This is a genomic window from Haloarcula nitratireducens, assembly GCF_019599505.1.
The window spans coordinates 276,840-331,909 of sequence record NZ_RKLT01000003.1; the positions used below are offsets into that span (position 1 = coordinate 276,840).

61 protein-coding genes and 1 tRNA gene (2 of these 62 cut by a window edge) are annotated in these 55,070 nt (G+C 66.4%); 24 read left to right on the plus strand and 38 right to left on the minus strand.

Going from position 1 to position 55,070, the window contains the following annotated elements:
• The 4 genes from EGH23_RS11365 to EGH23_RS11380 form a co-directional block, all read left to right on the plus strand.
• Positions 1 to 3, plus strand: the final stretch of a protein-coding gene (locus tag EGH23_RS11365) for a 60S ribosomal export protein NMD3 (protein ID WP_220580113.1). 1,134 nt of this gene lie to the left of the window's left edge; the window shows 3 of its 1,137 coding nt (coding positions 1,135-1,137); the start codon falls outside the window, past its left edge; it ends in the stop codon at positions 1 to 3.
• Positions 4 to 30: 27 nt separating this feature from the next.
• On the plus strand, positions 31 to 1,062 hold the full coding sequence (locus tag EGH23_RS11370) for a class I SAM-dependent methyltransferase (RefSeq protein WP_220580114.1): 1,032 nt from the start codon (positions 31 to 33) through the stop codon (positions 1,060 to 1,062).
• A gap of 63 nt (positions 1,063 to 1,125) precedes the next feature.
• Positions 1,126 to 2,241, plus strand: coding sequence for a Gfo/Idh/MocA family protein (locus EGH23_RS11375; RefSeq protein WP_220580115.1), 1,116 nt, complete (start codon positions 1,126 to 1,128; stop codon positions 2,239 to 2,241).
• A gap of 145 nt (positions 2,242 to 2,386) precedes the next feature.
• Positions 2,387 to 3,292: a hypothetical protein gene (locus EGH23_RS11380; RefSeq protein WP_220580116.1), complete on the plus strand. Its 906-nt coding sequence runs from the start codon at positions 2,387 to 2,389 to the stop codon at positions 3,290 to 3,292.
• A 37-nt stretch (positions 3,293 to 3,329) separates the two neighbouring features.
• Here EGH23_RS11380 and EGH23_RS11385 read toward each other — a convergent pair whose 3' ends face one another.
• From EGH23_RS11385 to EGH23_RS11395, 3 genes are all read right to left on the minus strand, one after another.
• Positions 3,330 to 4,280 carry an AEC family transporter gene (locus EGH23_RS11385; RefSeq protein ID WP_220580117.1) on the minus strand — a complete coding sequence of 317 codons (951 nt, stop codon included), beginning with the start codon at positions 4,278 to 4,280 and terminating at the stop codon, positions 3,330 to 3,332.
• Between the two features lie 62 nt (positions 4,281 to 4,342).
• Entirely contained in the window at positions 4,343 to 4,495 is a 153-nt protein-coding gene (locus tag EGH23_RS11390; protein ID WP_220580118.1) for a hypothetical protein, read from the minus strand.
• 218 nt (positions 4,496 to 4,713) lie between these two features.
• A complete protein-coding gene (locus EGH23_RS11395) occupies positions 4,714 to 5,658 on the minus strand; it encodes an ABC transporter permease (RefSeq protein ID WP_220580119.1) in 945 nt (314 codons plus the stop codon).
• A gap of 174 nt (positions 5,659 to 5,832) precedes the next feature.
• On the opposite strand from EGH23_RS11395, the gene EGH23_RS11400 reads away from it, so the two are divergent.
• From EGH23_RS11400 to queC, 8 genes are all read left to right on the plus strand, one after another.
• Complete coding sequence (locus EGH23_RS11400) at positions 5,833 to 7,032, plus strand: ABC transporter permease (RefSeq protein WP_236044767.1); 1,200 nt, start codon at positions 5,833 to 5,835, stop codon at positions 7,030 to 7,032.
• 3 nt (positions 7,033 to 7,035) lie between these two features.
• Positions 7,036 to 8,139, plus strand: coding sequence for an ABC transporter ATP-binding protein (locus EGH23_RS11405; RefSeq protein WP_220580120.1), 1,104 nt, complete (start codon positions 7,036 to 7,038; stop codon positions 8,137 to 8,139).
• Positions 8,132 to 9,394, plus strand: coding sequence for an ABC transporter ATP-binding protein (locus EGH23_RS11410; protein WP_220580121.1), 1,263 nt, complete (start codon positions 8,132 to 8,134; stop codon positions 9,392 to 9,394). Before EGH23_RS11405 ends, EGH23_RS11410 begins: the two co-directional genes overlap by 8 nt.
• A gap of 67 nt (positions 9,395 to 9,461) precedes the next feature.
• On the plus strand, positions 9,462 to 9,866 hold the full coding sequence (locus EGH23_RS11415; RefSeq protein ID WP_220580122.1) for an ArsR/SmtB family transcription factor: 405 nt from the start codon (positions 9,462 to 9,464) through the stop codon (positions 9,864 to 9,866).
• Positions 9,863 to 10,597 (plus strand): DICT sensory domain-containing protein, encoded by a 735-nt coding sequence (locus tag EGH23_RS27025; RefSeq protein ID WP_220580123.1) that lies wholly within the window; start codon positions 9,863 to 9,865, stop codon positions 10,595 to 10,597. Before EGH23_RS11415 ends, EGH23_RS27025 begins: the two co-directional genes overlap by 4 nt.
• A gap of 493 nt (positions 10,598 to 11,090) precedes the next feature.
• Entirely contained in the window at positions 11,091 to 11,540 is a 450-nt protein-coding gene (locus tag EGH23_RS11425) for a 6-pyruvoyl trahydropterin synthase family protein (RefSeq protein WP_220580124.1), read from the plus strand.
• Complete coding sequence (locus tag EGH23_RS11430; RefSeq protein WP_220580125.1) at positions 11,540 to 12,349, plus strand: 7-carboxy-7-deazaguanine synthase QueE; 810 nt, start codon at positions 11,540 to 11,542, stop codon at positions 12,347 to 12,349. The genes EGH23_RS11425 and EGH23_RS11430 overlap by 1 nt, the downstream gene beginning before the upstream one ends.
• A 23-nt stretch (positions 12,350 to 12,372) precedes the next feature.
• Complete coding sequence (gene queC, locus EGH23_RS11435) at positions 12,373 to 13,071, plus strand: 7-cyano-7-deazaguanine synthase QueC (protein WP_220580126.1); 699 nt, start codon at positions 12,373 to 12,375, stop codon at positions 13,069 to 13,071.
• Positions 13,072 to 13,073: 2 nt separating this feature from the next.
• Here queC and EGH23_RS11440 read toward each other — a convergent pair whose 3' ends face one another.
• The 4 genes from EGH23_RS11440 to EGH23_RS11455 all read right to left on the minus strand — a co-directional run bounded on the left by EGH23_RS11440 (position 13,074) and on the right by EGH23_RS11455 (position 15,184).
• On the minus strand, positions 13,074 to 13,454 hold the full coding sequence (locus EGH23_RS11440) for a methylglyoxal synthase (protein ID WP_220580127.1): 381 nt from the start codon (positions 13,452 to 13,454) through the stop codon (positions 13,074 to 13,076).
• Between the two features lie 43 nt (positions 13,455 to 13,497).
• Entirely contained in the window at positions 13,498 to 13,776 is a 279-nt protein-coding gene (locus tag EGH23_RS11445) for a HalOD1 output domain-containing protein (protein ID WP_220580128.1), read from the minus strand.
• Between the two features lie 97 nt (positions 13,777 to 13,873).
• Entirely contained in the window at positions 13,874 to 14,527 is a 654-nt protein-coding gene (locus EGH23_RS11450; RefSeq protein WP_220580129.1) for a helix-turn-helix domain-containing protein, read from the minus strand.
• 192 nt (positions 14,528 to 14,719) lie between these two features.
• Positions 14,720 to 15,184: a deoxyuridine 5'-triphosphate nucleotidohydrolase gene (locus tag EGH23_RS11455; protein WP_220580130.1), complete on the minus strand. Its 465-nt coding sequence runs from the start codon at positions 15,182 to 15,184 to the stop codon at positions 14,720 to 14,722.
• A 144-nt stretch (positions 15,185 to 15,328) separates the two neighbouring features.
• Between EGH23_RS11455 and EGH23_RS11460 the strand changes: the two genes are divergently transcribed.
• A complete protein-coding gene (locus EGH23_RS11460) occupies positions 15,329 to 17,305 on the plus strand; it encodes an aconitate hydratase (RefSeq protein WP_220580131.1) in 1,977 nt (658 codons plus the stop codon).
• A 716-nt stretch (positions 17,306 to 18,021) separates the two neighbouring features.
• Here EGH23_RS11460 and EGH23_RS11465 read toward each other — a convergent pair.
• From EGH23_RS11465 to EGH23_RS11550, 19 genes are all read right to left on the minus strand, one after another.
• On the minus strand, positions 18,022 to 19,290 hold the full coding sequence (locus tag EGH23_RS11465) for a cation:proton antiporter (protein WP_220580132.1): 1,269 nt from the start codon (positions 19,288 to 19,290) through the stop codon (positions 18,022 to 18,024).
• 383 nt (positions 19,291 to 19,673) lie between these two features.
• Positions 19,674 to 21,422, minus strand: a complete 1,749-nt coding sequence (gene flaJ / locus EGH23_RS11470; RefSeq protein WP_220580133.1) for an archaellar assembly protein FlaJ — start codon at positions 21,420 to 21,422, stop codon at positions 19,674 to 19,676.
• Positions 21,422 to 23,095, minus strand: coding sequence for a type II/IV secretion system ATPase subunit (locus EGH23_RS11475; RefSeq protein WP_220580134.1), 1,674 nt, complete (start codon positions 23,093 to 23,095; stop codon positions 21,422 to 21,424). Before EGH23_RS11475 ends, flaJ begins: the two co-directional genes overlap by 1 nt.
• Positions 23,096 to 23,108: 13 nt before the next feature.
• The gene (gene arlH / locus EGH23_RS11480; RefSeq protein ID WP_220580135.1) at positions 23,109 to 23,870 is read right to left on the minus strand and encodes an archaellum protein ArlH; all 762 of its coding nucleotides are present in this window, start codon (positions 23,868 to 23,870) and stop codon (positions 23,109 to 23,111) included.
• On the minus strand, positions 23,867 to 24,319 hold the full coding sequence (arlG, locus tag EGH23_RS11485) for an archaellum stator protein ArlG (RefSeq protein ID WP_220580136.1): 453 nt from the start codon (positions 24,317 to 24,319) through the stop codon (positions 23,867 to 23,869). The genes arlH and arlG overlap by 4 nt, the downstream gene beginning before the upstream one ends.
• The gene (arlF, locus tag EGH23_RS11490) at positions 24,320 to 24,763 is read right to left on the minus strand and encodes an archaellum stator protein ArlF (protein WP_220580137.1); all 444 of its coding nucleotides are present in this window, start codon (positions 24,761 to 24,763) and stop codon (positions 24,320 to 24,322) included.
• Positions 24,747 to 26,333 (minus strand): FlaD/FlaE family flagellar protein, encoded by a 1,587-nt coding sequence (locus EGH23_RS11495; protein ID WP_220580138.1) that lies wholly within the window; start codon positions 26,331 to 26,333, stop codon positions 24,747 to 24,749. The genes arlF and EGH23_RS11495 overlap by 17 nt, the downstream gene beginning before the upstream one ends.
• 248 nt (positions 26,334 to 26,581) lie before the next feature.
• Positions 26,582 to 27,103, minus strand: a complete 522-nt coding sequence (locus EGH23_RS11500) for a chemotaxis protein CheD (protein WP_220580139.1) — start codon at positions 27,101 to 27,103, stop codon at positions 26,582 to 26,584.
• Positions 27,103 to 28,320 carry a chemotaxis protein CheC gene (locus EGH23_RS11505; protein ID WP_220580308.1) on the minus strand — a complete coding sequence of 406 codons (1,218 nt, stop codon included), beginning with the start codon at positions 28,318 to 28,320 and terminating at the stop codon, positions 27,103 to 27,105. Before EGH23_RS11505 ends, EGH23_RS11500 begins: the two co-directional genes overlap by 1 nt.
• Entirely contained in the window at positions 28,321 to 28,680 is a 360-nt protein-coding gene (gene cheY, locus EGH23_RS11510) for a chemotaxis protein CheY (protein WP_162317342.1), read from the minus strand.
• A gap of 107 nt (positions 28,681 to 28,787) precedes the next feature.
• On the minus strand, positions 28,788 to 30,035 hold the full coding sequence (locus tag EGH23_RS26325) for a hypothetical protein (RefSeq protein WP_236044769.1): 1,248 nt from the start codon (positions 30,033 to 30,035) through the stop codon (positions 28,788 to 28,790).
• Entirely contained in the window at positions 30,032 to 30,757 is a 726-nt protein-coding gene (locus tag EGH23_RS26330; RefSeq protein WP_236044770.1) for a hypothetical protein, read from the minus strand. Before EGH23_RS26330 ends, EGH23_RS26325 begins: the two co-directional genes overlap by 4 nt.
• Positions 30,754 to 31,230 carry a hypothetical protein gene (locus EGH23_RS11520; protein ID WP_220580140.1) on the minus strand — a complete coding sequence of 159 codons (477 nt, stop codon included), beginning with the start codon at positions 31,228 to 31,230 and terminating at the stop codon, positions 30,754 to 30,756. Before EGH23_RS11520 ends, EGH23_RS26330 begins: the two co-directional genes overlap by 4 nt.
• 46 nt (positions 31,231 to 31,276) lie before the next feature.
• Positions 31,277 to 31,843 carry a DUF7500 family protein gene (locus EGH23_RS11525; protein WP_220580141.1) on the minus strand — a complete coding sequence of 189 codons (567 nt, stop codon included), beginning with the start codon at positions 31,841 to 31,843 and terminating at the stop codon, positions 31,277 to 31,279.
• A gap of 76 nt (positions 31,844 to 31,919) precedes the next feature.
• A complete protein-coding gene (locus EGH23_RS11530) occupies positions 31,920 to 32,546 on the minus strand; it encodes an archaellin/type IV pilin N-terminal domain-containing protein (protein WP_220580142.1) in 627 nt (208 codons plus the stop codon).
• A gap of 358 nt (positions 32,547 to 32,904) precedes the next feature.
• Positions 32,905 to 33,180, minus strand: coding sequence for a DUF7521 family protein (locus EGH23_RS11535; protein WP_220580309.1), 276 nt, complete (start codon positions 33,178 to 33,180; stop codon positions 32,905 to 32,907).
• A gap of 84 nt (positions 33,181 to 33,264) precedes the next feature.
• Positions 33,265 to 33,603 carry a winged helix-turn-helix domain-containing protein gene (locus EGH23_RS11540; RefSeq protein ID WP_135305681.1) on the minus strand — a complete coding sequence of 113 codons (339 nt, stop codon included), beginning with the start codon at positions 33,601 to 33,603 and terminating at the stop codon, positions 33,265 to 33,267.
• Between the two features lie 165 nt (positions 33,604 to 33,768).
• Positions 33,769 to 34,494, minus strand: coding sequence for an RAD55 family ATPase (locus EGH23_RS11545; RefSeq protein WP_220580143.1), 726 nt, complete (start codon positions 34,492 to 34,494; stop codon positions 33,769 to 33,771).
• A gap of 83 nt (positions 34,495 to 34,577) precedes the next feature.
• Complete coding sequence (locus EGH23_RS11550) at positions 34,578 to 35,012, minus strand: chemotaxis protein CheW (RefSeq protein ID WP_220580144.1); 435 nt, start codon at positions 35,010 to 35,012, stop codon at positions 34,578 to 34,580.
• Between the two features lie 172 nt (positions 35,013 to 35,184).
• Between EGH23_RS11550 and EGH23_RS11555 the strand changes: the two genes are divergently transcribed.
• The 5 genes from EGH23_RS11555 to EGH23_RS11575 are packed head-to-tail and all read left to right on the plus strand — an operon-like array spanning position 35,185 to position 41,177.
• Positions 35,185 to 36,282: a protein-glutamate methylesterase/protein-glutamine glutaminase gene (locus EGH23_RS11555; RefSeq protein ID WP_220580145.1), complete on the plus strand. Its 1,098-nt coding sequence runs from the start codon at positions 35,185 to 35,187 to the stop codon at positions 36,280 to 36,282.
• On the plus strand, positions 36,282 to 38,270 hold the full coding sequence (gene cheA / locus EGH23_RS11560; protein WP_220580146.1) for a chemotaxis protein CheA: 1,989 nt from the start codon (positions 36,282 to 36,284) through the stop codon (positions 38,268 to 38,270). Before EGH23_RS11555 ends, cheA begins: the two co-directional genes overlap by 1 nt.
• Entirely contained in the window at positions 38,267 to 39,079 is an 813-nt protein-coding gene (locus EGH23_RS11565; protein WP_220580147.1) for a CheR family methyltransferase, read from the plus strand. Before cheA ends, EGH23_RS11565 begins: the two co-directional genes overlap by 4 nt.
• The gene (locus EGH23_RS11570; RefSeq protein ID WP_220580148.1) at positions 39,079 to 40,311 is read left to right on the plus strand and encodes a HEAT repeat domain-containing protein; all 1,233 of its coding nucleotides are present in this window, start codon (positions 39,079 to 39,081) and stop codon (positions 40,309 to 40,311) included. The genes EGH23_RS11565 and EGH23_RS11570 overlap by 1 nt, the downstream gene beginning before the upstream one ends.
• Entirely contained in the window at positions 40,308 to 41,177 is an 870-nt protein-coding gene (locus EGH23_RS11575) for a CheF family chemotaxis protein (RefSeq protein ID WP_220580149.1), read from the plus strand. Before EGH23_RS11570 ends, EGH23_RS11575 begins: the two co-directional genes overlap by 4 nt.
• Before the next feature lie 5 nt (positions 41,178 to 41,182).
• Here EGH23_RS11575 and EGH23_RS11580 read toward each other — a convergent pair whose 3' ends face one another.
• From EGH23_RS11580 to tenA, 3 genes are read right to left on the minus strand one after another with little or no spacing between them, the layout of a single operon-like run.
• Entirely contained in the window at positions 41,183 to 42,709 is a 1,527-nt protein-coding gene (locus EGH23_RS11580; RefSeq protein WP_220580150.1) for a sodium:solute symporter family transporter, read from the minus strand.
• Entirely contained in the window at positions 42,703 to 43,494 is a 792-nt protein-coding gene (locus EGH23_RS11585) for a TenA family protein (RefSeq protein ID WP_425433221.1), read from the minus strand. The genes EGH23_RS11580 and EGH23_RS11585 overlap by 7 nt, the downstream gene beginning before the upstream one ends.
• Positions 43,467 to 44,132: a thiaminase II gene (tenA, locus tag EGH23_RS11590; protein WP_220580151.1), complete on the minus strand. Its 666-nt coding sequence runs from the start codon at positions 44,130 to 44,132 to the stop codon at positions 43,467 to 43,469. The genes EGH23_RS11585 and tenA overlap by 28 nt, the downstream gene beginning before the upstream one ends.
• Before the next feature lie 114 nt (positions 44,133 to 44,246).
• Here tenA and EGH23_RS11595 point away from each other — a divergent pair, with 114 nt between their 5' ends.
• On the plus strand, positions 44,247 to 45,170 hold the full coding sequence (locus EGH23_RS11595) for a thiamine-phosphate synthase family protein (RefSeq protein WP_220580152.1): 924 nt from the start codon (positions 44,247 to 44,249) through the stop codon (positions 45,168 to 45,170).
• A 441-nt stretch (positions 45,171 to 45,611) separates the two neighbouring features.
• Here EGH23_RS11595 and EGH23_RS11600 read toward each other — a convergent pair whose 3' ends face one another.
• The 4 genes from EGH23_RS11600 to EGH23_RS11615 all read right to left on the minus strand — a co-directional run bounded on the left by EGH23_RS11600 (position 45,612) and on the right by EGH23_RS11615 (position 47,879).
• Entirely contained in the window at positions 45,612 to 46,490 is an 879-nt protein-coding gene (locus EGH23_RS11600) for a CheF family chemotaxis protein (RefSeq protein ID WP_220580153.1), read from the minus strand.
• 75 nt (positions 46,491 to 46,565) lie between these two features.
• Positions 46,566 to 46,994 carry a DUF7112 family protein gene (locus EGH23_RS11605; RefSeq protein WP_220580154.1) on the minus strand — a complete coding sequence of 143 codons (429 nt, stop codon included), beginning with the start codon at positions 46,992 to 46,994 and terminating at the stop codon, positions 46,566 to 46,568.
• Positions 46,991 to 47,380, minus strand: a complete 390-nt coding sequence (locus EGH23_RS11610; protein ID WP_220580155.1) for a 30S ribosomal protein S6e — start codon at positions 47,378 to 47,380, stop codon at positions 46,991 to 46,993. The genes EGH23_RS11605 and EGH23_RS11610 overlap by 4 nt, the downstream gene beginning before the upstream one ends.
• 76 nt (positions 47,381 to 47,456) lie before the next feature.
• Positions 47,457 to 47,879 (minus strand): dCTP deaminase/dUTPase family protein, encoded by a 423-nt coding sequence (locus EGH23_RS11615; protein ID WP_220580156.1) that lies wholly within the window; start codon positions 47,877 to 47,879, stop codon positions 47,457 to 47,459.
• Between the two features lie 276 nt (positions 47,880 to 48,155).
• Between EGH23_RS11615 and EGH23_RS11620 the strand changes: the two genes are divergently transcribed.
• Positions 48,156 to 48,710 (plus strand): hypothetical protein, encoded by a 555-nt coding sequence (locus tag EGH23_RS11620; protein WP_220580157.1) that lies wholly within the window; start codon positions 48,156 to 48,158, stop codon positions 48,708 to 48,710.
• A 62-nt stretch (positions 48,711 to 48,772) separates the two neighbouring features.
• Here the strand turns inward: EGH23_RS11620 and EGH23_RS11625 are convergent, their stop codons facing one another.
• The 5 genes from EGH23_RS11625 to gnd form a co-directional block, all read right to left on the minus strand.
• Positions 48,773 to 49,495, minus strand: a complete 723-nt coding sequence (locus EGH23_RS11625) for a CPBP family intramembrane glutamic endopeptidase (RefSeq protein WP_220580158.1) — start codon at positions 49,493 to 49,495, stop codon at positions 48,773 to 48,775.
• 259 nt (positions 49,496 to 49,754) lie between these two features.
• Complete coding sequence (locus EGH23_RS11630; protein WP_220580159.1) at positions 49,755 to 50,009, minus strand: DUF4242 domain-containing protein; 255 nt, start codon at positions 50,007 to 50,009, stop codon at positions 49,755 to 49,757.
• Positions 50,010 to 50,365: 356 nt separating this feature from the next.
• A tRNA-Arg gene (locus tag EGH23_RS11635) sits at positions 50,366 to 50,438 on the minus strand.
• A 46-nt stretch (positions 50,439 to 50,484) separates the two neighbouring features.
• Positions 50,485 to 51,075, minus strand: a complete 591-nt coding sequence (locus EGH23_RS11640) for a 2Fe-2S iron-sulfur cluster-binding protein (protein ID WP_220580160.1) — start codon at positions 51,073 to 51,075, stop codon at positions 50,485 to 50,487.
• 112 nt (positions 51,076 to 51,187) lie between these two features.
• Entirely contained in the window at positions 51,188 to 52,087 is a 900-nt protein-coding gene (gene gnd, locus EGH23_RS11645) for a phosphogluconate dehydrogenase (NAD(+)-dependent, decarboxylating) (protein ID WP_220580161.1), read from the minus strand.
• Between the two features lie 111 nt (positions 52,088 to 52,198).
• Between gnd and EGH23_RS11650 the strand changes: the two genes are divergently transcribed.
• From EGH23_RS11650 to EGH23_RS11665, 4 genes are all read left to right on the plus strand, one after another.
• Entirely contained in the window at positions 52,199 to 53,281 is a 1,083-nt protein-coding gene (locus tag EGH23_RS11650; RefSeq protein WP_220580162.1) for an aminopeptidase, read from the plus strand.
• Positions 53,282 to 53,787: 506 nt separating this feature from the next.
• A complete protein-coding gene (gene rimI / locus EGH23_RS11655; RefSeq protein ID WP_220580163.1) occupies positions 53,788 to 54,282 on the plus strand; it encodes a ribosomal protein S18-alanine N-acetyltransferase in 495 nt (164 codons plus the stop codon).
• Between the two features lie 43 nt (positions 54,283 to 54,325).
• Positions 54,326 to 54,802 carry a DUF5810 domain-containing protein gene (locus tag EGH23_RS11660; RefSeq protein WP_220580164.1) on the plus strand — a complete coding sequence of 159 codons (477 nt, stop codon included), beginning with the start codon at positions 54,326 to 54,328 and terminating at the stop codon, positions 54,800 to 54,802.
• Positions 54,803 to 54,826: 24 nt separating this feature from the next.
• Positions 54,827 to 55,070: the 5' portion of a DUF5809 family protein gene (locus tag EGH23_RS11665; protein WP_220580165.1), read on the plus strand. It continues 170 nt past the right edge of the window; the window shows 244 of its 414 coding nt (coding positions 1-244); the start codon lies at positions 54,827 to 54,829; its stop codon lies beyond the right edge, outside the window.

Below are 55,070 nucleotides of genomic sequence, written 5' to 3' on the forward strand. Positions count from 1 at the left end.
TGACGACGATGGTGGGAGGCGGTGAGAGCGATGTCTGAGCGCGACGCCGGTCAGCGGTTCGCCGTCGTCGTGGCGAAACCCCGAACGCAGGCCGTCATCGACGCCTTACAGGAGGAAGGCGTCTACGACGCCGACCGGAGCGTCCGGCCGTGGGACGACGACAGCGTCGCCATTCCCGTGACCGACCCGCCGCAGTCCGTGGACGTTCGGGAGGTCGTCCGGCAGGTCGGCGAACCGCGCCTGCGGGGCTTAGCGGACCACCTCCGCGAACGCGGTTGGACCGACGACGAACTCGACGCCGCCCCCTCGTCGTGGGCCGTCGTCGGCAGCGTCGTCCTCGTGAAACCGGGCGATAGCCCCCGCCCCGAGGAGGTGGGCGAGGCGCTGCTGGACCTCCACGGCGAGGCCGACACGGTGCTCGCTCGCGGCGGCATCGACGGCGCGCACCGCGAGCCCGACGTGACGTTCCTCGCGGGCGAGGGCGACACCGAAACGGTTCACACCGAGCACGGGACGAAGTACGCGCTGGACCTCGCCGAGGTGATGTTCTCGCCGGGCAACGAGGCCGAGCGCGTTCGGATGGGGGAGGTCGTCGAGGACGGCGAGTCCGTCCTCGACATGTTCGCCGGTATCGGTTACTTCACGCTCCCGATGGCTCGGGCCGGCGCGTCCGTCACCGCTGTCGAGCGCAACCCGACCGCCTTCCGCTATCTGGTCGAGAACGCGATGCTCAACGGCGTGAGCGAGCGCGTGACGCCGTACCGAGCGGACTGCCGGGACGTGATTCGGGAGGGGCTGGCCGAGGGAGAAGTCGACCGCGTGGTGATGGGCTATTACGAGGCGCACGAATACCTCGATTCGGCGCTGTCGGCGCTCTCGCCCGGCGGCGTCGTCCACATGCACGAAGCGACCCCCGAGGACCTCGTCTTCGAGCGGCCGATCAGCCGACTCGAAGCCGCGGCGGCCGACGCGGACCGCGCCACCGAGGTTCTGGACACCCGCCGCGTGAAGGGGTACAGCGAGGGCGTGGCCCACGTCGTCGCGGACGCGCGGGTCGAGTGACGGTCGAGCATACGAGGAGACCGAGAACGAAGTTACTTTGCCTCGCAAGCGGCCACAGACGCCATGAGCAACGCTACCGACTCCGTCCGTCTCGGCGTCGTCGGCCTCGGTTTCATGGGCCAGACCCACGCCACGAACGCCCGCGACCTCGGTCACGAGGTCGTCGCCGGCGCGGACGTCGTCGCCGAGACGCGCGAGGAGTTCGCGCGGTCCTACGACGCGACGACCTACGAGGACTTCGAGGAGATGTATCGCACCGAGTCGCTCGACGCCGTCGCGGTGTCGACGCCGAACTCGTTTCACGAGGCCGCCGTCGTCGCCGCGCTCTCCCACGGCTACGACGCCCTCTGTGAGAAGCCGCTCGCGGACGACTTAGCGGCCGCAGAGCGGATGGCCGAGGCCGCTCACGACTCCGATGGGTTCTGCATGGTGAACTTCCACAACCGCATCATGCCCGCCGTCGAGGTGTTCAAGGGGTATCAGGAGGAGGGGAAGTTCGGCGACGTGACGGCGATCCAGGCGAACTACGTCCGCTCCCGGGGCATCCCCGGCGTCGGCTCCTGGTTCACGAACGAGGAGCTATCGGGCGGCGGGGCCGTCATCGACATCGGCGTCCACGCCATCGACCTGGCGCTGTACCTGATGGGTTACCCGGCCGTCGAGGAGGTCTCCGCCGTCACCCGGACCGAGTTCGGGGAGAAGGACGAGTACGTCGACCCCGACGACTGGTACGAGGCGACCGACGAGGCCGTCTTCGACGTGGAGGACTCGGCGACGGCGATGATCCGCTGTGCCGGCGACCGGACGATCACGCTGGAGGTCGCGTGGGCCGCGAACCAGACGGAGACGAGGGAGTTCGTCGTCCGCGGGACCGACGCCGGTGCGAGACTCGAACTCGGCGGCGAGGAGTTGGCGCTGTTCGACGCCGGTCGGCAGGGGACCGACCACCTCGTCGAGTCGCAAGTCGTGGACGCGTCGCTCGATCACACCGGGTGGACCGGGAGCGACAAGCTGTTCCTCGACGCCGTGGCGCGCGGCCAGGCGCCCGAGCGCAACACCATCGACCAGGCGCTGACGGTCCAGCGGGTCATCGACGCCATCTACCGGTCCGGCGAGTCCGGGACGGTCGCCGTCGTCGGCGAGGACGACGACGCCGGCTCCGGCGAGCGGACCGAGTGAGAAGGGCGGCCGCTTTGAATCCGCCCTTCTCCCCCGGCTCCGCCCCGTCACCGGCCACATCGCGACGGGTGCTTTCGGTGTGCGTACCGGAACGCGACCAACACGCACCCCAAACTATTCACTATCTGTCCGATTTCTATTAGGTATGCGCCGCCGACAGTTCCTCGCCGGTCTCTCCGTCGCCGCCGTCGCCCCCCTCGCCGGCTGTTCGGACCCGCGCGGATCTATCCGGCTGACCGACGTGAGCGACGACGCGGCCCTCGCCGAGCGGTGGACCCGCTCCGCCGACGCCCTCACCGAGTCGTCCCAAGAGTTGGTCGCCGGTGCCGTCGAAGACGACGACGACGCGCGCGCGACCGCCGCCGCCACGAGTCCGCCGCTCGAGCTCGCTCGCCCGGTGCGGTACGAGGGGTCGTACTACGACATCAGCTACGAGGCGACGAACGAGCGCGAGGAGACCAGTTACGACGTCGTCGTGACGTTCAACCCGGACCCCGCGCCCGAGACGACCGTCGCCTTCGCCGACCTCCCGGCCGTCGATCGGGAAGTCCTCGACGGCCTGCTGGAGTCGCGCTGGGACCGCACCGACGAGACGAACACCAGGTTGGGGACGCCGGCGGTCTACACCGACGCCGAGACGGCCGAATCTGTCGTCGTCCCCGAGCCCGAGTACGACGGCGTCACGCGGGACGACCGGACCGTCGGTATCGGCGTCGACGGCAGCCGACTGGTGACCGTCGCGGACTACCGCTACCGCGCCGAGCTACTGGCCGAGGACGCCGCCGGCATCGCGGCGCTGGCCCGCGAGCGCTACCGGTTCGAGTTCGCCGACCTGAGCGCCGAACAGCGGTCGATCCTGGACGAGGCGAAGGGCGGCGAAGCCCGCTCCGAAGACCCGCCCTCGCGGGCGTTCACCGACCTCGTGGAGAAGTTCCGAGCCCACGACGGCCTCGACGTCGACGAGTACGGCGGGACGTGGCTCCTGGGCTACGACGGGCGCGACTGGTGGGCGATGGTTCGGGATCCGCGGGGGACGCCGACGGCGGGGTGACCGTCGGCGCTAGATCCGACGGCCCGGCTACGCGCGCTCACAGCACCGCGCCGGACTGCAGTGCGGCGACCAGCAGCGTCACGGTCAGCACGCTGGCGAGCGTCGTCAGCAGCACCGTCGCGCTCACGAACTCGCCGGGGGCCAGCCGCTCGGCGTCCTCGCTGAACGCGCCGACGAGGATGAGCGTCGTCACGCCCGTCGGCGTCGCGAGCAGGAGGACGACCACGCGGGCGACGGTCGGGTTCGAGAAGCCGACGAGTAAGGCGACGCCGGTGGCGACGACCGGGGCCAACAGGAGCCGGAGGCCGCTCGCGGTGCCGACCGGTCGCACCGCGTCGGTGCCGTCGACGCTTGACAGTTGAATGCCGAGGATGAGCAGCATCACCGGAATCGAGGCGTTGCCGAGCAGTTCGAGGGTCTGCATCAGCGTCGAGGACTCCGCGGGGACGACGCCGAGCCAGCGGACCGCCAGCGCGGCGACGACGGCGTACACCAGCGGCACGCCGAACACCTGTCGCATGTCCGCGAGCGCGTCGCCGCCGCTCCCTCGGGCCGCGACGTAGATACCGAGCGTGTACAGCATGACGCCCTGGAGCGCCGTCACGAGGACGGCGACGCTCCGGCCCGTCGGGCCGAACGCGAAGTCCGCAAGCGGGATGCCGTAGTTGCCGGTGTTCGGGAAGATGGAGACGAGGACGAACGCGCCCAACAGCGGCTCCGAGTACCCCGAGAAGCGGCCGACGAGTTCGGCGACGACCAGCATCGCCGCGGTGAAGGCGAAGACGGTGAGGACGACCTGAACGATGGTTCCGCCGCCCAGCGCCGACGTCGTCAAGCTGTGGACGACGAGCGCCGGCGCGAGGACGTAGACGGTGACGGTGTTGAGCGCGTCCGGGTCGACGCCCTCGTATCGTCCGAGGAAGAAGCCGACGGCCGCCACGGCGACGACCGGCAGAATCGCGGAGGCGAAGATACCCAGCAGTGACACGAGAGCGCCTCGTCCGGGGAGCGGCAGAACACTTTCGACTTCGACCCGCCGCGTGCGGGGAGTTAACAGAGGTCGTACCGAGCGATCTCCGTCGACCCACACTGGTGGCAGCTCTCCGAGTGCTGGGGCATCTTCATCCCGCACATCCGGCACTCGTAGACGATACACGACCGCGCACCCTGCAGGAGGCGCTGCAACAGTCCTATCACTGACATCTATCGCTCCCTGTCCGGTCCCGCCGTTCGGCACCGTTACCGCCGAGCGACCGACGGGACGGTGAAAAGCGTAGTTACCAATCACCGCTGTTTCGCTGTCAGTTACTTCGATCTACAGCCGGTTTCGTACCAGTGACGGAGAGTTCGCGACCGGAACGGCTAGAACAGAGAGGCAGAAAGCGACGGTTCTCGCTGGGGTGAACGCGGCGGGAGCGACCCTATCGCTTGTCGGTGCCGACGCGCGGATCGAGGACGCCGTACGAGAGGTCCTGCGCGACGTTGCCGAGGACGCCGACGGCGATGATGACGAGGGTGCCCCCGAGCAAGACCGGCAGGTCCCGCTCCTGCACGGATCGAAACAGCAGGAGCCCGAATCCCTCGATACCGAACAGCACCTCGACGACGAACACCGCGAGCACCAGCAGCGCGAGGACCTCGGTGAACACCATCGAGAGAACGGGAATGGCCGCGTTGCGCAGGACGTGGGCGCCGACGCGTCGCTTCGACGCGCCCTTCGCGGTCACGAGGCGGACGAACTCCGCCGACGCGTACTCGACGGAGTACGCCCGGGCGTAGCTGACGACCCCGCCGAGTATCGTCGTCGCGGTCAGCAGGGCGGGCAGGACGTAGCCGAAGAGGAGCGGCGGCCGGGCGACGACGCCGCCGGCGGCGAGCGAGACGAGGAGACCGCCGATCCAGAAGTTCGGTACCGCGAAGAGCGCGTACGCCGTCCCGAGACCGTAGTCCGCCAGGCGGCTCTCGGGGTTCAACGCGACGTACAGCCCCAGTGAGACGCCAGCGGCGACGGCGACGACCAGCGCCGGGAGGACGTACGCCGCCGTCCGCGCCACCGACCCGACGACCAGCGGGAACACCGGTTCGCCGACCCGGAACGACGTGCCCCACTCCAGCGTGAGCATGTCGCCGAGCCAGTCGACGTACTGCGCCCAGAGCGGGCGGTCGAACCCGCGTGCGGCGAGGTACTGTTCCGCGACCCGGTCGACGGTCTGCTCCTCCGCCCCTCGCCATTTGAGCGCCCCGAGCCGCTGTTCAAGCACCCAGTCCTCGGTGAGCGTAAAGAGCGCGAACACCGCCGTCAGCACCGTCCACGCGGAGAGCAGCCCCAACAGCGCGCGCCACGCGACGACGCGGAGAATTCTCACACGGACCACTCCGGGGGCGGGCCTACCGGACGACCGGATGTTCGAACGTGCGACGGGGCAACGCTCAGGGAGAGCATCAGATCTCTGTTGGGCGCGATCGCGTCAAAAATCCGGCGGCGAATGTGGGGGCGTGCAGAACAGGTAGGTTTATGCCACTCCGTGGGTCGGTTTGGCATGCCCTCCATGGACGAGTCGGACGAACCGAGCGAGCCGCCGCGGTTTCAGCGCGTCGAATGGGCGGAGATAGCGCCGCGGCGTCGCCGAGCGACGCCCGAACGGATCGCGTTCGCGCTCGGCGTCGCGGTCGTCCTCGGCCTCTTTCTGTACGACGCCTACGTCGCCCACGTCTACCTCGTGGGGTCGTGGGAGGCGACGCCCGTCGACTGGGCGGTCATGCTCGCGGCCGTCTGTCTCGCGGCCTACGGCGTCGTCCCGGCGATCCAGCGTCCCCGGTCCGCTCGTCGGGTTATCCGGGCCGTTCGCACGCGGACCGCCCTCCTCGGGAGCGCCGCCGCGCTCGGCCTCGTCGCCGTCCTCGGCCTTGTCGCCGCGCCCGTCCTCGGCGAGCCGTCGCTCGCGTTCAACTACGCGTACCAGCCGCCGGTCGGCTTCACCGCCCGAATCTACAACACGGGCTGTCTCGGCGAGGTGTTACGGGGGCCGGGTATCACGCGCTACTGTCGCGGGACGCTGTACTACCCGCTCGGGACGAACTACCGGGGACAGCCGCTGGACTACCTGCTCATCTCGGGCGCTCGCACCGCCGTCTACGTGGTCGCGTTCACGGCCGCGTTCATCGTTCCGCTGGCCACCGCCGTCGGCGTCGCCGCCGGCCTGCGCGGCGGTCGCTTAGACGACCTGCTGATGGCCTACGTCGACGTGCAGGTCAGCGTCCCCGCCCTCTTCCTGTACTTCGTCGGCTACATGTACTTCGGCCCCTCGCTCCTGCTGTTGCTCCTCACTTTCGGCCTGCTGAGCTGGGGCGGCATCGCCCGACTCGTCCGGAGCGAGGTGCTCCAGCGCCGCGAGGACGGCTACGTCCGCCTCGCCCACAGCCTCGGGGCGTCCGACCGGTACCTCGCAACCAGACACGTCCTCCCGAACGTCACGAACACGCTCGTCCCGGCGGTGTTCCACCTCTTCGCCGTCCTCGTCGTCGCCGAGGCCGGCGTCGCCTTCCTCGGGTTCAGCGACATCGAGCGCCACTCGTGGGGGTCGACCATCGCCGAGGGGCTCTCGACCGACCCGATGTACCCCCACGAGGTCTGGTGGGTCTCGACGGTGCCAGCGCTGGCGCTCGCCGCGACCGTCGTCGCGTTCAAACTCGCCGGCGACGGCCTCCGGGACGCCTTCGACCCCCGAACGGAGAACTGACTCATGCCCACTGATCACTCCGCGTCACGACCTACTGAGTCCGCCTCCGCCGAGACCGCGTCCGGCGACACCGAGTCGGACGACCACGCGCCGCTGCTCGACGTCACCGACCTCCGGACGCACATCCACACCGACCGCGGGACCGTCAGGGCCGTCGACGGCGTGAGATTCGCCGTCGACCGCGGCGAGGCCGTCTGCCTCGTCGGCGAGTCCGGCAGCGGCAAGAGCGTCACCTGCGAGTCGCTGACTGGGATCGTCCCCAGTCCGCCCGCCGAGATGATCGGCGGTAGCGTTTCCTTCGACGGCACGTCGCTCCACGACCGGGAGACGGATCTGCGAGCGTTTCGCGGCGACCGCATCGGCCACGTCTTCCAGAACCCTCAGCACGCCCTCGACCCGGTGTACACCGTCGGCGCGCAACTCGTCGAAGCGGTCGAAATCCACCGCGAAGTGAGCGACGAGGCCGCCCGCGATCGCGCCGTCGAACTGCTCGGCCGCGTTGGCATCCCGAACCCGGTCGAACGGGTCGAGGATTACCCCCACGAGTTCTCCGGCGGAATGCGCCAGCGGGTCGCCCTCGCCGTCGCGCTGGCGGCCGATCCGGACCTGCTGGTCGCCGACGAGCCGACGACGGCCGTCGACGCCACCGTACAGGCCCGCTTGCTGGCGCTGCTGAGAGAGTTACTCGACGACGGCATGGGGTTGCTGCTCGTGACCCACGACCTGCGGGTCGTCGCCGAGACCGCCGACCGCGTCCTCGTGATGTTCGGCGGCACTATCGTCGAGCGAGGCCCCGTCGAAGCCGTCTTCGAGCGGCCCGCCCACCCCTACACCCAGGCGCTGTTCGACAGCTACGACGGGTTCGCGCGGCGGTCCGATCGGCCCGCACGCGACGACGTGCCCGAGGACGGCTGTCGGTTCCGAGCGGAGTGTCCCCACGCTATCGAAGCGTGTTCGGGACCGGATCAACCGCCCGAGTACGCCGTCGCCGGCGACGAGTACCACACCGCCTCCTGCGTCTACTACGCCGAGGACCGACGGGCGGACGACCTACTGGCCGACGCCCGCGCGGCCGGCCCGACGGGAATCGAGGAGGACGATGACTGAGAGCCCGCTGCTGGAAGTCGACGATCTGAAGAAACATTATCCCATCACCGAGGGGCTGCTTCGCCGAGAGGTCGGCCGCGTGCGGGCCGTGGACGGTATGAACCTCGCCGTCGGCCGCGGCGAGGCGGTCGGTCTCGTCGGCGAGTCCGGCAGCGGCAAGACGACGACGGCCCACGCGATCCTCGGCCTGGAGACGCCGACCGGCGGCGAGGTCCGCTTCGAGGGGACCCCCGTGCGCGATCTCTCGGGAGCCGACGAGCGCGCGTTCCGCCGCCGCGTCCAGCTTATCGTCCAGGATCCCAACGAGGCGTTCAACCCGCGACTTCCGGTCGGCGAGGCCGTAGCGGAACCGCTCGAACTCCACGGGATGGCCAACGCGGAACGTCGCCGGGCCATCGTTACGGACCTCCTCGAACGCGTCGGCCTATCGGCGACCGACGCCGACCGCTACCCGCACGAGTTCTCCGGCGGGGAGAAACAGCGGTTGGCCGTCGCCCGCGCCCTCGTCGTCGACCCGGACCTGCTGGTCGCCGACGAGCCGACGAGCGCGCTGGACGCCCGCGTCGAGGCCGAGATCCTGGGCTTGCTCTCGGACGTCCGCCGGCAGTTCGGCGTCTCCGTGCTGTTCATCAGTCACGACATCGACGTCGTCCGGCGCTTCTGTGACCGCGTCGCGGTGATGTACCTCGGCGAAGTCGTCGAACGGGGACCGACCGACGAGGTGCTGACCGCGCCCGCCCATCCCTACACCCGCCTCCTGCTCGATTCCGTACCCTCGCTCGACCCGACCGACCGCGGCCTCGGCGAACCGCTGACCGACGCCGTTCCCGACCCCGCCGATCCGCCCGCCGGCTGCCGGTTCCATCCGCGCTGTCCCGCTGTGATTCGACCCGACGGGGTCTCGCTGCCCGAGGAGACGTGGCGCGCCGTCGCCGCGTTCCGGTTCGCGCTCCAGGGCGGCGACCTCCCCTCCGCGGCCGCCGCCGCGACCGACGCCGCGGCGGTCCGAGACGCCCTCGACGTGTCGGGCGAGATCTCGGACGAGGCGGCCGAACGCGCAGTCGCGGATGCCGCCGCAGCGGTGGCCGACGGGGACCCGTCTCGCGCGAGCGAGCGCCTCGCCGACGCGCTCCCGACCGTCTGCGAGCGCGAGGCGCCCGAGACGACCGACCTCGAAGACCGTTCGGTGCAGTGTCACCGCTACGAGCCCGAGCGGGCCGGAGAGCCGCTCGTCGATCCCGGCGGGTCCGGCTGAGGCGCGGTGGTTAACGATTGAACAACATATATCACGCTACCGCGTGAACTTGTACGCGTGAGTACAGATGGCTCCGTCCAACGACCGGCCTCTGGAAACGTCCCTCGATGCCGAGTCGCTCGATAGCGCATCGATACGGCCACCGCCTGACGACCTGTTCCGGGCAGTCGCTAACACCAAGCGTCGCCAGTTGCTCGCGCTGCTGGCGACCCAAGAGACGATCGCGCTCGACGATCTGACGGACGTCCTGGTCGGGATGGCGACCACGACCGACGGTCCGGCCGGACCCGACGAGTGGGCGCAGGTGAAGATAGAACTCGTCCACGCGCACCTCCCGCTGTTGACGGAGGCCGGTCTCGTGGAGTACGACGAGGACAGCGGCGAGGTTCGGCTCAGGTCGCTCCCCGACGCCGTCTACGAGCTCTTCGAGTTCGCGGACGAGTACGAACGCGCCGTCGAAAACCGACAGTGACTCCCGCGGACATCGGCGCACCGACCCTTGGCGGGATTCTCGCGGAGGTCGCTCGACGGCGGAAGACCGTCGTCGTCTACGCGCCCAACGGGACCGAGCGGAACCTCGCGGAGACGCTCTCGACGCGTAACGTGAGCGTCGAACATCGGACCCTCCCGACTATCGGTGACGACGCGTTCGTGGTGATCCGCGACGACGGTCGCTTTCGTGGCGCAATCTCGCTCGCCGACCTCCTCGTGTTCCTCGCGCCGCCCATCGAGCGACCCGGGGACCTCGATTCGGTCGACCTCGAACACCGCGCTATCTTCGAGCTGCTGGACGACACGCTGTTCGTCACGCTGGACCGTCGACAGTTGCTGGCGACCTCTCGGGAGTTCGAGGACCGCGCGTGGCGGACCGGTCGCGGCCGTCTCCACGTCGGCTTTCAGTCGCCGAACGCCTTCGCCGCGCAGGCGGAGCTCTACCGTCAGTTAGCGACGACGACCGACATCGACGTCCACGTCTACGTCGATTCTGCCGTCGACACCGATCGCCTCGACGACGCCCCGTTGACCGTCCACGTCGAACCCTCGGACGAGATCGGTCGCTACTGGTTCGTCCTCTTCGAGGACGGCGGCGACGGGACGCAAAACTGCGGTCTCGTGGCCGAGGAGACCGCTCCGGGCCAGTATCGCGGTGTCTGGACGTACGACCGGGAACTGATCGCCCGGGCGTTCGCGGCCGTCGAGTGAGTGAACGCCGTACATCGGGCGCGGAGTTTACGCAGTACTATCATAAGACAGACAACACCAGATAATTCTATACTGTCGCTGTACCGGCGTCAAGTGGCTGGTATCTGGATGAAAGAACTTACTCGGTTCGGAAGTAACATATTTCGTAGAGTATTTATCGTAGCGGTGAGTGGGTACAGGTGGCAGGTCGTCGGGCCGATACGCGCGACCGGTCATCCCACCCACCCACGACCGGTCCCGTAGTCCATGCCGAACGGAGTCTACAGCCATTTCCCCGGCCGACCCGTCTCCTGCCGTCGTCAGTCAGCGGATACGTGACCGCCCCCGCGTTCGGGGGCGTCACGTGCACCAATCCCCCCATTCGGCACCGCGCTACCCACCTGGCGCGGTGCCGCACTGCCACGACTTCTCGAAGCGACGGCTATCGAGCGGCGGCCGACGACCGGCGAGCGGTAGCCGAGGCGTTTATATCGCCCCGTGATAATCACGGAGTGTGACTGAGAGAATATCGACGGCCGACGATCCGGTCGCCGGGACCGACGACCGCGAACTCGTCGTCGGCGGCGACCGCCCGCTTCGCATCTCGGCGGGACACCGGCTCATGCACCACGAGGGGAAGTGCTCGCGGCCGCACGGGCACAACTACGAGGTGACCGTCCGCGTCACCGGCCGGCTCACCGACGAGGGCTGGATCGTCGACAAGGGCGTCGTCACCGACGTCGTCGACGCGTGGGACCACCGGTTCCTGCTGGAGGCGGGCGACCCGCTCGTCGAGGCGTTCGAGGAGAGCGGCGACGGCGAGAGCGTCGTCGTCCTCGACCACCCGCCGACGGCCGAGGTGATGGCCGCGGTGCTGGAACGGCGGCTGACCGACCGGCTCCCGGACACCGTCTCGGACGTCGGCGTCACCGTTCGGGAGACCAGCGAACTCTGCACCCGCTGATGCCGGTCGCCGACGACACCGACGCGCTCGGCGAGACCGTCGAGCGGCGCGACGAGGGGCAAGATAGCGACCGTGACGGGGACAGCGACGACAGTCTCCCCATCAACGAGCTGTTCTGCTCGCTGCAGGGCGAGGGGCGACTGGCCGGCGTCCCGTCCGTGTTCGTCCGCACGAGCGGCTGTAACCTCCGCTGTTGGTTCTGCGACTCCTATCACACCTCTTGGGAACCGACCGGCGACTGGTACGGCGTCGCGGACCTCGTGGCGGCCATCGACGAGTTCGACGCCGACCACGTCGTCCTGACCGGCGGCGAGCCGCTGATCCACGACGCGAGCGTCGACCTGCTCGAAGCGCTCGCCGACCGGGGGTATCACACCACCGTCGAGACCAACGGCACCGTCTATCGCGACGCTCCAATCGACCTCGCCAGCGTCAGCCCGAAGCTCGCGTCGAGCACGCCGACCGAGGAGCGCGACCCGAAGGGCGACGGCGAGTGGGCGGACCGACACGAACGGCGGCGACTCGACGTCGAGACGCTCGCCCGACTGCTCGAACGCTACGAGACGCAACTGAAGTTCGTCGTCACCGGTCCCGGGGACGTGGACGAGATCGAGACGCTCGTCTCGCGCGTGCGAGCGGCGACCGACGCCCCCCTGCCCGACGACCGGGTGTTGCTGATGCCCGAGGGGCAGACGCGCGAGCGGTTGAACGAGACCCGCGAGGTCGTCGCGGAGTTGGCGATCGAACGCGGCTACCGCTACACGCCGCGGCTGCACGTCGACCTCTGGAACGACGCCCCGGGCACCTGAGCGCTCCCAATCGAAGCTATAACATGACTCACGACGACCGCGCTGTCGTGCTCGCCTCCGGCGGCATGGACAGCGCCACGGCGGCCTACGAGGCACAGTCGCGCGGATACGACGACCTGTATCTGTTGCACACCAGTTACGGCCAGAACACCGAGCAGCGAGAGTACGAGTGTGCTCGCGCCCTCACCGACCACGTCGACGCGGCGGACTTCTGTCACGTCGAGACGAGCCACCTCCAGCAAATCGGCGGGTCGTCGCTGACCGACGACGGGATGGACGTCGCCGAGGCCGACACCGAAAGCGAGGAGATCCCGAGCTCCTACGTCCCCTTCCGGAACGCCAACCTCCTGTCGATGGCCGTCTCCTACGCGGAGACCAACGACTGCGCGGCGGTGTTCATCGGCGCGCACAGCGAGGACTTCTCGGGGTATCCGGACTGCCGACCGGCCTTCTTCGAGGCGTTCCAGCGGGTGATCGACGCGGGGACGAAACCCGAGACGAGCGTCGAACTGACCGCGCCGTTCGTCGAGTGGTCGAAGACGGACATCGCCGAACGGGGCCTCGAACTCGGGGTTCCCTACGAGGAGACGTGGAGTTGCTACCGGAGCGACGAACCGGCCTGTGGCACCTGCGACGCCTGCGCGTTCAGACTCGAAGCGTTCCAGCGACTCGGCGAGCGCGACCCGATCACGTACGAAGAGCGGCCCGAATACGCCGAGTAGCCCTACTCGTCGCCGTCGGCTGCGAGACCGTCCAGCACGTACTCGGCGGAGGTGCGTGTCGTCGCCATCGGCACGTCGTGAACGTCGCAGATGCGGAGCAGCGCGGAGATGTCCGGTTCGTGCGGCTGTGCGGTCAGCGGGTCCCGCAGGAAGACGATCGCGTCCATCCGGTCGTCGGCGACTTCGGCCCCTATCTGGGTGTCGCCGCCGAGCGGCCCGCTCTGTTTGCGCTCGATGTCGAGGGCCGTCTCCTCCGAGATGCGCTTGCCGGTCGTGCCCGTCCCGACGAGGTCGAACTTCGAGAGGACGTCCTCGTACTCCCGCACGAGGTCGATCATCTCCGGTTTCTCGTCGTCGTGGGCGATGAGCGCGACGCGTGTCATACCTCGGCTAAGGTCGCCGCCGGCCAAAGGTATGTGGGTTCTCTCAGTCCACGGTGACCTCGCCGTCGGCCGTGACGGTCACGTCGTGACCCGCCACGTCGAAGGTGATCGTCTCGCTGTCGCCGTCGCCGAGGACGGCCCGGAGTTCGTCGGCGTCGACGTACGTCTCGATGGCGTCGATCTCGCCCGCCGTGCGGTCCGTCGCGTCCACGACGGCGTCGGTGATCACGTCGTCTGCGGGTTCGGGACTGACCCACTCGTCGCCGCCCTCGTCGGCGGCGCGGCCCCGTATCATGTACACTGTCCCCTCGTCCGAGTTCATACCAGTCCTATTCCCCCCGAGCGATATAACGGGGTACGGGTGGTTTCAGAACGTGAAATAGCTCGAAAGCGCGGCTCTCCACGGAAGGGGTGGTCAGTCAGGGGTGACGTGATCCGACGACGGGTCGGTGCGGGGACGCGAGGGTGTTGGCGACGAGCGTTCCCGTCCCCCGTCGGAGACGTTCGGACGCCGCCTGACTGGAGATGTCGAGTCGCGCCGCGAGGTCCGAGAGGGAGGCGTCCCGCGGGACCGCGAAGTAGCCCGACTCCGCGGCGAGCAACAGCACCTCTCGCTGCGGGGCGGTCACGCCGAAGTCCGCGGACGGTTCGTCGTCGTCCGCGAGGACGCTTCGGAAATCCACGGTCACGCCGTCCGCGACGATATCTTCGCGAAAGGAGAGGACGGCGCTCCGGTCGGCGAACCGCGCTCGGACCGCCCACCCCTCGTCGGTCCGGTCGGCGTGGACCAACATCCCGTCGACCGACGACAGCGCGCGCCCGACCGGCAGCAACGCCGAGTCCGTCGCCTCGACGACGAACCAGTGACCGCCGGCCTCCGCGCCGACGTGGGTCGCCTCTCGCACGTCGTCGCCCGAAACCACCGCTTCGGCCTCGAGCCGGTCGGACTCGTCGACCCAGACGTCGAGTCGGCATCGCTGCTCGCGCGCGTGGAGACGCTGTATCGAGACGTCGCGGGCCGTCTCATCCGCTCGCCGGAGACACGCCGACTCCACGTGAAAATCCGCTATCATGTGTGGGAGTCGGTCTGGCATCGGTATAAAACGCTGGCAGACGATCGTCCGACGCAAAAACGGTGTCGGAGGTCGGATCTACGGGCTGTCAGAGGCACAGATCGGTCGACATCTCCGGAACACCGGGTTGTACTACTCGGTGGTCCCACATAAACATACGCCTACCGTGCCACGGAGTCCCGCTCGGTAGAACTAGTCCAGGTTCTCCCGCTGATAGCTTCCCTCGTAAGTCCCCTCGTGGGCGGCCTCCGCGAGGACGAGCTGTGCGATTCGCGCACCCGCTTCGAGTTCGATCGGGTGGTGCACTTCGAGGAGTCCCTCGCCTCGGCCCTCGTAACCGGCGTCCCACACCGCCGTATCGAGCATGCAGGAGTTCCGAAGCAGCGACGACCGGGGGTAGAGAAAGCCGACGTGTCCCTCCGGGATGACCACGCGGTCGGCGTACTCGACGACGTACCCGCCCCGGTCGAGCGCGTAGACGCCGTCTTCCCGTTCGACTTCCCGGCGCTCGCCCACGGTCTTGTTCCCCCTCTCGATGCGACCGGGTTCGATCTGTTCGTACACCGCACCGAGCGTGAGGTCGACGCCGTTGGGCTGGACCTGTGTGTCGCGCACGTCGCCGAGTCTGTCGGCGACGAACTGCCCGCTCTTGAACATACTGGCGGCTCCGGCCGCCACCGCGAAAACGCTGCCGTTCGACCAGCGAGAACCGGAACCGGCGTCGAGCGCGGGTATCGTTTGGTGAAAAATAGGGTGGAATACGCGGGATTTATACGCGCGGGCCGTCGATTGTCGGACGTTATGGGACAGACGCTCACGGAAAAGATTCTCGACGACCACCTCGTCGAAGGGGAGCTGACACCCGGAGAGGAGATCGGTATCGAGATCGACCAGGTGCTCACACAGGACACGACCGGCACGCTCGTCTGGCTGCAGTTCGAGGCGCTCGGTCTCGAAGAGGTCCAGACGGAACTGGCCGCCCAGTACTGTGACCACCAGACCTACCAGTTCGACTTCAAGAACACTGACGACCACCGCTTCCTGCGCTCGGCCGCCGGCACCTTCGGCGCGCACTTCTCGCGCCCGGGCAACGGCATCTGTCACAACGTCCACAAGGAGAACTTCGCCGAACCCGGCAAGACGATGCTCGGTTCGGACTCCCACACGCCGACCCCCGGCGGCCTGGGCGAACTCGCCATCGGTTCGGGCGGGCTGGACGTCGCCGTCGCGATGGGCGGGGGCGCGTACTACATCGAGATGCCCGAGGTCGTCAACGTCCGACTCGAAGGCGAACTGCCCGAGTGGGCCACCGCCAAGGACGTCATCCTCGAGCTGCTCCGCCGTCTCAGCGTGAAGGGCGGCGTCGGCAAGGTGCTCGAATACACCGGCCCCGGCGTCGAGACGCTGACGGTCCCCGAGCGGACCACCATCACCAACATGGGCACCGAGCTCGGTGCCACCTCCTCGATCTTCCCGACCGACGAGAACACGAAGGACTACCTCTCGCGCCTCGACCGCGAGGACGTCTACGAGGAGCTCCAGCCCGACGACGACGCCGAGTACAGCGACGAGATCGTCGTCGACCTCTCGGAGATCGAGCCGCTCATCGCCGAGCCGTCGATGCCCGACAACGTCGTTCCGGTCGGCGAAGTCGCCGGCACGGACGTCGAGCAGGTCATCATCGGCTCCTGTACGAACGGCGCCTACGAGGACATCCTCCCCGGCGCGAAGATGCTCGAGGGCCGCAACACCGACAAGAAGACCGAGATGATCGTCGCGCCCGGTTCGAAGCAGGCCTCCGAGATGCTGGCCCGACAGGGCTGGACCGCGGAGATGATGGCCGCCGGCGTCAACTTCTCCGAGGCGACCTGTGGTGCCTGTATCGGCATCGGCCACGTTCCGGCTTCGGACTCGGTCTCGCTGCGGACCTTCAACCGCAACTTCGAGGGCCGCTCCGGCATCGAGGACGACAACGTCTACCTCTGTTCGCCGGAGGTCGCCACCGCGGCGGCCATCAAGGGCGAAATCGTAGACCCGCGCGACCTCGCCGACGAGCTCGGTGACCTCGAAGCGCCCGGCCTGGAGATGCCCGACGAGTACACCGGCAACTCCGAGTCGGACCTCATCGCCCCCGACGAGGCCGTCGACGACGACCTCATCAAGGGCCCGAACATCGGCGACGTCCCGCTGAAGGACCCGCTCGAGGGCGAAGTCGGCGGCGAAGCGCTGCTGAAGATGGAGGACAACATCACGACCGACCACATCATCCCGGCCACGCAGGACATCCTGATGTACCGGTCGAACGTCCCGAAGCTCTCGGAGTTCACGCTCTCGCGCGTCGACGACACGTTCGCAGAGCGCGCTCTGGAGTCCGACGGCGGCGTGCTGGTCGCCGGCGAGAACTACGGTCAGGGCTCCTCGCGTGAACACGCGGCCCTCTGTCCGATGTACCTCGGCATCGAGTCCGTCCTCGCTCAGAGCTTCGCCCGCATCCACAAGGCGAACCTCTTCAACTTCGGCATCGTGCCCCTCGAGATCGACGAGGACACCTACGACAAGATCGAGCAGGGCGACGACGTCGATATCGTCGACGACGTGGCCGAGGCGGTCCGCTCCGGTCAGGAGGAGTTCACCATCCGCGTCAACGACGACTGGGAGGCCTCGGCCTCGCTCGACGCCTCCGAGCGCGAGCGCGAGATCCTCGCCGCCGGTGGCAAGCTCCCCCACACGAAGAAGCAGCACGAAGAGGGCGGCGACGCCGCGCCCGCCGACGACTAGAGAGACTTCGAGCGTAGCGAGAAGTCTCTTATAGGTCGAACGGCGCGAAGCGCCGTGAGACGGACGAAAGCCTCACTTTCCCCTTTCTTTCGCGCGAACTGATGAGCGACAGCGATAGCGCGAAATTCTCACAGCCATAGTAACACTACCTCGCAATCCAAACTGTATTTCCAATCCAACAGACAATTATTTGATACAGGGCAGGAAACTACGTCTCGATGAATTGGGCCTGTGGGCGGTGTGGCAAACTACACACGCAAAACCCCAAGGAGTGCCGAAACTGCGGGGGGACAACGCTTCGACCAGCACGAAAAGACGAACTCTCGGATACCAGCACCAGCAGTCCAGCCCCACTAGATTCTAGCCGGGCTCGAACCTACGGAACGACTCCGGACCCGAAATACGAGTCCAGTCCCGACGTGAATCTCGATGGGTCGATAGATGCTGAAGCGCAACCACGGAGAGACCACGAAACGAACGCGAATTCTGGATTCCCCGGGTTTCTTTCTGGGCAATTGCGAACACTGAGAGCGACGCTTCGAGCGCCGATAAGAGTCTTTCGTGAGTTTCTCATTCCGATTCTCGCATTTCTGCTCGTCATCGCTCTCGGAGTGTGGTTACTCCCGTAGGGCGTCTCTACGGATTCGACCGGTCTATCCGGTTTTTGGCTCCCACCTTTCGTTCTCTCGTGAACGGATAGCTTATCCTGTCTCCGCCTACGCGTCGCCGTGACGCGAGAGCCGTTCCATGACCGGCGTGGCGGCGATCCCGTGGACGACGATGGAGACGAGGACGACGAACCCCACGAGCGCCCAGAGGAGTTCCGACTGCGCGAACGACTTCTTGTTGAGGGCGTACGCGAGGTAGTAGAACGAGCCGATGCCGCGGATGCCGAAGAACGCGATGGTCGTCCGCTCGTTCCGCTCCAGCGGCGACCCGAAGAGACCTAGCGCGCCCGCGAGCGGTCGGAGTACGAACAGGAGTACCAACCCGATGGCCGCGACCTCCCACGTCAGCGGCGACAGCAGCCCGGTGGCGAGCGCGCCGCCGAACAGCGTCAGCAGGACGGCCATCGCCAGGCGTTCGGTCACCTCGGAGAAGTCGTGGAGCGCCTGGTTGTAGTCGTGAGAGCGCTCGTAGTGCCGAACCAGCAGCGCGGCGACGAAGACGGCGATGAAGCCGTACCCCTGGACCAGTTCCGTTATCGCGTAGACGAGGAGAGTGCCACCCAGTATCTCCGCGCCCTCCACCGCCTCGGCCAGACGCGTCGTCGGCGAGAAGCGAAACAGGAGCTGCGCGAACAGATAGCCCAAGACCAGGCCGCTCACGACGCCGACGACGATCTTGTAGCCGACGTACATCCCGCCCCACTTCCCCAGCCAGTCGGCCCCGGCGAAGCCGGACCCGGCGACGAGGATGGCGGCGTAAGTGAACGGGAACGCCAGCCCGTCGTTGAGACCGGCCTCGGAGGTGAGCGCGAACCGCGTCTCGTGTTCGTGCTCCCGCGCTTCGTGGTGGTCGTCCGCCGCGTCGCGGCCCTCGCCGGGCGGCCCGACTTGCACGTCCGAAGCTAGCACCGGGTCGGTCGGGGCGACGACGGCTCCCAGCAGGAGCGCCGTCGCGGGGACGAACCCCAGCGCCCACCAGCCGAGCAGCGCCGCGCCCGCGATGGTCAGCGGCATCGTGACGACCAGCAACCGCCACGTCGAGGTCCACGTCCGGAGCGAGAACGGGCGGTCGAGTTTCAGCCCCGCGCCCATCAGCGAGACGATGACGACGAACTCCGCCAACTTCTCGGCGATGTCGCCGTGGGCTATCGGGTCGGGCGCGGGTATCCCGTGGGGGACCGAGAACGCGACCGCGCCGAAGGCGACGAAGAACAGCGGCGGCGATGCCCAGCGCTCTGCGAGCGCCTCCGGGAGCACCGCCGCCGCGAACGCAACGGCCCCCAACAACACGAGTCCGAGTACGTACGTCTCGACCATTGTTTCTTCTCGGGATTCACGACGCTTACCGCCCCGGCTTGCAACCGAACCGCGCGAGGGGAGTGGCGTGATACCGAGACTCTACGGCGTGGTCAGGATGGTGGACCGACTGCTGTCGGGGCCGGGAGTGCGCTCTGTCGCGCGCCGGGAGACCTCCGGTCTCCCGAACTAAAGGGCGACAAAGCCGTCCGTGAACGACCCGCCGTCAGAGCGGGTCTGACGAGCCTTCGTTCGCGTTGCTCACGAAGACAGGGAAGGACAGGCCTGCGATAGCATCCGGCGGCGAAGCCGCCGGTTCACCGGTCGCGCTCTGCGCGACCGGCCTTTTTGTACTAAATTTTTGCGAGCGGGGGTCGCCGTCGGCGACCCCCCGAAGTAAAAATTTAGATGGCGAGAAACTGCGTCACCAGCCACTTCGTGAACGTCCCGGTGACGCCGCCGATCCACGAGAGCACGACGAAGTGGAGGTAGGTGTTGGCCTTGTGACCGCCGTCGACGGTGCGGATCATCAGGGCCGACAGCATGGCCGAGAACATGATGATGATGACCAGCAGGAACTCGATGAGGGGGATGTTGTAGACGCCGGTGTTGATCAGGGAATTGACGTCGAGTCGGCTGCCGGCGTTCAGGTCGAGCGACATCTGTGCGAGGATGTTGACGACCTGCAGGCCGATGAAGAAGGCGAAGGTGGAGGCGGCGGTGATCCCGTACAGCAGGCCGACCATCGTCGTCGTCGCCTGCTTTCGCTTCTGTCGGAGCTGGAGGACTTCGTTCATGTTGGCGGCGATGAGTTCGCCCAGTTGCTTCGGCGAGCCGCCCATCTCGCGGCCGATGAGGTACATCTCGGAGAAGGTCTGGATGGGGTAGGAGCGGCAGTCGGCGGTGAAGTAGCGCCACGCCGCGGTCGGTTCGATGCGCATGTTCAGCCGCTTGTAGAGGTCGTTGATGTTCTCGGTCAGGGGACCGAAGTCCTTCTTGCGGAGGGTCCGCAGCACCATCCCAGTCGTCGACTGCTTCGCGCCCTCGGTGGCTCCCAGCGCGCGGATGAAACTGGGGAACTCGTCGTCGCGGGCCTTGACGCGCTGTTCCTCCTGTCGGAAGACGACGCCGGGGATGAGCATGGGCGTGATGGGGACGACGGCGTAGAACGGCAGCGGAACCACGTCTAAGAAGAAGAGGAGGTCGTTCAGGGTGATGGGCGAGACGCCGAACATCCCGCCGAGCGTGATGAACAGGAGGGCCGCGGAGAGACCGACGCCGACGTACATCGACTTATCGAGGCGCTCCTCGATGGGCGAGGGATACTCCTCGGGGTGAAACCACAGCGGGTCGTAGGGAGCCATCGACCGGATGGCGAGGTAGAACCCCGACTGGACGAAGACGTACATCACGATGACGGCGCTGACGGTCATCGTCGGGTTCGTTCCGGTGAGCACCGGCAGGACGACGGCGAACACCAGCGCGAACGTCATCGAGAGGATCATCGAGAGATAGAGGTCCTTCATCACTTCGAGGCTGTCGAGCGAACTGCTGTAGACGGTGGTGTAGTGCTGGATGATCTGTGCCTGCTCGGAGATGAGGTAGTCGTCGAGCGACTGGCCCGCGCCGAGGGTGTAGGCGAGGCGGTCCAGGAAATCCGAGAAGGCGTCGCTGGGGACTTCTTTCGCACGACGGCGACAGGCGTCGTCGAGGCTCTGGTTCCACGTATCGACCAGTTGCGTGATGCGGTGCATCTCCATGGCGAGTTCGCCGTACTCCTCCTCGCGGGCGAGCGTGCGGAACACCTCCATGCGGTCGATCTTCGTCGTCGCCAGCACCGTCATGTGGGTGATCAGGAGGTGAAAGCGGTTGTTGAGTTCGCGCTTGCGCTGGCTGAGCAGGATCTTCGGGTAGAACAGCGCCGCCGCCATCGCCAGGAACCCGAGCAGGGGGATCGGGAGGCGGATCATCAGCGGCTGATCCAGAAAGAGCGCGGCCACCACCGAGAGGAGGAAAAAGCCCGCCGACGGGAGGAGGATGAAGAGGAGGTACCGCTCCAGCGGAATCGTCATCTGGCGGTACGACTCCACCAGCCCCTGGACGGTCTCGGTAATCGTCAGGTCGAGTCCGTTCTCGGCTTCGCTCTGGGCCATCAGTTGGGCTTCGAGACGTTGAACGGGATGCCCTCGACGCCGTCGCGCTGGAAGTCCGAGATGAAGTCGTTGACCTCGTGATACCCCAGGATGCCCTCCTGCATGGCGCGCTCTATCATGTTCGCGCGGAACTCCAGATCGTCGTAGATGTCGCGGGTGTCCTCGTAGCCCAGCAGCGTCGCGATCTGCTCCTCCAAGACGTAGGAGTTGTTCATCCCCTGGAAGACGATCTCGTCCTCGACGGGGTCCCAGTTGAACACCTGCCGGGTGACGATGCCGTCCATCTCCTTGGAGTACCCCTCGATCTCCTGCACCGAGGTGACGCGGCGCAGGACGCGGTCGCCCTGCTTGACGCGGTTCTGGAACAGCGCGACGTCGGCGACGTCCATGAACGTCTCGGGGACGTTGATCGGTTCGCCGGTGAAGCGCTGAATCATGGAGACGATGTCGCTGGCGTGGAAGGTCAGCATCACCGGGTGACCGGTCTGGGCCGCCTGGAACGCCATCCGACCCTCTTCCCCGCGAACCTCCCCCACGATGATGTAATCGGGACGCGAACGCAGCGCGGCCGCGACGAGGTCGAACATGTCGATACTGGTCCCCTCATCTTCGCCCTCGCGGGTGAGCAGTTGCTGCCAAGTGTTGTGCGGGGGCAGCACCTCGGCGGTGTCCTCCGCGGTGTAGATCTTGGCGTCGTCGGGGATGAACGAGGTGATGGCGTTCAGCGTCGTCGTCTTCCCCGACGCCGTCTCGCCGACGACGAACACCGTCTGTTCGTTCTCCAGGCAGAGCCAGAGGTACGCCGCCAGCTCCGGCGAGAGGGTCATCCACTTCGTGATCTGGAACACGGAGAGGGGGACCTCGTCGCCCTGTCGGATGGTGAGCGACGGTCCCTTGACGCTCACGTCGTCGGAGTAGATGAGGTTCAGGCGCGACCCGTCCGGCAGGGTCGAGTCGACGATGGGGTCCGAGTCGGAGACCGGGTCGCCGATCCGCTCGCCCATGTTGCGGAGCCACTGGTCGAACGCCTGCTCGCTCTCCCACTCGACGGTGGTTTCGAGCATGCCGTAGACGCCGTGGTCGACGTGGCACTCGCTCCGGCCGATGACGTGAATGTCCTCGTTGGCCGGGTCGCGCATCACCGGTTCGAGCGGGCCGAGACCGACGATGTCGCGGTTCAGCCGATAGAGGATGTTCTCGTAGGTCGACTGGGTCACTTCGACGCTGCCCACGTCGGTCAGGTTCGACAGGCGCGTGAGGACGCCGCTGTCGCTGTCCTCGTTGCGGATGCGAGTCGTCTCCTGGAGGAGTTCCTCGATGCGGTCGTCGTACTCGGCCTCGCTCTCGGGGGCGGGTTTGTTGACGCTCTTCTGGAGCAGGCGGTTGCGGACCTTATCGAAGACGACGCCCTCCTCTTGGTCGAGTTCCGGTTCGATGGCGTAGTACTTCATGTCCTGACCGATGTCGCCGTAGATGTGACAGAAGATGGGGCCGCCGACGGGGTAGAGGACGTTCGGGCGGTCAGACTCGTAGTCGCCGTCGGCCTCCTCGATGAGCATGGGAAACTCCCCGGTGATCTGCTTGAACTTCTTCAGGTGGTCCCGCAGGTGCGGTCGCCGGGCGGCCAGCTGTCGAAGTTCGTCCGAGGGTTTCGCGCGGCCGTGATCTGTCATATCTTCGGTCCTCCTATGCGACGCTCCGCGATTCGATGACGATGCCTGTCCCCGACCGAACCGAGAAGCCGACGGTGTCGCCGACCTGCTCGCCCATCCCGGCGAATCGGAGGACGTTGATCTGTCGGCGCACGTCGTTGCCGACCTCGATCATCTCCAGCTCGATGAACACGTCGGCGATGGCCCGGAACGGGCCGATGGCCTCCTCGTCGAGCGTCGAGGGGTCGACGGTCAGCATGACGCACCGCCCCTGAGAGATGATATCACGGAAGAACGAGATGATCTCCAGCGCGGCCTGTCGCTCGTCGTTCTGCCGGACCAGCGCCTCGAACTTGGGGTCGTTCCGCAGGATGGCGTCGAAGGTGTCGATGACGACGACGTCGGCGTCCCACATCACTTCGGCCTCCATCAGGCGTTTGAGGAGTTCCTTGCGTTCTTTTTGCTCGTCGCCGCCGGAGAACGTGTTCGAGTCCCCGATGTCGGCGTGCAGGAAGAGGACGTTCTCGTCGAGCAGGTGGTCGACCATGTCGTAGGACAGCGAATGCATCTGGTCGAGGAAGCTCCCGACGGTGAGTTCCGTCGAGAGGTAGGTCACGTCGTGGCCCTCCTCGCAGAGTCCGTAAGTGAGGCGCTGGCTCAGCGCGGACTTCCCGGCCCCGTAGTCGCCCTCGACGAGGATGATGCTACCCGGCGGGATGCCGCCGCCGAGTTCCTTGTTCAGTCGGTCGTGATCGTCCAGTCCGAGCGAGAACAGATCGCTGTTTGCGAGACTCATGTTCGGAATTTAAACACCTCTTCGTCGCCGTTGACGACGACCTTGACGCGGTGGTCGCCCGGCGACAGCGAGTGAGATATCTCGAGGCGGACGACCGTGCCGGGCCGCCAGACGACGCCGTCGTCTAAGAGCGTGACGCCGAACGTCCGGGCGTACCGCCCGTCGACGAACAGATCCATCTGTCCGGGTTCGGCCCCGAGGTCCTCGGAGCCGGTGTTCTTGACGTGGAGCGTGATGTTGTCGTCGCCGCTGGTGTTGTAAATCGCGTCGCTCCCGGCGTCGGAGATGACCTCGATGTCGGTGCGGACTTCGCTGCTGACGTCGAGCCCCTGTTCGGAGACGGCGTTGCTCAACTGCCCGATGCTGTCGGTGAACACGCCGGCGACGCTCGCGGCTACCATCATCGACGCGATGAACAGGATGAGGTGAGAGGCCGAGACGCTCGCCATCTAGCTCACCTCCGCGGTCGTCTCGACGGCCGAGACGCCGGGACCGGTGACGAGTTTCACTCGGCCGGGGTTCGAGGGAATCCCCGTCGCGTTGATGACCAGCCGCTCCTCCGGAAGCCAGAGGTCCGTCGTCTCGTCGCCCTCGACGGCGGTTCCGTAGCCGGTGAGATACGCGTTGTTCGCGAGCACGTCCACGTCGCTGACGGCCAGCTCCGTCGAGCCGGCGTTGGTGACGGTGACGTTCAGCGAATCGGCCGTCGTGTTGTAGACGACGGACGTGACCTCGATAGCGGTGTTTTGCTGTTCGAGCGTCCGGTCGGCCTGGGCGTCGCGGGCGTCGTTGACGTTCTCGAAGCCGTTGGCCGTCGCCGAGTAGAACATCCCGAACCCGATGAACATGGCGACGAAGACGAGAGCCGCCGAGCCGCTAACGCTGAAGCCCATCGGCACCACCTCCGGCGAGTTTCGAGAGCGCGACGGCCTCGGGGCCGCTGTCCTCGTCGAGCTGTGAGATGTAGCGGAGGCTCTCGGTGTGGTGGTCGATGGTCAGGCCGCCGCTGGCGTCGGCCACGTCGTCGAAGCCGCGGAGGTACTCCGCCAGCGCGTCGGCGACCGAGGCGTCGATCCAGCCGATCGTCTCGTAGTAGTCGATGGCGCGGGAGGCCTCGCGGTAGCCCGCCTGTCCGACGAGGTACTCCAGCCACTCGACGACGATGAGGTCGGCCGCGAACCCCTCCGGAACCGAATCGAGGTACGGCTTGCCGTCGTCGCCGTCGTCGCTCTCCTCACCGCTCGTTTCGGCCGCGGATTCGGTCGCCGGCTCCGGTTCCGGGGTCGCTTCCGGCGTCGGATCGGCGATCGGCTCGGGCTCGGGCTCGGGCTCCGGTTCGGGGGCGAGTTCCGGGTCCGCTTCGACCGCGGCCCCGTCGGCGGCGTCGTCGGTCGACGCGTCGTCGCCCTCGTCCTCGATGACCTCGTCGAAGAGGTCGTCGTCCGCGAGGCTGTCGTCGCCGAACGCATCGCCCTCCTCGTCGGAGTCGTCGCCTTCGTCGTCGAACGTGGTGTCGGCGTCGTCCAGCAGCGCCGCGTCGGACTCGGCGTCGGCGTCCGGTTCCTCGCCGTCGGCCCAGTCGGCGTCGCCGGATTCGTACTCGTCTTTCAGTTCGGCGAAGGACTTGCCCCCCTCGCCGTCCCCGTCGTCGCTCCCCTCGTCCACGTCGAGTCCGTCGTCCATGCTCATGTCGTCATCCGTCTCCTCGAAGTCCTCGAACTCCTCGTCGAACGAGCCGCCGTCGTCCTCGAAGCCGCCCATATCGTCGTCGCCGAAGATGTCGTCGCCGTCGTCCATCGCCATCCCGTCGCCGCCGTCGTCGACGAGGTCCTCGTCGAAGAATCCCTCGGCGTCGGCGTTGGCGACGGTGTCGTCGATCTCCGCGTCGTCCTCGTCGCCGCCGTCGTCGTCGAACAGGCCGAACGAGCCGCCGCCACCCATGCCGCCGCCCATCCCGGCGTCGACGTTGTCGGCGAAGGGGTTCACCCCGCGGGTGACCATCTCGTAGATGTCGAGCAGCTTTCGGACGTTCTCCTCGACGTCTTCGACGGATTCGGAGATGGACTCGTTCTCGGTGCGGACGGTGTTGACCGTCGAGGAGAGCGAGCCGACCTCGTTCTCCAGCTCGTCGAGCCGGTGTTCTAACTCGTCCGTGTCCGGGCCGCTCGCGTCCTCCATGTCGCCGAACTCGTCGTCGCCGAACCCGCCCACGTCGTCGCCGTCGTCCAGCCCGCCGAGTCCGCCGAGGTCGTCGTCCCCGCCGTCGTCGGTCATCAATCCACCGTCACCGCTCATCCCGTCGTCCGCGTCGTCGGTCTCGCCGTCCGACATGATCGAATCGAACATGCTCTTGATGCTCATCCCGACGAGGCCCCCCGAGAGGACCACGAGTAACGCGGGCACGAGTGCGACTACGTCCGGGGTAGCCGCCTGTAGCGTCGGCACGAGAGCGAGACTACTCATCGTCTGTGACGATTCCCTCGCCCATCATCAATATACCGTCTAGCGTATCAAATCTGATAATAACCTCTCAAACTACGTGTCTAAAATGCTTGAATTGATTTCGTAACGTTCGGGGCCGCAGATGAAGCGCTACGTTCGTCGCTTTTCGCAGCTAAACGGCGCTGAGAGGCGCGCTCGCGGCAGACGTACGGCTGCCGTCCGTCTGACACGAGGGAGACACGCCCGCGGTCGGGCTGTCACGACCGAGATCAGAGCGTCGCCGAGTCCGTGTTGGCGCTCTTGACGACGAGGTTCCCGGTGTCGGATTCTAAGCGGAGCGAACGCCCGTGATCGCCGCCCACGTCCTCGCCGACGAGGGGGATGCCGTACGCTTCGAGCGTCTCCCGGACCTTTTCGGCGTTGCGCGACCCGATAGACGAGCCGTTCTCCGAGAAGTCGAGCATGTCGCTACCGCCGGCGATCTTCGCTCGCATCCCGTCGCGGGACGCCCCCTCGGCTTCGAGTGCTTCGACGAGCACCGCGACGCCGGTGTCGGCGAACTTCGCTCTGTTGCCGCCATCGACGTCCTCGGCCGTCGGTAACATGACGTGGACCAGTCCGGCAGCGCCCGACAGCTCGTCGTAGATAGCGACGCCGATACAGGACCCGAGACCGCTGGTCGTCAGCACCGCCGAATCGGTCGTCACCTGATACTCGGCGATGCCGATCTTGACGCGCTCCGGGTCGTTGGTCTGGGTCGTCTCCGACTGCGTGCCGTCGTAGACCCTCATTATTTGAATATCTGTTCGACGTCGGCGTCGGTCTCCTCGGCGCGCTCGACGTCTAAGTCATCGAGCGCCGCTCGCAGTTCCCTCTCGTTGGGGAGCGCGTGTATCTCGGCCTCGAACTCGATGTCGTCGGTCCGCATCTTCGAGTCGATGATGAACGCGTGTTCCTGATACTGACCGACCTGTGCCGCCAGCGGGTCCACGATGGCTCGTCCCATGTCGTGGACGAGGCGCGGCGGCGTGTGGTCTACCGAGGTCTGCAGGACGTTCGCCCACCCGTCGACGAACCCGCTGGTCATGATGTTTCCCAGTTCTTCGATCGCCATCTCGTGTTGCTCGGTGAATTCGTCGCGGTCCATCTCGACGGGCATCATCGCCTCGGCGACGGTCACCGCCGAGCGCTCGTCGAACAGCACCATCAGATAGCCGCTCGGCGTTCCGGTGAACTCGACGACCGTACCCACGTAGGTATCGGTTCCGATCTGGCGCGGAACGTCCTCGATAGGGGCGAAACTGAGCTGTGTCACCTCCGCCTCGGTCGGGATTCCGGTCATCATCTCGACGTTGTCCGCGGCCTGCCGGGTGCCGCTGGTGGTCATCTCGTTGAAGGTCTGGAGCTTGTCGATGGGGATGGCGTCGCCGTCGGTGTCGGCGTGCCGCATCATCGCGTCCGCGAGCGAGTCGTACTCGGGGAGCATGTAGATGTAGAAGTTCACCGACTCGCCCACCCACTCGATCTCCGATTTGAAGACGAACACCTGCGAGTACTCCTCGGACTCGGGTGCCTCGGGCAATACGTCCGCGCCCGTCTTCTCGATGTACGTGGGTGGCGAGTGATCGATAGTCGAATCGAGGTAGTCGGCCCACCCGTCGATGAAGCCGCTCATCATGATGTTGCCGATCTCGGTGACGCCGCTCTTTGCCATCGCCGGGTCGTCGCTGCTGCCGGGCAGCAGCGCGTCGGCGATGGTGTCGGCCGACTCGCTGTCGAACACCAGCACCGTCTCGCCCTCCAGCACCCCGTCGAAACCGAACTGGACGCCCACGAACTCCTGGCCGGTGAGTCCCTCACCGACGTCCTCGCGATCGAGCAACGTGATCTTCGTCACGTCGACGGCGGCGTCGATGCCCGTCATCTGGGTCAGCGACTGAGTCGCCTGTTCGGCTCCCTCGTGTGCGAGTTGGTTGAACGTGCCGAGCGACTGGATGTCGACGTTTATCTATGACGGGACGACGTCCTGGATAGCCTCGATGACGCTCGGCTTCTGGAACGGTTTGGTGATGTAGCCATCGGCACCGGCCTTGACGGCTTCCTTCATCTTCTCCTCCTGGCCGACGCTGGTACACATGATGACGTTGGCTTCGGGGTTCGAGGTCTTTATCTCGTCTGTCGCCTCGATGCCGTCGCGGATGGGCATCACGATGTCCATCATCACGAGGTCCGGCGACTGCTCTTTGTACACCTCGACGGCCTCCACCCCGTTCTCGACTTCGCCCACTATCGTGTGGTCCTCTTCGAGAATCTCCCGGAGGAGGTTCCGCATGAACTCCGAATCGTCGGCAATCAGTACGTCTGGCATGACCTATCGGAACGAAGTACCTCGATTAGCTAAATAAAGGTGTCCCGTAAATTATCGCCTGTGATACCGACGTAGGACGGCGATACGGGCCGATTGTCGCCAGTCGTTTAGAGCGATGGTAACGGTGCCGTGACCACGCGAACCACGTCGAACGCGTGGGTGCCGTACTCGAAGTACACCAGCCCCGAGAGCAGTAGGTAGGCCGTGGCGAACGCCGCCGAGAGCGCCAGACCGACCGCGACCGCACGTGGCGAGATGCGGTCGGGGGCGACCGTCCGGCCGAGAACGGTTCCGGCACAGACGGTTGCGGCCCCGAGGTTCCACAGCGCGTGGTACTGCACCGCTTCCCCGAGTGCTAAGTCGAGGCCGGCGATACCCGCGAGAACGACGACGAGCGCGAACGCAAGCCCCGCGGCGTAGGACCGAGCGAGCGTCCCCGTCGCCTCGGTAACCGCCCCCCGAACTGCGGGAACGCGACAGACGCCGTAGAGCGCGAGGGGGACGACCGGGTGGATATATCTGACCGTGAGCATACTGTAGAGGGGCAGTCGCGGGAGGTAGACGACGGTCAACACGGCGGTCAGCGCTACCACGAGCAGGTCGGTCTGCCGTCGCGCCGAGAGCCGGCGGAGGTGGATCTCTCGAAGGAACTCCCATCCGTCTCGGCGCAGTCGCCGCCCCGCGAGGACCGGGAGCGTCAGCAACGCGCCCAGTATCGGCGTCGCTTCGAGCAACGAGAGTTCTATCACCTCGTAGCCGTTGAGGTCGTAGCGCACCCCCTCGACGTGGCCGCTCCGGACGAAGATATCGACGAGTCTGCCGGGGTCACCGAGGACGCCGATACCCCCGACGACGGCACCGCCGACGAATCGCCAGGCCGGTTCGGCGGCCTCCCGGACCGTATCGAGTATCGGCACGTCGGATCCGTCGTCAGCGGTACCGCCGCCACCCTCGCCGCTACCTCCGCCCTCGCTGCCCCCGCCTGCACTACCTCCTTCGCCCGTACTTCCGTCGCCATCGCTCGTACCGTCACCGGCATCTCCGCCCGAGCCGCCCGACGGAACGAACTCCACGCCACCGTCCTCGGCGTCCGCTAAGAGTCTCGGTGGCTTCGCGGGATTGCCGGAGATGGCGTAGTTCGTCGCCAGCATCGGCGTCGTCGCCAGTAAGAGCGCGAAGCCGACGACCAGCAGGTCTCTCGCACCGTTCGAGCGAGCGGTCAGGAGGTCCACGACGCCGAGTGCCCCCACGAGGAAGAACGCCTCGAAGGCGTGGACCCACGTGACGAGACCAGCCAGCGCGTACGCACCTGCTCTGGCTCGCATCGCCGCCCGCCCCTCAGCCCGCCGGCTCACCGCGAACGCGTAGACGGGATCGTCAGGCAGGCGACGACCGTATGCCGCTTCGGGATCGTCGCCCAGAACCCGACGGGCGTCGCGACGCCGAGGGCGACGCCGGCGGCCAGACCGACCCGCTGGTCGTGCAGGGTACCCAGGAGCCGATAGCAGACGAGACACGCCGTCGCGGCCGCGACCATCGTCGACAGTTGGAGGGCCGCGAGCGCCAGTCGGTCCCGCGAAAAGTCCGTCGCCGTCAGCACGCTGCCGGCGAACAACAGCGCGACGACGACGCTGCCGACAATTCGCGTTCGCTCGCGGTCGAACCCGTCGAGCCGACTCGCCTGGGCGACGAACGCGAGACCGAGTCCCGCCCAGAGCGACGCGAGCAACAGGCGCGGAGCCACAATCACGCTGAGTCCCTCCAGCGCCCAGACCAGCGGCACCGCGAGCGCGAGTTGGCCGTAGTTGCGCCCGTACAGCCGTCCACCGTACTGATGGAGACCGGGCTGGGACCCGAGCGTTATCGAATATCGCAGTTCGGTGACGTGGAGGTGCCCGTCGGCGAGCGCGACCAGCGCGTTGGCCACCGCGTACGTGTCCTGGATGAAGATGCCGACCCGCCACGTCAGTCCGAACCAGCAGAGCACGCCGAGCCACAGCAGGAGGCCGGGTCGGTCGCCGAACACCCGCCACAGCAGTCGCCGCGCGCGTCGCCGTCCGCCCCACGCTTCGGTCACGTCGCCACCTCCATGGTCACGTTCTCGCGGTAGACGGTTCGATCGGTGGTGAAACTCTGGACGCGGACGGCCAGCGTACCGGTGTAAGACGATCCATCGGCCGTCCCCCGCGCCATCCCCCGGTCGTCCGGTGCGAGTCGATGCGTCCCCGGCTTCGTCACGACGGTCGTCTCGGTCAGTTCGACGTCGAGCGCCGGCACGGAGACGCGATAGACCAGTCGCGGTCGGTCCGTGACCGACGCGACCGCGACCGTCGCTGTCGGCACGCGAAGGTAGGAGACGCCGGTGCCGAAGCGGCCGTCGGTGACGCGAATCGCTCCTGTATCGACCGCTACCGACTCGACGGTCGCCGTCCCGTCACCGAACTCGGTGACTCGCTGCTCGGTCACGTCCACCCCCGTCAGCGGCCCCGTCGCCACCGAAACGACCACGACGAAGAGGGCAACGCCGGTCAGCAGATACCGTCGGGTCATCGCCTGCACTACCAAGGCGGGCGACCGATCTTAAAACCCTCGTCGGTCAGAACTCCGCGCCGTCCCGCGCTTCGACCGCTTCGAGGAGGTCGGCGACGGTGTCGTCCGGCGAGACGCCGGTCGACTTGACGGCCTCCCTGAAACTGGCCGGCGGGTACTTCACGGGGACGTTCGACTCCGAGAGGAGAATCCCGAGTACGTCTTCGACGTCCGTCGAGCCGTCCATCCGGCGACCGTACCATAGCATGAAACTCTCGAAGACGGTGACGATGTCGTTCGAGACGAGCTGTTGCTGATCCACCTCGCCGTCGAACTTCGCGGTCACGTCGAACCCGTAGCGGGTGTTGGAATCGGCCAGCTGTTCGGCGAGCCAGTCGTGGACGTTCGCGTCCGAGAACTCCGGCGTCGCCGGCTCGGGTTCGGGTTCCGGGTCCGGTTCCGGCGTCGGTTCCGCCGAGGCGGGGAGACTGCCCTCGTCGGTTCGCACGTCCGAGGAGACGACGTAGCGGCCCTCGTCAATCTCGGTGACGTGTTCGTCCTCGGCGATATCCAGCTCTTCGGGGGAGAGTATCTTCCCATCTTCCGGCTTCGGTTCGTCTGGCCCCCGCGACATATCGGATACTGTATGTGGAAGTGTATAATTCCGTCGCTGGTCGGGATGCTATCGAAGAGAGAAAGATTGCGCCGATTTAGAGAGTGACCGCGGAGTTGCCCGAGAGCGTCTCGGGGACCACGAGTCGGACAGTGGTGGTACCACCGGACTGGGTGTTCAGTTGGATGGTTGCCGTGTCGCCTTCTTTCAGACCATTACTTCCTATGATCTCAGAATCGTCTACCTGAATAGTGATCTTTGCACGATCTGCAGGATCGTTGATAACGGCGCTTCCTGTACTGGTTAGCGAGGTGTCGCTATCAGGAGCGTCCTGAACGGATTTTACCCCGAATTTCTTACCGCTAGGGGAATCAGAGTCCGAGTATATCAAGTCGTAGGACCCACTCGAATGGACCATCTGTGCGATGGTACTGCTGAGATCAATGTTACCTGCCCCAGGAGCTTTCTTAACTGTGAGTTCAACACTAGTGACCGAGCCGGAACTTTGGTCAACGTTCCCGACTGTATTAACCACTTCCAACCGATTAGTGATTTGATCGCTGCTCTGTTGTCCGGTCTCTTCTGCACTCGACTGCAGGAATCCTGCCGTGTTGATGAGGACGCCCGCGGCGATGGCGGCGACCAGCACCATCGCGATGAACACGATGAGGGTGCCGATCCCGACCTGCCCGCGGTCGTCGTCGTTTCGTAGTTTGTCGAACATGGGTTATGTCAGGTCTGTCTGACCTACCAGAACCATATTTGTTACCTGTAATAATACCTCTCCCCGAAATATCTATCCTGATAACGAGCATTCCAGAGCATCTGTACGCCATACGTCTGATTTTATCCCTGCTATCTCGTCTCCGCTTGCGGCGTCACAGTTCGTCGATTCCGACGGCTGATACTGTTCGTATACGATAGATCGACACGTGTGATTTCCACCCTCTCGGAGGACCGGCTCGAACTCGCGCTTTCGGAGCGCTGTGACTGCGGGCGCACGCGAGAAAGCACGGTTCGAATCGAGTAGGAACAGACAGAGTATCGGTCGGTTATCGCACTGGCTCCCGTCGCAGTCGCCTTCAGTCGTAGGTGACGAGGCTGTACATCACGAACAGGTAGCCGAAGGTCGTCAGGCCGCTGTTGACGAGCAGGAGTGACTTCACGCCCTCGAAGTCGTTGATAAACGCACTGATCATGGTCGCTGCCGCCCCGGCGACGGCCAGCGAGAACCCGAGCGAGAGATGGAGCATCGCTTTTCGGGACGTCTGGACGTACGCCCGCATCGCCATCCCGACCATGGTGAGCCCGGCGACGACGAATACCAGCGTCGAGATGGCATAGAGGAGTTCTATCATCGGCACTGCCTACGGCTATGCGGAACCCTGTAATAAATCCACTTGCGAAAATATCTTCACTGATAATCAGTCGCGTACGGACTCTCAGCGGTCCGCAGAGAGCGTGCGCCACGCTTCGTCGAGTTTGTTGGTGACCTCGGAGCGTTCCTCTACGTGAACGGTCAGTTCGTCGTCGAAGTCGACGCGGACCTCGTCGACGTTCCGGCGGTACACCTTGATGCGTCGCCGGTCGTCCGAGAGGATGTTGTCGTGGAGTTCGAGCAGATCGTGTTCGGTCAACTCGTCGATGCGTCGGTAACAAGTAGCGATGGGGATCCCGAGCTGATCGCTCAGTTCTTGAGCCGACGCCGGTTCGTCGGTCGCGTCGAGGATCTCGGCGCTGTATTTGTTCCCCAGCGTCTGGAGAAGATCCGCTGAAGCCATCGTTATCAAATCATATATTGTAACTACAATAAAACTATCGCCAGTGATAGCGGGTGAGTTCAGCCGGGGTACGAATCGACAGGAAGCGAGCATCCCGGTCGTCTCGGGCGCACTATCCATCGTTTTCTTCGACAATAACGGGATTAGGAGCGGCGTAAACCGACCTTACAGCGGCGAGTCCTCGTCGCTCATCATCGAGAAAGCGCTGGCGTTCTGATGGACCTTCAGCCCGCCCCAGTCGATCTCCATCGGATAGATGTCCGTCTCGATGTTCTGCTTTCGCATCTTCGCCACCCAGACGTAGCGGTTGACGCCGGAGTCGGTCGGCGTCTGGATCAGGTAGATGTTCCCGTCCGTGAGGTAGTTTGCCAGGCCGATTTCGGTGTCTGGAAACACCGCGCCCTGCTCGTTGGTCAGCAGCGAAGTCAGGCCGTTCTCCCGGAGGATGTCGGTGAACTTGAGCAGGTAGGTGCGCTTTTCCCGTTCGTTCTCGAAGAACAGCTCGAACATCGCGAGCGAGTCGAGCACCAGTCGGTCGTACTCGTCGTCCTCTAAGTCGTCTAAGAGGATATCCAGCGAGGAGGAGAAGTCGTTCTCGCGGAGGAGCACCTGCTTGTCGTAGACCTGGATGTCGCCGTTTTCGACGAACTCGGCCCACTTATCGAAGCCGAGGGACTCGGCGGCTTCCCGAAGGTCCGATTCGTTCTCCTCGAAAGTGAGGTAGATGCCCTTCTCGTCGAACATCTCGACGCCGTTGTAGATGTACTGGAGGCAGAGGATCGACTTTCCGGCACCGGGATTGCCGCTGATGAGCGTCGTTGAGTCTTTCACGATACCGCCGTTGAGGATGTCGTCGAGGCCGTCGATGCCCGTCTTCGTTAGCTCGATCATGATAGGAGTAGGTGCTGAGTTGTGTAACCGTGAGTCGTCTGTCTTCAAAAGTCTTGTTCACGAACGGGCGGAAAAGCGGGCGTTCAGGCTTCACTGTGGACGACTGCGGGGTCGACCCAGATGACGAACGACTCGTCGCGCTTGACGACGCCGTGGATAGACCCGGCGTCGTTGCCCGGCGATCCGTCGATCTGGTCGGGAGTTATCTGGACGACCTGGTCTACTTCGTCCACCAACCACCCGACGGCGCTCTGATTCTGTACGATGTCCGGGTCGAAGACGATGACGCGCTTGCCCGCACCGGCGTCGTCGAGCCCGAAGACGACCTTGGGATCGACGATAGACGTCGTCCGCCCCCGGAGGTCGATGACCCCTTCGACGTAGCGGGGCGCGTTGGGGACCTGCGTCAGGTCGCCGACGTCGACGATCTCGGTGACGTAACCGATACTGACACAGTACGTTTCCGCACCGAGAGCGAATTCGAGCACTTGACCGGTTGTGGCTGACTGAGCTGACATAGCTTCTGGAATACCAACTGCTACGATAGCAAGCGGGCATAAAACTGCCTCCTGGGCTATCAACTTTGATTACGTGGGCGGTGTCTTTATTTCCGGGCGAAGGGGAGTTCGCCACAGTGATGCAGATGCTCCGCCCGCGAACGACGACCACGTCACCGGAGGCCGCGTGACGATGGCCGGTGCCGTCCCGCGCGCAGTCGTGGCCGACGACTCTCACTTCATGCGAAGCGTCATCTCCGACATGCTCGAAGAGGGGGGAATCGACGTCGTCGCCGAGGCCCGTAACGGACGCGAGGCCGTGGCGGCCGTCCGCGAGCACGAGCCGGACGTCGTGACGATGGACGTCGAGATGCCCGAGATGAACGGGATCGAGGCCACCGAACGGATCATGGCCGAGCGGCCGACGCCGGTGTTGATGCTGTCGGCCCACACCGACGAGAACGCCGACGTGACCTTCGAGGCGCTCGATAAGGGAGCCGTGGACTTCTTCACCAAACCCGGCGGCGAGGTGTCGATGGAGATGTCTCGGCTGAAGGACCAACTCGTCGACATCGTGACCTCCGTCGCCGAAGCCGGCGTTCGTGGCGCAGGCACCGCCGATTCGAACGCGGGTGCACAGAGTCGCTCCGCCGCCACTGAAACGGCCAGTAGTCATTCGACCGAGGCGTCCCGGACGTACGTCGCGGACCCGACGGTCGTCATCGGCTCGTCGACCGGCGGGCCGAAGATGGTCGAGCAGGTGCTGTCGGAGCTACCGGTCGCGGCCGACCTCCGAATCCTCGTCGTCCAGCACATGCCCGAGGGATTCACCGGGCGCTTCGCCGAGCGCATCGACGCGCGTAGCGAGTACGACGTTCGGGAGGCCACCGACGGCGCGCGAATCGGCGGGGGCGAGGCGCTCGTCGCCGCCGGCGACAGCCACATGGAGATCAAGAACTACCGGAACGGCCGGCTCCGCGTGAAGCTGACGAGAGACGAGCCGGTCAACAGCGTCCGGCCGGCCGTCGACGTGACGATGGCGACGGCCGCGACGACCATCGACGACCCGCTCGTCGGCGTCATCCTCACCGGGATGGGCGAGGACGGCGCGGACGGCATCCGCCGGATCAAGGCCGCCGGCGGGCGGACCATCGCACAGGACGAGGCCACGTCCGCCGTCTACGGGATGCCCCAGCGGGCGGCCGAGACCGGCTGCGTCGATTCGGTGCTTCCCATCGACGACGTGGCGGGCGGCATCTTAGCGACGATCACGACCGAGGTGACCCCATAATGGACGACCAGTATCTAGACGCGTTTATCCGTGAGAGCGAGGAGGCGATAACCGAACTGAACAACTCCCTGTTGGACTTAGAGTCCGACCCGTCAGACGAGGCGGCGATGGACTCCATCTTCCGCACCGCCCACACGCTGAAGGGGAACTTCGGCGCGATGGGCTTCACCGACGCGGCGAACCTCGCGCACGCGATGGAGGACCTCCTCGACGCGATGCGACAGGGCGAGATGGAGGTCACTCCCGACGTGATGGACCTCGTCTTCGCGGGCGTCGACCAGATAGAGGTCATCGTCAACGAGATCGAGGCCGAGGGCGAATCGCGGACGACGACCGACGAGACGGTCGCGGAGCTGCGTGCGGTGCTCGAATCGGGCGCGGCGGCCGCCGGAACCGGCGCGACCGTCGGTGCCGGTGTGGCGACCGGCGGAAGCGCCGTGGCCGCGGCGAGTGGCGACGGCCAGGCGACGGACATCGACGTCGAGATCGACCTCGACCCGGCCGACGCCGAGGAGCGGGTCGTTCACGCGACGATCAGCGTCGGCGAGTCGGACATGCTCGGCGTCGACTCGATGCTGGCGCTGGAGGGCATCGAGGACGCCTTCGAGATTCTGGCGTTCGTCCCCGACAGGGCGGCCATCGAGGACGGCGAGTTCGAGGGAACGTTCGCGCTCTACCTCGACGCGCCGGACGCCGCGACGGTCGACGCCGAACTGGCGTCGGTCGGCAAGGTCGACTCCTTCGAGGCGACGGACGTGACCGAGGCGCTCTCGGCCGACGAGAGCGGTGACGCCGCCCCCCCGAGTCCCGCTTCCGGAGCGACCGAGGGCGGCGAGGAAGAGCACAGCGTCGACGAGATCAAGTCCGTTCGCGTCGACGTCGACCAGCTCGACGACCTGCACGGACTGGTCGAGCAACTGGTGACGAGCCGCATCAAGCTCCGGCGCTCTGTCGAGCAGAACGACCTCGATTCGGCCGGCGAGACGCTGAACGAACTGGACAAGATAACGGCGAACCTCCAGAACACGGTGATGGACATGCGGCTCATCCCGCTGAAGAAGGTCGTCGGGAAGTTCCCGCGGCTGGTCCGCGACCTCGCCCGGAACTTAGAGAAGGACGTCGACTTCGAGATCGAGGGCAAGGACATCGAACTCGACCGCACTATCCTGACAGAGATATCGGACCCGCTGATGCACATCCTCCGGAACGCCGTCGACCACGGCATCGAAGCGCCGGCGGTGCGCGAGGCGAACGGGAAGTCCACGACGGGGCACATCACGCTGCGGGCCTCCCGCGAGCGCGACCACGTCATCATCGAAGTCGAGGACGACGGCGCGGGACTGGACGTGGAGGGGATCAGGCGGAAGGCCGTCGAGAAGGGCGTTCGCTCGCCGGAGGAACTCGACGCGATGGACGACTCGGCCGTCTACGACCTCGTCTTCCACCCCGGCTTCTCGACGGCCGAAGAGGTGACGGATACGAGCGGCCGCGGCGTCGGGATGGACGTGGTCCACGATACCGTCACGCAACTCGACGGGTCGGTCAACGTCGAATCCACCGAGGGCGAGGGGACGACCGTCGCCCTCCGCCTGCCGGTGACGATGGCTATCGTGAAGGTGCTGTTCGTCGAGGTGGGCGACGAGGAGTACGGCATCCCCATCAAGAACGTCGACGAGATAACGGCGACCGGCGCGGTGAAACAGGTCAACGGGAAGGAGGTCATCAAGCACAACGACGACATCTACCCGGTCGTCCACTTGGACGACGCCTTCGAGGTCCCCGGCGAGACGGCGAACGGCGACGGGATGCTCGTCCGCATCCGGGAGTCAGAGCGTCAGATCGCGCTCCACTGTGACTCGGTGAACAGCCAGGAGGAAGTCGTCGTCAAGCCCCTGGAGGGCATCCTCTCGGGCACCGCCGGTCTCTCCGGGACCGCCGTGCTCGGCGACGGCAACATCGTCCACATCCTCGACGTGGTGACGCTATGAGCGGCGACATCGACGACCGGCAGTTCGACCGCCTGCTGTCGTTCATCGGATCGGAGATGGACTTCGAATCCTCGTTCTACAACGACGCGTATCTCGATCGCCGCATCACCGCGCGGATGCGCCGAACTGACACGGACGACTACGGCGCGTACAAGCGCCTCCTCGAAGGAGACGACGGCGAGCGCGAGAAGCTGCTCGACTCCCTCTCGATCAACGTCACCGGCTTCTTCCGGAACCCTGACGCGTGGGAGCAGTTGCGTTCGGTCCTGCGCGAGCTGACGGCCGAGAACGACCGGGTCAGGCTGTGGTCCGCGCCGAGCGCCGACGGCCGAGAGCCGTACTCGGCGGCGATGCTGGCGCTCGACGACCCCCAGATCGACGCCGGTCGCGTCGAGATCACCGGGACCGATATCAACGCCGAGATTCTCCGAGAGGCCCGGGAAGCGACCTATCAGACCTCACAGACGACGGACATCGCCGAGGAGCTCGCGCCGCTCAGCGACTACGCCGAGTACGTCGAGGAGGACGGCGACACGTTCGAGGTCCGCGACAGCGTCACGGACATGGTCCGATTCGAGCGACACGACCTCATCCGCGGCGACCCCAAGCGGGACTTCGATCTGGTGTTCTGTCGGAACCTCCTCATCTACATCGACGCCGAGTACAAGGTCCCCATCTTCGAGACCATCCGCGGGTCGCTCCGGGAGGGCGGCTACCTCATGATCGGGATGACCGAGACGCTCCCGACGGCCTGTCGGGACGCCTTCGAACCCGTCGACAAGCAACACCGCATCTACCGCCGAGTGTGATGAGCCTCTACGAACTCGAACGCGACGGCGAGATACAGGAACTCGTCCGGGTGCTGCGCGAGAGCGACAACGAACGCGTCCGGACCCGAGCGGCCGAGTTGCTCGGCAACTTCGAGGGGCACGACGACCGGCGAGACGCCGTCAACGCGCTCGTGCAGGCGGCACAGGGGGACAGCAGCTCCGTCACCGCTGCGGCCATCGACTCGCTCGACGAGCTCGGCGAGGGGGCCATCGAGCGACTCATCGGCGAGATGGCCGGCGTCGAACTGGGCGGCGACGCGGCCGACTGGGTGACCGCGAAGGCGTTCGTCCAAGCGCTCTCGGCGGACGTCCCCGAACTGCGGATGGCCGCCGCCAACGGGCTCGGTCGGTTGGGACAGGCCGATACCGTCCCGCAACTGGCCGAGCGGTTCGACGACGCCGACCCGCGGGTTCGGGCGCGAGCGGCCCGGTCGGCCGGAAAGATCGGCGACTCGCGAGCCACCGGGCCGCTCGAATCGCTGCTGACGGACCCGAAGGGCGCGGTGCGCCGAGAGGCCGCCGAGGCGCTGGGTAACGTCGGTAATCGGCAGGCGTTGCAGGCGCTGCTGCCGATGTACGAGGACGACGACGAGCGCGTCCGCCGGATCGCCGTCGGCGCGTTCGGCAACTTCGGGAACGGCCGCCCCGTCGGCTATCTGGTCGAGGCGCTCTCGGACGAGTCGGCGGCCGTCCGCCGGACCGCGGTGTACTCGCTCGTCGAACTGCTCTCGAACGTCCCGACCGAGCGGAGCCACGACATCCGCGACACCGTCGTCGAGAAGCTCGCGAACACGGACGACCGGGGCGTCGTCGTGCCGCTGGTTGAGATACTCGAAGAGAGCACGCAGGCCGCCCAGCGGCGCAACACCGCGTGGCTGCTGGGTCGGGCCACGAGCGACCGGGAGCGCGACCGGGTCATCGACGGCCTCGTCGAGGCGCTCGCCGACGACGACCGGATGCTCCGGCAGTTCGCCGCGACGAGCCTGGCGGAACTCGGCGGTCCCGACAACATGGTCGAGCGCCGCCTGTTGCCGGTCGTCCAGGATGCGACCGTCGACCCACAGGTTCGGGGCCAGGCTATCTTCACGCTCGGGAAGGTCGGCGGCGAGCGTTCGCGGAAGGCGCTGGATAAACTCATCGACGACACCGAAGAGGACGTGATCCGAAAGAAGGCCTTCTCGGCCGTCTCGAAACTCGGTGGGCGCGGATGAGCGACGGCGAGCGCGCGCTGGCCGACTCGCAGGGGAAGTTCGTGCAGGTGGTCAAAGACGGGCGGAAGCGAAACGACATCGAGTGGCTTCCTGGTCGCGTCGTCCTCTCGAACAAGCGGCTGGTGCTGGCGACGAACCGGGGCAAACGCACGCTTCCCCTCTCGAAGCTCACGAGCGTCACCGCCAGCCAGATGAACCAGTCGCTCGCGCAGGTCGACAGTTACATCAAACTGCAGGCGGGCCGGGACGTGTGGCTGGTGTCGGCGGCCGCCGAGGCGTTCGAGGTGGAACTGTATCGCGCGCTGCTCGACCAGATCGTCGTCCTCGTCAGGCACCCCGCGGTGAAAGGCGGAGTCGTACAGGACAGCGGCTGGGAGAAGGCCCGCCTCAAGATCGACGACGAGAACGACGAGACCATCGACCTCGCCACCGCCGGCGGCACGTTCGTCGAACTCGACGTCGACGACGTGGGTACCGTCGAAGCCAAGCGGAAGGAGATCCGAGGCGACGAACGCCCGCTCCTGGAGGTCGGACACACCATCGACGGCACGAGCGTCGAGACGTACATCTCCGGGACGCCGCGGCACGTCTCGCTCATCGAGGGGTTGGTCCGACAGGGCGAACAGCGAAACGCCGCCGACGACGTGGACCTCTCGGCCGAGGAGACGCAGGTGTTGATGGCGCTGTACTCGGGCATCTCGCCGTTCAAGATCCCCGACTTCGTCGACATGGAGACGGAGGACGTCGAGGCCGTCTACGACCGCCTCATCGAGGCCGACATCTTAGAGCCCGTCCGCACCCGCCGCGAGGTCCAGTTAGAGGCCCGCGGGCGCTCCATCGCGGGCGAGGCCATCGCCGACCAGTAACCTCGTCAGTCGTCGCGCTCGGTCCCGCCGTCGGTCACGGGAACGCCGCCGGTCTCGGCGAGGCTGTCGAAATCGAACGCGCCGCTCGTGAGTCGCGCCGCGAGCAGCGTCGCGCCGGCCGAGACGAGGAAGGCACCGGCAAAAGAGGTGAGATACAGCGGGTCCGCGGCCGGGAGGAGGTCGCCGACGACGGGAATCGCCGTCGTCACGCCCCGCAGGTCGGGGAAGTACGCCAGTCCGACGGTCAGACCGAGGAGACTCGACAGCAACGCGCCGGGGCCGGTGAGCCGCCGGGAGTAGAGACCGTAGACGAGCGGGAAGGCGACGGCGGCCCCCAGCAGGTCCGCGAAGAAGAACAGTCGGAGGACGCTCCGGGCGCGCAGGCTGACGTAGATAGCGGCGACGGCGACGACGGCGGTGAGCGCCCGCGCGCCCAGTCTGAGCGTACGGTCGTCGGGCTCCGCGAGCAGTCGCGGGAGATCGGCGGTGACGAGGCTCGCCAGCGCCGAGAACAGCGAGTCCACCGAGCTGACGACCAGCAGGAGCGCCAGCAGGACGACGCCGAGCAGCAGCCGCTCGCCGAAGACGCTCTCGACGAGGACGAAGAAGGCGACGTCGGCGTTGTAGGCCGCGCTCGACGCGTCGGCGACCACGTCGGCGTGGCCGACGGCGACGATACCGAGGACGGCGGCGACGAAGACGAGTGCGCTGTTGAGCAGCGTCGCGTTGCGGAAGCCGCGGGCGACGGTGTCGCCGTCGCGGCCGGCGTAGATACGCTGCCACCACGTCTGGTTGACGAGTTCCGCGCCGAGGATGGCGAAGGCCAGACCGAGGCCGAACTGGAGGCCCGGAAGGAAGCCGGGATCGACGAGCGTCGGGTTCGTCTCGACGACGCCGGAATACACCGCGCCGGGGCCGCCGAGCGAGAGGACGACGCCGCCGACGACCACCGCGAGAATCGGGAGGACGAGGACCGCCTGGACGGTGTCGGTGACGATGGTCGCCCGCAGGCCGCCGTAGCTCGTATACAAGAGGACGAACCCGCCGACGAGCATCGCGGTCTGCCACTGCGGGACGCCCGCCACGAGCGAGAGGGCGCTGGCGATGCCCGTGAGTTCCGCCGCGACGAAGACGAACATGTACAGCGCGCTGACGAGGAGGACGAAGCCGTACATCGCCGAGCCGTAGCGGGCGTGGGCGTACTCCGTGAGCGAGTGCCCCTTCGGAAGCAGTTCGCGCACGCGCGGACCGAGTCGGGAGTAAGCGAGCATCGGCACGGCCTCGCCGACGGCGTAGCCGACGACGGCGGCGACGCCGAATCCGGCCCCCGCCTCCGGCGCGGCGAGGAGGATCCAGACGCCCATGACCGAGGCGACGAGCGTCGCGGTCAGGCGACCCTCGCCGACTGAGTCGCGGGCGGTGAGGAAGTCGTCGACCGACCCCTCGCGCCCCCGCGTGTACCAGACGCCGAGCGCGGCGAGGGCGAGGAGGGTCGCGACGGTCAGTCCCAGCGCGACGGCGGTGGTCACCACGGGCGGTCACCACCGTCGGTCACTGCCTCCGTGGTACCACCGCCGTAGGCCGCGTCGAAGAAGGCGACTTCCAGTTCGACGGTGCGACAGAACAGGTCGGCGAGTCTCTCTTGCCGACGCTCGCTCGCGGCCGCACCCTCCCGGTCGAGTTCCGCCCGGAGCCACTCGACGAACTCCTCGAAGGCCGGGATCGCGTGGAGGTCCACCCACTCGGCGAGATAGAACCGCTCGGGGCGGTCACCGTCGCTATCTCCGGCCGTCGCCCAGGCGAGATACGCCCACTCCGCGGGAACGAGGACGGCCAGCGTCTCGGCGTAGCCGCCCTGTCCGGCCGCGCGCAGGAGCAGGTCCCGGAGCGCCGCCGTGGTCGGCGTCGGGTCGGGCTCGGAGTACGTCGATTCGGCGACGCCGAGCGCGTCGAACGAGCGCTCGAAGTAGTCGTTCTCCTCGTCGGTGAGCGTCCCGAGGAAGTCGACGAGTCGGGACTTCGCGGCCATCGTCGGCGCGTCGCCGACGGCGTGGCCGAACGCCCCCACGAGCGTCTCTACGAAGGCGTAGTCCTGCACCAGATACCGCCGGAAGACGGCGTCGTCGAGGTCGTCGGCGCGGAGTTCCCGAGTGAATCGGTGCTCGGTCGCCTCGGTCCACGACGGCTCCGAACGCGCTCTGAGCCAGTCGGTGAAGCGGGGCTTCTCTCGGCCTTCGGCGTAGTCGGCGTAGGTGGCCGGCACCGCCGAGGGGTCTCCGTCTCCCCCCGTCACACCGACCACTCCTCCTCGCGCCAGGCGGCGTCCCAGAAGCGGTACTCGTAGCGGGCCGACGTCTCGAAGATAGCGCGGTAGCGCTCGCGCTCGGATTCCGTCGATTCGGCGGCCACGTCGTCCATCAGGTCCTTACACCACTCGGTGAGCTCGGTGAACTCCTCGCCGGCGTACATCTCGATCCACGCGGCGTACTGCTCGTGGTCCGGTCGGCCGCGTTCGTCCAGCCGGAGTGCCGTCTCGTTGAACCCCCACATGCAGGGTAAGAGCGCCGCCGCGAGGTCGCCGAACGTGCCGGTCGCGGCGGTGCGGACGAGGAAGTCCGTGTACGCCCGCGTCGTCGGCGAGGGGTCGGTCGCTTCGAGGTCGGCCGCCGAGATGCCGAACTCGGCGGCGTACTCCCGGTGGAGGTCCATCTCCGCGTTGATGGTCGAATCGAGCAGTTCGGCGAAGGTGCCCATCCGCTCCAGGTTCGGCGCGTTGGCCGCGCCCAGCGCGAACACGCGCGCGTACTCGACGAGATAGACGTAGTCCTGCCGGACCCAGTAGCGAAACGGGGCTTCGTCTAACGTTCCCTCGCCCAACTGTTCGACCATCGGGTGGGCGACGATGGCGTCCCAGATCGGGTCGCCGACGCCGGCCAGTTCGTCGGTGAAGCTCATACGACCGCTCGGCCCTCCGGCGTGATATAACTTGGTACTACAATCGGCTTATCGCCTCGACCGTTGTCGGGTCGATGTCGAACGCTTAAGCGACCGGTCGCCCAACGAAGGGGTATGTCCCTCCGGTTGCCGAGTGAAATCGTCGTGCAGGACGTGTTGCCGACGCTTCGGGTCCTGCTGGCGCGGGAGCTCTCGGCGCACGACCTCACCCAACAGGAGGTCGCGACACATCTCGGCGTGACGCAGGCGGCCGTCTCGACGTACGTCAACGGCGACCCCGACCTCGAACCGCGCATCGCGGACCACCCTCGGACCGCGGAGACGGTCGAACAGGTCGCCGGGGGACTGGCCGACGGCGAGATGGACGGTTACGACGCGCTGGCGGCCGTGCTGGAACTCGTCCGCGCCTTCGAGGACCGCGGCCCCGTCTGTGAGCTCCACGAAGAGGCGATGCCGGAGTTACGGGGGCTGGGCTGTGACCTCTGCGTCCGCGGCGCGAACCCCGAACTCCGCAGGGAGCGCGAGGTCCTCGACAGCGTTCGAGAGGCGAGCCGAGTCCTCGCCACCACGCCCGGCGTCGTCGACTACGTCCCAAACGTCGGGACAAACGTCGGCACCGCGCTCCCCGGGGGCGAGGCCGTTTCGGACGTGGCCGCCGTCCCCGGCCGCATCTACGTGATGGACGGCAGCGTCGAGGTGCCCGCGAACCCCGAGTTCGGCGCGTCGAAACACGTCGCCACGACGATTCTCGCCGCGACGGCCGTCGACCCCGACCGCCGCGGCGCGCTCAACCTCGCGACCGACGACGCGCTTCTCGACGCGGCCCGCGCACGCGGCCTCGACCTGCTGGAGTTCGAAGCGGGCTACGACGACCGCGGCGACCGCCTCCGCGAGCGGTTCGAATCGCGCGGCGCGGTCCCCGACGTGCTCTATCACCGCGGCGCGTTCGGCATCGAACCCATCACCTACGTCCTCGCCGGGACCGGCGCTGATGCGGCGCGGTTAGCCGCCGAATTAGTCGCTGACGCGGAAGAATAGCGGTTGCTGGCGGTGCAGTCGGCCGGGAGCGCGCTCCGTCGCGCGAAGACGCCGTCAGAACGAAGTTCTGACGAGCCTTCGTTCGCTCCGCTCACGAAGACGGGGAAGGGCAGGCCTGCCTAAGAAACGTACCGCGCCGGAGGCGCGGTTTCACCGAACTCGCGGCAGAGCCGCGAGTTCGGCCTTTTTCGCCCACGTTCGTTAGAGCGAAGTCATCCGAAAGAGCGCACGGCGCTCTTTCGTGATCACGAGAGAGCTTCGCTCTCTCGGACGACTCTAACGCAGCCCATCAGAAGTCTTCGACTTCTGAGGACGTTTTTCGAGGAGCGGGTTGCGGGCCAACGGCCCGCAACCGAATGACGTGGCGGCTTCGCCGCCACGCTCCTCCCACGGCGCGCTCTCCGAGCGCGCGAGGAAAGGCGACGACGAAAACGGTGGGCGCTAGGCGTTGACATCCTCCAGGTGCCGGCTGGCGACGATCTTCCCCTTCGGGGTGAGCGTCGGACCATCGGGGCCGTCCTGAACGAGGTTGTCCGCGTCGAGGTCTCGGAGGAGCATCGACACCGCGGCGGAGTCTTTCCCGAGGATGTTGGCGAGGGGCATCCCCTCCATGTCGCCGGTGGAGTACATGGCGACCAGCACCTCCTTCTTGTCCCGCGTGAGGTCGACGTTCCGAATCTCCTCCATCAGCTCTGAGTACTCCCGACGGAGGTAGCGGCCGAGGATAGACATCTTCCGGGGGGAGGCCAGCGTCGCCATCGTCGTCACGGCGGTGCCGTCCTGCATGTGCCTGACCTCCAGGACCGGGCGTTTGGTGCCCGATACCTCCCGAGTCGTTCGGGAGAAGTCGGAGACCGTTTCGAGGTCGATGGCGAAGGTGCCGTCCTCGCGGCGGAACTCGACGGTGCCGGGGGTCAAGAAGAGGCGGGCGGTCCGCTGGGCGTCGTCGGTAACGCGGCCGCCGACGCGGGCGCGCTCTTTGACCGTCGTCTCGGTGCCGTTGACGATCGCTTTGAACAGGAGCGTGCCGAACCTCTCGATCTTCTCGTCACCGGCCTCGATGGCGGCGACGAGGCGGCGGCCGTTCTTCTCGAAGGCGACGGTCACCGTCGAGTCGAAGAAGTCGCCTAAGTCGGGCGGCACCTGCCCGATGGCGACGTCGAAGATGGACGCCAGCGGAATCGTCAGCTTGTCGTCCTCGCTCGCGGCCAGTACCAGTCGCTTCTGTGAGAGGACCACCCGACCCTTGATGGGGTCGTTGCGGGTGGAGACCTCGGAGTTGAACTGGCCGACGAAGTCGGCGATGACTGATTCCGACATGCGGGGGGTTGGCCGTTGATTGTCCGCCCCGTATATTGAGCGTTTCGCGCGAATATCAGTTCGAAGAACGAGGGATTACCCGTCGAGGTCCTCGGCGATGTCGGCCAGCGACGAGTCGGCCCCGCCGGTCGAGGTGTAGACGACGCGCGTGCCGGGCGTCCGCAGGCCGTATTCGGTGCCGTCGGTAATCACGTCTAAGTGCGCCGAGCCGCCGAGCGAGACGGTGCCGTCTCTGACCCACTCGGCGAGGCGGTTTCCGCCCTCGCGCTCGCGGGCGAGGCGGCGGTTGTCCGCGACGTGGGCGATGCCGGTCTCGCCCTGGATGTTCGTCTCGACGGCGGCGTAGTAGCCGTCGCCGTCGAGGGCGAGGCTGACGACGTCGCCGTCCCGTAAGTCGACGGCGTCGGGGAGAGCGACCCGCGGGCGGTCGGTGCGGCCCACCGACTCGACGGTGACCCGGTGGGTCTCGATGGCCTCGTGGTCGCTCGGGACGCGCTCCGTCACTCGTCGCCGTCGCCGAGCAGGTCCTCGACGGAGTCGCTGCCGCGACCGACGATCTTCGCGTTGATCTGGCGCGTCTCGTCGCTGACCTCGCGGCCGCGGACGGTGATGCGCTTGCGCTCGCCCTCGGTGGTCGGTTCGAAGCCGACGCCGCCGTCGGACATGATAGAGGTCGTGGAGACGCCGCGGACGTCCGACCGCATCGGTCGGCCGGCCTTATCGGAGCCGCCGGTGAGTTCGAGGGTGTAGCCGTCGAGACCGACCGCGCCGCCGTCGACCTCGTCGCCGAGCTCGCGGCCCATGAAGCGGTTCGCGTCCTGTCCGTCGACGTCGATCTGGTACGTGTGACCGTCCTCCGGGTCGGAGACGGCGACAGTGAATTCAGCCATACCTGTCCTCAATCAATCGCGCGTCAAAAGCGCATCGAAGCGGTGGCGCTATTTCTCGTCCGTAGCGGGGTCACACTCACTCCTCCACGTCGACGATAGTGCTCACGCGGGCGTTGGCCTTGAGCTTCAGTCCCGCGCCGCCCACCGAGAGGGGGACGCGGGGGAGTTCCTCGACGGTGAGCGTCGGGTGGGTCGCACCGCGTTCGAGCAACTCGGTTCGAGGCTGAAACGTCACTCTCCCCTCGCCGGTGAGCGACTCGTTGAAGCCGAGGAGGTACTGCCCCTCGCGCAGCGTCCACCACTCGTAGTCGTCGCCCGGATCGCGTTTCGCGCTGCGGTGCGGAACGGTTTCGGCGGGTTCGAGTTCGCCGCCGCCGAAGTCGATGCGGCCGGGTTCGACCACGTCGAACACCTCGGCGACGGTGAGGTCGAAGCCCGGACCGTCGCGCTGGGTCGGTTCGTGGACGATATCGGTGACGTACTCGCTGTAGTCGGGCATAGTCGGAGTCTCGTCCGCTCGTGTCAAAACAGTGGGGGCGGACGACGGCGCTTTCCGGATTCGGGTCCGAGCGTCCGTCGCCGCCTCGACGGTCTAGCGCTGTTCCTGTACGGTTTTCCGACAATATTTACCCCAATATCTATTGGTTACTAAACCGTATGTGGGTACTAGACTCGGATTTACATCCCGTGTGCCGCTGAGGGTGAAGTATCGGGCGGACGAGCAGCGAAGGCGAAGGGCGACCCTATCCGGCGTGCTCGAAGCGGAGAGATAACGATGACAGACGAACACAGTGACCCACCTACGACGGCCCAGACACGGACTCGCGGACGAGAGCGCTCGGTATCACACCTCATGGACGCACTCGATACCGACGAGGTAGCCGAGAAGAACTACGTGATACGCGAGGTGCTCCAGCTGCTCACCGTCACCGACTCGCGGAGCGGACAGCGGTCGGTGCCACCGGAGCTATCAGATACGTCCTTAGACGCCATCTTCGAGACGCTCAGCCGTCCGGTCCGTCGCCGGATTCTGCTGGCTCTCGCGGAACGCGGGGAGTGCGACGAGACGGAGTTCATCACCGAGACGTTCGCGGACGGAGAATCGGACGACGCCCTCGCCGCCGCGAAACAGGGGCGTATCCGCGTCCACCTCCAGAAGCTCGCCGCGCGGGAGTACGTAGAGTGGGACCGCGAGGCGGAGACGATTCGCCGCGGGCCGAATTTCGAGGAGGTCGCGCCGCTACTGGAACTGATCGAGGACGCCGAGGCGCCGGGCCGCGAGGCGGAAGAAGAGCAGTCGGCAGATTCACAGATGGGCGCGGACGACTAACCCGGCGGATATCGGGGGGTCCCAGTCGTCGAATAGCTTCTACCCGTCGTCCTCCGACTCCCTCACAACGTGAGATACGTCCCGACCAGCAGGACGGCGTTGTACCCGCCGTGGGCGACGATGGGAACCAGGAGATTGCCCGTCCGCTCGTAAATCACCCCGAAGATAGCGCCGCCGACGGTGACGATGGCGACGCCGCCGAGCGCTCCGACGACGGAGCCCGTGTAGTTCAGCAGATGCGTCGACCCGAAGACGAGACTCGCCAGTCCCACCGCCACCGCGGGACTAAACGATTCGCGCAGGCGGCCCTGAATCGCCCCTCGAAAGAGCAGTTCCTCGGCCGGAGCGACAAGCACGACGGAGAGCGCCGCCAGTCCGAGCGCCACGCGCGGGTCGGCCATGATGGGATCGTCGAAGACGCTCCCCTCCGGTGCGATACCGAGCGTCGTGACGACGACGCTGAGGACGACGGCGGCGACGAGCGCGCCGATGAGACCGCCGACCGCATACTGCACGTCCCGTCGCGTCGGCCGCCGAATGCGGACGCCGCCGCGGCTCCGGACGTACGCGTAGCCGACGAGGAGAAACGCCAGCTGTCCGACGGCGGCCAGCGCCAGAAACGCCGCCGGACTCTCGACGTTCGTCCCGAACAGGATCAGCGGCACGGTGAACACGACTCCGAAGACGACGCTGACGGTCAGTCCCGCGAGTAACAGTCCGAACGCGGCCCCGATGGCGCGGAGTCGGCGTGGCGAGTCGGCGAGCGTGGGGTCTTCGTAATTCATGGCTAATACTCCGTTCCGGACCGCGAAAAGTAATCGGCGTGTAAGCGGCGAGGGATGAGTTCTGTCGAACTCATTATTCATATAGTTATCGTGTGAAACGAACGCTCAGCAGATCTGCTTGTCGGCGGTATTAGATATTATCGAGATGGATAATAGCACGAACCGGATACTGAGCATAGGGCGTGTTCGGCCAGTAGCGTTTAAGCGTTAGTGAGAAAGCCGGTCACGCTGGAGACGGCTCAGACCTCTTTTATTGGCTTCAGTTTGCCTCGCCCTGTTCGACCTCGAAGATCTCGTCTGCGGTGAGTCCGTGGGCCTCTTCGTGAACTCTCTCACCCGCTTCTTTGCTTGGGCCTTCGAACAGACAGAAGACGGCGCCTTCGTCCTCGTCGACCCAATAGTTCAGGTATTTCACACCGTGTTTCTCTTGGGTTTCGACGTCTTTCTTGTGAGCCTCTACGACGTCTTCAACGGATGCGTCGACATCTCTATGAACGTCCATATACAGTGGCATGACACATGGCAGTACGGCCGAGGACATAATAAAATACTAACAATTTCACGCAAGGCCGACTGTTGATTAACTGAGTTACAGTTCCGCTCACGGTTCTCGATACGGACCGGCAGCTCGCACTCCGCAATGATGCAGTGTTGCCCAGCACTGACCGCACCGAGTCAGGATATATGATTTTCTGATGGGTTAAACGGGACCGCTCGATCCGCTATCCGCCTCTCACGTCCGTTCGTCGTAGAATAGCGGGCGGCGAGGGATTTGAACCACGCGAACGCCGTCGCTTCGCTCGGCGTTCTCTACTTCGAGTCCCTCGCGTGACGTATTCGTCGCTCGCGGATATGCGAGCGACAGAAGTACGGGCGGCGAGGGATTTGAACCCCCGACCATCTGGTCCGGAACCAGGCGTTCTGTCCGCTGAACTAGCCGCCCACGGAGCAAGATATTCGATTGGCGCGCTTAACGGTTGCGACGGTGCCTACGGCGACTCGCTGGTCTCGAGCGTGAAGTCGTCGACGGGGTAGGCGACGCAGGTGAGACAGTAGCCGTCCTCCATGTCGTCCTCGAACAGGGATTCGTTGCTGCTGTGGCGGATGTAGTCCTCGGCCGGGCCGTCCTCAATGTGACCGGCACAGGAGATACACTGGCCCTCTCGGCAGGCGTAGGGGAGGTCCCAACCCTCGTCTTCGCCCGCTTCGAGCAGCGGTTCGTTGTTGGCGACCTCGATGGTCTCGCCTTCCTTCGCGAACTCGACCTCGTAGTACTCGACCTCGTCGTCGGCGATCGCGTCGGGGTCGAAGCCCTCCTCTTCCTCTTCGGCCTCGCCTTCCTCGCCTTCGGCGAGTTCGCCCTCGCTGCCGCCGGCGGGGATCGCGGCCGCACCGCCACCGCCGATAGAGCGGTTGTACGGTTCGGGGAAGTCGGTCTCCGGAACCGACGCGGCGCGCTGCTCTAAGACCTCCTGGGAGATGTCCTCGGACGCCTCCCAGCCGGTCCCTTTCGCGTAGTGGAGCGCCACCACGGTGAGGGCGAGCACGGCCCCGCCGAGGACGCCTGCGAGTTCAACCATACGGGCGGCTATGGAGTAGTGGTTTAACTAAGCTTTGGATTCCGCCGTTTGCCCCGCGCCGGTGGTGGAAACGGAACCGGCCCGCGGCCGTCTCCCTCGTCTCGCGGTCGCTTCACTCCCGGCGCGGCACGTCGTGCCGGCCGAAACCGTATCGGAGGCGGCTGGCGAGTCGGCGGGCGAAGCGGCCGTCGTCGGCCCGCGACCCGAAGCGCTCGGCCAGCGCCTGGTAGATGAGCGGGACCGGGACCTCCTGTTCGAGGGCCTCTTGGACCGTCCACGTCCCCGTAGAGCCGCCCTCGACGCGGTCGGCGACGGTTCCGAGGTCGACGCCCTCCTCGCGGAACGCCTCCTCGCAGAGTTCCAGCAGCCACGAGCGGATGACCGCGCCGTTGTTCCACGTGCGCGCGACGGCCTCCAGGTCGAGGTCGTAACGGCCGTTGGCGAGCAGTTCGAACCCCTCGCCGTAGGTCTGCATCAGCGCGTACTCGACGCCGTTGTGGACCATCTTCACGTAGTGGCCCGACCCGGCGGGACCCATGCGGTCGTGACCCGCCGGACCCGTCGCCACGGCGTCGAAGACCGGTTCGAGTTCGTCGTAGGCCCACTGCGGGCCGCCGACCATCAGCGAGAAGCCCAGTTCAGCGCCGGCGGGACCGCCGGAGGTGCCGCAGTCGAGGTAGGCGGCGTCGGTCGATTCGGCGCGTCGGACCGAGTCCTCGAAGCGGGAGTTCCCGCCGTCGACGACGACGTCGTCGCCGTCGACGTGGGGGGCGAGTTCGTCGAGCGCGGCGTCGACCGGGTCGCCGGCGGGCACCATCAGCCAGATGCGCTTGTCCTCGCCCAGCGACTCCGCGAGGGCGGAGATAGAGTCCGCCGGGCGCGCGCCCGCGTCGGCGGCGTCGGCGACCGCGTCTTCGTCGATGTCGAAGACCACCACGTCGTGGCCCGCGTCGAGCACGCGGTCGACGACGATCCGTCCCATGCGTCCGAGTCCGATGACGCCCAGTTCCATGCCTGCTGATTTCCCAGCGTACAGGTAGGGATTCCGGTTCGGCTACGCGCCCCGCTCGGGAACCGTTCCAGAGACGGTACGCTTTCTACCGGGCCGGTTCCACGAGCGAGCATGGACGACCGCGTACGCGAACACGCACGGACGCTCGTCGACTGGAGCGCTCGCATCGAGGCCGGCGACGACGTCGTCGTGCAGGTCGAGGAGGGCGCACACGACCTGGGCGTCGCCGTCGCCGAAGCGCTCGGCGAGCGGGGAGCGAACCTGCTCTCGACGTACCGCTCGGACGAACTCGCGCGAGCGTACCTCCGAGCGCACGACGGCGAGTTCGAGGCGAACCCCGACTACGAACTGGCGCTGTACGAGCGAGCGGACAGCGTCTTGATTCTCTCGGGCACGAACAACACCGCCGGCACCGCCGACGTGGCCGGCGAACAGCGCCAGGCGTACTCGAAGGCTCGGCGGGAGATTCGGGAAGCGCGGCTCGATACCGACTGGGTCTCGACCCAGCACCCGACGCGCGCGATGGCCCAGCAGGCCGGGATGGCCTACGAGGCCTATCGGGACTTCGTCTACGACGCGACGCTGCGGGACTGGGAGGCGCTGGCCGAGGAGCAGGCGCAGTTGAAGGAGATTCTCGACGACGGAGCGGAAGTCCGTCTCGTCGCCGACGGGACGGATCTCACGCTGTCGATCGAGGGTCGGACGGCGGTCAACTCCGCGGCCAGCGTCGCCTACGACTCGCACAACCTCCCCTCCGGCGAGGTGTTCACCGCGCCGGAAGCCACCGAGGGCGTCGTCACCTTCGACGTGCCGATGACGATTCAGGGCCGACGGGTCCGCGACGCGGAGCTCACCTTCGAGGACGGCGCGGTCACGGACTTCGCGGCCGCACAGGGCGAAGCCGTCCTCGAAGACGTCCTCAATACCGACGACGGTGCGCGGCGACTCGGCGAACTCGGCGTCGGGATGAACCGCGGCGTCGACCGCGTTACCGACAACATCCTCTTCGACGAGAAGATGGGCGGGACGGTTCACCTGGCGCTCGGCCGGGCTTACGACGCGTGCCTGCCGGAGGGAGAATCCGGAAACGAGAGCGCGATCCACGTCGACCTCATCACGACGATGGACGAGGGGTCGCGGCTGGAGGTCGACGGCGAAGCCGTGCAGGAGGATGGGCGGTTTCGGTGGGAGTAGCGAGGTTCCGAACGGAGTGCGGAACCTCGAATAGTGAGCGGGAGCGAAGCGACACGCGAGCAGTAGCGGGGAACTGAACGAAGTGAACTTCCTCGAATAGCGAAACGGCGAACGAAGTGAGCCGCGGAGCGGTAGCGCGGTTCGGAGCGTGGAGCGGGCGGGAACCACAGGTAGCGAGGGTCCGAGAGAGCGGAGGCTCACACACCGGATCGCACCGTTCACTGGCTACAATCGGCCCTCACGAGTCGCGCGACAGCCGTGACACTGGGCGCTCGTCGGCGTCGAAAGTAGGAAAGATCGGAAAGAGGGGTGGGGGGTGGGGGGTGGTGGCACCCAAAGTGGGTGCGCTTAGAGATTCGGGAGTGATAATTAAGAATCTTCCGGCCGACCCCCTCTAGTGGTAAGGTTCTGCACATGTCTTTCAGAAATGAAATTCGGATCGGGTGTCGGGAACGGAGTCGCGGCCGGCGGTAACACATATGCGTGCGCGCTCCGTAGGTGCGTTCGTGACGACGGTGGCACCGGGCGGTCGCGACGGGACCGACAGACCGGGGGTTCGGCAGGCCGAGCGCGCCGACCTGCTGGAGATTCATCGCATCGAACAGGCGTCGTTCCCCCAGCCGTGGCCGTTCTCGGCGCTGGAGAGCTACCTCGGCGAGGAGGGCTTTCTCGTCGCCGAGGCGGGCACCGAGGACGGCGTGCCGATCGTGGCGGGGTACGTCATCGCCGATACGGTCCCGAACCACGGAACGCCGTTGGGCCACATCAAGGACCTCGCGGTGCGCGAGGAGTACCGACGGGAGGGCGTGGCGACCGCGCTGTTGGAGAGTGCGCTCGAAGCCGTGACAGCGACCGGAGCCGGCTCGGTCAAGCTCGAAGTGCGCGCGGACAACGACGGCGCGAGGCGGCTGTACCGGCAGTTCGGCTTCCAACACCGCAAGACCATTCCCAACTACTACAGCAACGGCGAGGACGCGCAGGTCATGGTCCGGTTGCTCTGAGACCCGGCTTTCTATACGGCTCCGCCGTCTCCGTTCGAACACAATGGGATACGCGTGCCCCGTCTGTGACGACCCGCAGGCAGACGCCCGTCACCTCGCGAACCACCTCGCGTTCACGGCGATGACCAGCGGCGACGACCACGAGGCGTGGTTGGACGATCACGTCGAGAACTGGGGGCAGTTGGGCGAGAGCGAACTGGCGGAAGAAGTCACCGCTCACGCCGAGGAGACGGAGTTCCCGCAGGTGTTCGAGGAGAGCGGTGTCGACTCCGGACACGAGCACGAGCACGACCACGGCCACGAAGGCGTCCCCGGGGACGGCGACCTGCCGCCGGGGACCGACAGCCACCGCGGCCAGCGGTCGATGAGCGACGAGGACCGAGAGGTGCTGGCCGAGGCCCGCGACCTCACGCGGGAGATGCTGGACGACGAGAGCGGTGACGAGGAAGGCGGTGACGAAGGGAGCGGGACCGACGGGCAGAGCGCGGACGGCGACGCGGCCGGAGACGAAACCGAATAGTTCCGCGGCTACCTAGGTCCGCGCATGGAGACCGAGGGGCAGTTCTCGCCGACGACAGTCGCCGACGCGCAGGACCGCTACGAGGCACTGGGACCGACCGCGCAGGTCGTCGTCAAGGAGGTGGCGAAGGCGATGGGACTCGACGCCGAGGAGTACCGCGACCGGGTCACGAGCGAGGTCGTCGAGACAGCCCGCGACGTGTTGTTCGCCGAATCGCTCTCCGTGACCGTCGGAACCGCCGAGGAGTTCGAGGCGTGGGCGGCCGACG

Bases quoted from the DNA above. Each gene is read 5' to 3' on its own strand.
- EGH23_RS11610 (WP_220580155.1), bottom strand. From the start codon at position 47,380: ATGGCTGAATTCACTGTCGCCGTCTCCGACCCGGAGGACGGTCACACG.
- EGH23_RS11380 (WP_220580116.1), top strand. From the start codon at position 2,387: ATGCGCCGCCGACAGTTCCTCGCCGGTCTCTCCGTCGCCGCCGTCGCC.
- EGH23_RS11375 (WP_220580115.1), top strand. From the start codon at position 1,126: ATGAGCAACGCTACCGACTCCGTCCGTCTCGGCGTCGTCGGCCTCGGT.
- EGH23_RS11545 (WP_220580143.1), bottom strand. From the start codon at position 34,494: ATGATCGAGCTAACGAAGACGGGCATCGACGGCCTCGACGACATCCTC.
- EGH23_RS11595 (WP_220580152.1), top strand. From the start codon at position 44,247: ATGTCCCTCCGGTTGCCGAGTGAAATCGTCGTGCAGGACGTGTTGCCG.
- EGH23_RS11550 (WP_220580144.1), bottom strand. From the start codon at position 35,012: ATGTCAGCTCAGTCAGCCACAACCGGTCAAGTGCTCGAATTCGCTCTC.
- queC (WP_220580126.1), top strand. From the start codon at position 12,373: ATGACTCACGACGACCGCGCTGTCGTGCTCGCCTCCGGCGGCATGGAC.
- cheA (WP_220580146.1), top strand. From the start codon at position 36,282: ATGGACGACCAGTATCTAGACGCGTTTATCCGTGAGAGCGAGGAGGCG.
- EGH23_RS11390 (WP_220580118.1), bottom strand. From the start codon at position 4,495: ATGTCAGTGATAGGACTGTTGCAGCGCCTCCTGCAGGGTGCGCGGTCG.
- EGH23_RS11430 (WP_220580125.1), top strand. From the start codon at position 11,540: ATGCCGGTCGCCGACGACACCGACGCGCTCGGCGAGACCGTCGAGCGG.
- EGH23_RS11450 (WP_220580129.1), bottom strand. From the start codon at position 14,527: ATGATAGCGGATTTTCACGTGGAGTCGGCGTGTCTCCGGCGAGCGGAT.
- EGH23_RS11630 (WP_220580159.1), bottom strand. From the start codon at position 50,009: ATGCCACTGTATATGGACGTTCATAGAGATGTCGACGCATCCGTTGAA.
- tenA (WP_220580151.1), bottom strand. From the start codon at position 44,132: ATGAGCTTCACCGACGAACTGGCCGGCGTCGGCGACCCGATCTGGGAC.
- EGH23_RS11445 (WP_220580128.1), bottom strand. From the start codon at position 13,776: ATGAACTCGGACGAGGGGACAGTGTACATGATACGGGGCCGCGCCGCC.
- EGH23_RS11525 (WP_220580141.1), bottom strand. From the start codon at position 31,843: ATGTCGCGGGGGCCAGACGAACCGAAGCCGGAAGATGGGAAGATACTC.
- EGH23_RS11405 (WP_220580120.1), top strand. From the start codon at position 7,036: ATGCCCACTGATCACTCCGCGTCACGACCTACTGAGTCCGCCTCCGCC.
- arlH (WP_220580135.1), bottom strand. From the start codon at position 23,870: ATGAGTCTCGCAAACAGCGATCTGTTCTCGCTCGGACTGGACGATCAC.
- EGH23_RS11440 (WP_220580127.1), bottom strand. From the start codon at position 13,454: ATGACACGCGTCGCGCTCATCGCCCACGACGACGAGAAACCGGAGATG.
- arlF (WP_220580137.1), bottom strand. From the start codon at position 24,763: ATGGGCTTCAGCGTTAGCGGCTCGGCGGCTCTCGTCTTCGTCGCCATG.
- EGH23_RS11520 (WP_220580140.1), bottom strand. From the start codon at position 31,230: ATGACCCGACGGTATCTGCTGACCGGCGTTGCCCTCTTCGTCGTGGTC.
- EGH23_RS11495 (WP_220580138.1), bottom strand. From the start codon at position 26,333: ATGAGTAGTCTCGCTCTCGTGCCGACGCTACAGGCGGCTACCCCGGAC.
- EGH23_RS11625 (WP_220580158.1), bottom strand. From the start codon at position 49,495: ATGAATTACGAAGACCCCACGCTCGCCGACTCGCCACGCCGACTCCGC.
- EGH23_RS11660 (WP_220580164.1), top strand. From the start codon at position 54,326: ATGGGATACGCGTGCCCCGTCTGTGACGACCCGCAGGCAGACGCCCGT.
- EGH23_RS11615 (WP_220580156.1), bottom strand. From the start codon at position 47,879: ATGCCCGACTACAGCGAGTACGTCACCGATATCGTCCACGAACCGACC.
- EGH23_RS11555 (WP_220580145.1), top strand. From the start codon at position 35,185: ATGGCCGGTGCCGTCCCGCGCGCAGTCGTGGCCGACGACTCTCACTTC.
- EGH23_RS11460 (WP_220580131.1), top strand. From the start codon at position 15,329: ATGGGACAGACGCTCACGGAAAAGATTCTCGACGACCACCTCGTCGAA.
- gnd (WP_220580161.1), bottom strand. From the start codon at position 52,087: ATGGAACTGGGCGTCATCGGACTCGGACGCATGGGACGGATCGTCGTC.
- EGH23_RS11415 (WP_220580122.1), top strand. From the start codon at position 9,462: ATGGCTCCGTCCAACGACCGGCCTCTGGAAACGTCCCTCGATGCCGAG.
- EGH23_RS11650 (WP_220580162.1), top strand. From the start codon at position 52,199: ATGGACGACCGCGTACGCGAACACGCACGGACGCTCGTCGACTGGAGC.
- EGH23_RS11370 (WP_220580114.1), top strand. From the start codon at position 31: ATGTCTGAGCGCGACGCCGGTCAGCGGTTCGCCGTCGTCGTGGCGAAA.
- EGH23_RS11640 (WP_220580160.1), bottom strand. From the start codon at position 51,075: ATGGTTGAACTCGCAGGCGTCCTCGGCGGGGCCGTGCTCGCCCTCACC.
- cheY (WP_162317342.1), bottom strand. From the start codon at position 28,680: ATGCCAGACGTACTGATTGCCGACGATTCGGAGTTCATGCGGAACCTC.
- EGH23_RS11455 (WP_220580130.1), bottom strand. From the start codon at position 15,184: ATGTTCAAGAGCGGGCAGTTCGTCGCCGACAGACTCGGCGACGTGCGC.
- EGH23_RS11540 (WP_135305681.1), bottom strand. From the start codon at position 33,603: ATGGCTTCAGCGGATCTTCTCCAGACGCTGGGGAACAAATACAGCGCC.
- EGH23_RS11565 (WP_220580147.1), top strand. From the start codon at position 38,267: ATGAGCGGCGACATCGACGACCGGCAGTTCGACCGCCTGCTGTCGTTC.
- EGH23_RS11500 (WP_220580139.1), bottom strand. From the start codon at position 27,103: ATGAGGGTCTACGACGGCACGCAGTCGGAGACGACCCAGACCAACGAC.
- EGH23_RS11410 (WP_220580121.1), top strand. From the start codon at position 8,132: ATGACTGAGAGCCCGCTGCTGGAAGTCGACGATCTGAAGAAACATTAT.
- EGH23_RS11400 (WP_236044767.1), top strand. From the start codon at position 5,833: ATGCCCTCCATGGACGAGTCGGACGAACCGAGCGAGCCGCCGCGGTTT.
- arlG (WP_220580136.1), bottom strand. From the start codon at position 24,319: ATGGCGAGCGTCTCGGCCTCTCACCTCATCCTGTTCATCGCGTCGATG.
- EGH23_RS11620 (WP_220580157.1), top strand. From the start codon at position 48,156: ATGACAGACGAACACAGTGACCCACCTACGACGGCCCAGACACGGACT.
- EGH23_RS11530 (WP_220580142.1), bottom strand. From the start codon at position 32,546: ATGTTCGACAAACTACGAAACGACGACGACCGCGGGCAGGTCGGGATC.
- flaJ (WP_220580133.1), bottom strand. From the start codon at position 21,422: ATGGCCCAGAGCGAAGCCGAGAACGGACTCGACCTGACGATTACCGAG.
- EGH23_RS11465 (WP_220580132.1), bottom strand. From the start codon at position 19,290: ATGGTCGAGACGTACGTACTCGGACTCGTGTTGTTGGGGGCCGTTGCG.
- EGH23_RS11535 (WP_220580309.1), bottom strand. From the start codon at position 33,180: ATGATAGAACTCCTCTATGCCATCTCGACGCTGGTATTCGTCGTCGCC.
- EGH23_RS11570 (WP_220580148.1), top strand. From the start codon at position 39,079: ATGAGCCTCTACGAACTCGAACGCGACGGCGAGATACAGGAACTCGTC.
- EGH23_RS11600 (WP_220580153.1), bottom strand. From the start codon at position 46,490: ATGTCGGAATCAGTCATCGCCGACTTCGTCGGCCAGTTCAACTCCGAG.
- EGH23_RS11575 (WP_220580149.1), top strand. From the start codon at position 40,308: ATGAGCGACGGCGAGCGCGCGCTGGCCGACTCGCAGGGGAAGTTCGTG.
- EGH23_RS11475 (WP_220580134.1), bottom strand. From the start codon at position 23,095: ATGACAGATCACGGCCGCGCGAAACCCTCGGACGAACTTCGACAGCTG.